The sequence below is a fragment of the Paraburkholderia sediminicola genome (genome assembly GCF_046027825.1).
In the GTDB taxonomy this organism is placed as follows: domain Bacteria; phylum Pseudomonadota; class Gammaproteobacteria; order Burkholderiales; family Burkholderiaceae; genus Paraburkholderia; species Paraburkholderia sediminicola_D.
Genome location: NZ_JAQQDU010000061.1, coordinates 1 through 53373 on the forward strand (window position 1 = coordinate 1; position 53373 = coordinate 53373).

The window sequence follows — 53373 nt, forward strand, 5'->3', positions numbered from 1 at the left end:
AGAAAAGTAGGTGCCTGCCCCGCACAGGGGCGACGCTAATAATCCAATATCTAATCAAGGAAAGGCCAACGCCATAGGCATACAGACAACAAGCGCCGCGCAGGCAAAAAACCAGGCAAAGCCAAACGCCATAGGCACACAAACAAAGCGCCGCGCAGGCAAAAACAGAATCAAAACTTGTGCCGCAGCCCAACCCTAACCACAGCCTGCTTATCATCCGCCGACGCAGACGGCCCATTAATAGCAGCTACGGCCTGCTCGCCCGTTGAGTTGGTCCCAGAGGCCTTCTGATAAACCCCAATCAAATACACATCAGTCCGCTTGGAAACAAAATAATCAACCCCCGAAGCGACCTGATGATAGGTCGCCCCAGTCATGCCCTTAACCGAACTCCCTTTCGTATAGTCATACGCCACCCCACACAGCAAATCAGGCGTGATCTGATACTTGAAGTTCACTTCCGCATTATTCAACGTAGCATTGCCGCTCAAACCAGCCGGATTCGGCCCCGAAGAAAGATCCCCAAGATCGCGAAAACTCGTATTCGAATAAGTCGCGCCGAACGTCGCCGCACCGAACAGATAGGACGCCCCCGCACCAATCACATGCAGCGATTTCGCCGACGCATACCCCGAATAAACCGGCGACGCCATATTGCTGCCCGGCACGCCATTCACAGTAGCCGCAGGACTCCCCGTACTGCCGAAGAACGACGTGTTCGGATTGGCGACATCGAGATACCCCACGCCAAGTGCCAACGGTCCATTCACATACCCAGCCGATACCGACCAGATCCGGTTGCGCGCAAAATCACCCGCCACGCCGCCGAGGCTGTACATGCCTTCCACCGTCAAACCACCATAGGTGTTGCTGGTGAACTTGACCGCGTTATTCGTCGAATTCGTGTTGTTGATGTTGTCGAGATCGCCAGGATGCGCCGCCATATAGCCGCCCCATTGATCACCCACTTCAAACGGCCCAAGGATATCGACGTTCGTGTCGTACTGGCGGCCAAGTGTCACCGTGCCGAACGGACCCGACAAGCCCACCCAGGCCTTCTTGCCAAACAGCAGTCCCCCCTGGCCGAGCTTGCCGGTGCTGGCGTCGAAGCCGTTCTCCAGCATGAAGATCGCTTTCAAGCCTCCGCCAAGATCTTCCGAACCGCGCATGCCCCAGCGGCTTTGTTGCATCACGCCGCTCAGCAGGCGAACCGCGCTGTGGCCCGACACGCCGCCGTTGGCGTTGGCCGTCGCTGCATTGCTCGTATAACTCACACCTTCATCGATAATGCCGTATAGCGTGACGGCACTCTGTGCATGTACCACTGCCGGAAAGGTAGCGGCGAGGCTGACTGCCAGTAGCGTTTTTTTCATGTGGTCTGACGCCCAAGTTAGAGAAAGTGCGAAAAGTGACGGACGTGTTCGCTCCCGCGAGCCACGCGTTGCTTGCCTGCAAGCAGCCGGCGGCGAAGCCGGCTACTGGAAGAACCTCGGAGTAAGTGAGGGGTGTTTAACGGCGCCCGGTGAGGATCGGCGGCCGTTGGGTGCCGTGTGCCGCGGCGGTCTCATAGGCGTGGCCGAACTGCAGCAGGCCCCAGTCGTCGCGAAAGCGTCCGGCGATCTGCAAACCGATCGGCAAGCCGGAGGCGCTAAAGCCGCACGGCAACGCGAGCACTGGCGATTCGGTAGAGGACAGGTACCAGCAGATCCGCATCCAGTCGATGTACGAGTCGTAACGCTCGCCCATGAATTCAGTGGGCCAGCGCAAGTCGGCATCGAAGGGCAGCATCTGCGTGGCGGGCAGCACGTAATACGCGTGGTTGTCCATGAAACGGCGCATGCGCTCGAACAAAGCCGTCTTGCGCACGAACATATCGCCCAGATCCGCAGCGGATAGCGAGCGATGCAAGCGGCACTCCGCTTCGATTTCCGGCTTCAGTTGGGCGCGTGCATCTGCATCGAGCCGATCGACCAGACTGCCGATCATCCACGCACGTTCCATGCGGAACACGTCCTCCGCGTCGCCGAGGTCGGGGTCGGCGAATTCCACTTCGCAACCCATTGCCTCGAACACGGCGGCCTGGGCCTGCACGGCACGCTGAATCTCGGGATTGACCGCAAGACCGGCGAGCTGGACCGACATGGCGATACGTGTGCCGCGAAAATCGCGTTGCAACGGCTGTGCGAAACGTGAACCCGGTTCGCTGATTTCGGTCGCGGTTTCGCCGGAGGGGCCGGAGATCGCGCTAAGCAGTAAGGCGGTGTCGGCGACATTGCGCGCCATTGGCCCATCTACACCGAGCGTCGCCCAGCCGTTCGAATCGGGCGCGCGCGGTACGCGTCCTGGCGACGGACGCAAGCCGACCACCGCGTTCCACGCAGCCGGATTCCGCAGCGAACCGCCCATGTCGCTGCCGCAAGCGAGCGGATTCATTCCGCAGGCAACGGAGGCCGCTGCGCCGCCGCTGCTGCCGCCGGCCGATTTACTCAGGTCCCACGGATTGCGTGTCACGCCAAACACCTCGTTGAACGTGTGCGAACCGGCACCGAATTCAGGGGTGTTCGATTTGCCGATCATCAACGCACCCGCGGCATCGCAGCGACGCGCGATCAGCGCGCTGTCCGGGGGTACGTGATGCTCAAACGTTCTCGAGCCGAATGTGGTGCGCACGCCGCGCGTCGCGGTCAGATCCTTCTGCGAGACAGGCAAGCCATGCAACGGACCTTGCCAGACGTCGCGCGCCCATAGCGTGTCGATCTCGGCGGCACGGTTCTTCAAGGTGGATACGTCGGCGATCGTCACCAGCGCGTTGACCTGCGGGTTCACGGCCTCGATGCGTGAGAGGTGCGCGTTCAGAATTTCGACGGCGCTCACTTCCCGCTTGCGCTGCAGATCGAGCAAGGTATGGGCGGACAGGTCGCAAAGTTCGGTGCCAGCGGCGAGCGGTGCATCGGCATGAAGAGTGTCTGACATGAGAGTTTCGTGCTGTTGAAGAGTGAATGACGCGTGTGCGGCGGCCTAGATGTCTTGACGCGTGCGGTCGGCCACGAATATCAGCGCGACCAGCGAGAGCACGCCACAAACGATCACGTACCATGCGGGCGCGGCGGGATTCCCAGTCGCCTGAATCAGCCACGTCACGATGAATTGCGCAAAGCCGCCGAAGATAGACACGCCGGCTGCGTACGCAAGCGAAAGGCCTGTTGCGCGTGTGCTGCGTGGGAACATCTCCGGCAGCATCGCTCCGTTCGCGCCGGCGTTGATGGAGTGCAGCGCTGCGAGTGCGCAGACCACGAGATACAAGGTGCTGACCGAAGGCGAATGCTCGATCAGATAGAAGCCGGGCAGAATGAGCACGGTGAGAAGCACGCGCGAGATGAAGGCGACGCGTTTGCGGCCGAACGTGTCGGACCAGATGCCCCCCACCGGCGACATCACCAGCATCACGGCGCCTGCGAGAATCCCGCACCAGAGCGCGGCATCCATGGGCAGATGAAGCACCTTGATCGCATACGTCGACATGTAATAGATCACGATGAAATGCGCCGACGTGCCGCCGACCACTAGAAAAAGCGCGACCAGGACGAGGCGCCAATCGCGTTGCAGAACAGTTTTCAGGACACCTGTGGAATCGCGTGTAGCGTTGGCCGGCGCATCCGCTTCGGCCCCTAGACGCGAACGCAGATAAAGCCCGAGGGGCGCGATCAGCACGCCCGCAAGAAACGGAATACGCCATCCCCAGGCTTCAAGCGAGGCCTTGTCGAGGTAGTGAGACAGCAGGAAGCCCACCAGCGAACCCGCCAGCGCCGCCGCGCCCTGGCTCGCGAACTGCCAGCTCGTGATATAGCCGCGTCGCGCGGAAGGGGAGCGTTCCGCGAGCAGCGTGGTCGCGACGCCGACTTCGCCGCCGGCGGAAAAGCCTTGCAGCAGCCGCGCAGCGACTATCGCGAGCGGCGCTGCGATGCCGATCTGGGCGTATGTGGGCATCACGCCGATGAGGCCGGTGCCGACTGCCATCGTCACGAGCGTGAGATTCATCGCGGCGATGCGGCCGAAGCGGTCGGCCAGCACCCCGAACAGTACCCCGCCAAGCGGCCGCACGATGAAGCCGATGCCGAACGTGCCGACCGAGAGTAAAAGTTGCTGCTGCGACGAAACGAGCGGGAAGAACAGCTTGCCGAGCAGCACGGCAAAGAAACTGTAGACGGTGAGATCGAAGAATTCGAATGCGTTGCCGATTGTCGTTGCGACGATCAGTCCGCGGGTCGAAGCGCCATGCCTTGCGCTCTGACTGGCATCGTGCAACGTAGAACTGAGTGAAGGTGACTTCATGAACGGGATTCCTCTGGAGGTGAATCAATCCGTGATGCTTCGGTATCGGTTCGAGACCGCTTCAAGATCGGTTCGAGAGCGCGTTGATCGAGCGGAGCGCCTTCAATGACGACGACAGGAAAAGTCTAGGGAGTCAAAAAAGCGTTCTGAATTTGCTTTTTCTTATTGTGATAACGCTGGGTTATCGCACTCGGCTGGGCTGGGATTGGCGCTGCCGGGGCCGCGCGGCAATGGGTATTTGGGAGCATGGCCGGGGTTTTTCTCGCGGTGTACCATCGATTCAAGCCGTCAGCTTCCGCCTGACGCCGACCGTGGTCCCTCGTTCTCTAACCGTTTAACCGACCGCCCACCCGTGAAATACAACCAGTTGCGCGCTCTAGTGGCGATTGCCCAGCATGGCAGCATTCGTGCCGCGGCCAAGACGGTGTGTTTGTCCCAGCCCGCGTTGACCAAGGCGATTCGTGAGCTTGAACAGGAGTTGGGCGTGCCGTTGGTGTCACGCAGCGCGCGCGGCGCTCAACTCACACAGTTCGGCCAGGCCGTGTGCGCGCGTGCGAAGCTCATCCTCGCGGAGATGCAGCATGCGAAGGACGATGTGATCCAGCTGTCCGGTCAGGCGGGCGGGACCGTGTCGTGTGCGGTCACACCGCTGGTGTCGCTGAAGTTTCTATCGCGCGCGATTCACTCGTTCCGGCAGCGTATGCCAAAGACGCGGCTCTCCGTTCAGGAGGGTTTTCTGACCGCGGCGTTGGCCCGGCTTCGCGATGGTTCGCTCGACTTTGTGATCGCGATCGTCGATGAAAAGAAGCTTGCGCCGGAATTCGTGTTCCGCTCATTGCTCGAAGGCGAGTTGATTATCTCCGCGCGTAAGGGGCACCCGTTGGCGCATGCGGAATCGATCGCGGAGCTGGAAGGCGCGGATTGGATGCTGAACACCACGCCGGAAAGCATCGGTCAGTCGCTTCAGGATTTTTTCATACGGCATGGGGCAAGCGCACCGCATGTAGTCGTGGAGTGCAGCTCGTTCAGTGCGAGCTTTTCACTGTCGGTGAATAGCAATCTGCTGTCGTGCTGTCCGAGGAGTTTTCTGGAAACAGACTGGATTCGCGAGCGGATCGTTTCGGTGCCGGTGCGTGAAACATTGCCGTGCGTGTCGGTCGGCATCATCTCGCGGCGTGACGCGTTGAATACGTCGGCCTGCGATTATCTGATCGACTGTTTCGTCGAAGCCGTCGCGGCCGTGCCGCAGTTTCAGTTCGATACCGATAGCGCGGGCGTCGTTTAAGCGGGCCGCGCGCGACGGCCGCCCCCAATGACGCCTGTGACGCTCAATGCGATGCCGAGCGCTTGATGCGATGGAAGTTGCGATCGAAGTAGATCAACCCGTCGCCGTCAGTGCGCACGCTGATGCAGGTGGTTTTGACGAACATCACCGAGTGCGAGCCTACTTCCTTCAGATCGACGATCTCGCCTTGCAGACTCGCAAGTGCGTCGCGTAATACCGGCACGCCGTGCGTGCCGTCATCCCAGATCGGCCAGCCAAAGCGTTCTTCCATCGGCACCTGCGTCATGCCCGCGAAGTGGCGTGCGAGCGATTCGTGCTCGCCGGGCAACACGTTGATGCAAACGTAGCGGTTGCGTTCAAAGGTGGCGTGCATCGCGCTCGAGCGATTGAGACAGACGAGCAGGGTGGGCGGCGTATCGGTGACGGAGCAAACCGCGCTCGCGGTGACGCCGCAGCGCCCGTGCGGACCGGCGGTTGTGATGACATTCACGGCCGCCGATAGATGCGCCATGGCCTGACGGAATTGCTGTTTTGCTGCCATGTCGATGTCGGCTACGGGAGTCGATTGCTGGTTCGGTTTCATGTTCTGGGTTCCTGAGGGCGCGGGTTGGATCCGGATTCAAGCGTAATCAATTCACGTAGGGAAAAAAATCCGCGCGAGCGGTGAGTATGAGGGCGTCTTTCCCAACCCGTCTAAAGCTTTCCCCAATGCGTGTCTGAACGGCGAGCCGATGAAGAACATTAATCTGCGCCACAGGGTAACTATCGCTTTGCAGCGCTTTTTCCTCTGGTTATCATGAGCCGGCAAGACGCTTCGAATCACACCTTCTCCGAACCGTGCCGGCTTACTCCATGTCCCTTCCGCCTCAATCCGCACCGTCGCTCGCACCGATCGTCTATATCGTCGACGACGACAACGGCATGCGTACGTCGCTTGCATGGCTGCTCGAATCGGTCGGCGTGAAGTCGGCAGGCTTCGCCAGCGCAAATGAATTTCTGAATGCGTTTGATCCCAGCGTGCCCGCCTGTCTCGTGCTCGATGTGCGGATGCCGGAGCAAAGCGGTTTCGACGTGCAAGCGGAGTTGAACCGTCAAGGTGCGACGCTGCCGATCATTTTCGTCAGCGGTCACGGCGACATTCCCATGTCGGTGCGCGCCTTGCAGAACGGCGCGATCGATTTCGTCGAGAAGCCCTATAACTCGCAGCAGATGCTCGACCGCGTGCAGCGCGCGTTGAAACTCGCCATGCAACGTCACGCCGCCAATCAGAAGCAGCGCGAGTTGAAGAAGCGTCTGGAGTCACTGACGGCACGCGAAAAAGAAGTGCTACGTGGTGTGATCGACGGCAAGGGCAGCAAGCGTATCGCCTCTGATCTGTCGATCAGCGTGAAGACCGTCGACGTGCATCGTGCGAGCATCAAGGACAAGCTCGGCGCGGCCTCGATTGCGATGCTGGTGCGCGACGTGATGGCGGTGTGGGATCAGGATGCGTCCGAGAACGGTGGGCTTCGTTGAGGCACCCCCCACCGTTGCGCGAGCATTAGCGTTGACGAATTCCACGAATTCAACTTGCGACGGACGCGTCATGCACCTAGCGCATGAACAAGCCGCCGTTCACATCCCAGCACGCGCCGTTCGCGAAGTAAGCATTCTCCGCCGCCAGCATCAGCGCGACATCGGCGACATAATCCGCCGAGCCCAGACGTCCTGCCGGAATGTTGGCGATGACCGCCTTCAGCTTATCGGCTGCAACGCTCTCGTGCACGATCGGCAGGTCCATTGGCCCGGGCGAAATCGCGTTGACGGTCACACCCGCTGCGCCGAGGTCGCGCGCGAATACCTTGGTCAGCGTGATGACACCGCCTTTGGCGGCTGCATAGTGCGCGCCGGTGGCCGAGCCGCCGTTCTGTCCCGCCAGCGAGGCGATGTTGACGATACGGCCGGCGCCCGCATCGGCGAAATGCTGGCCGAACACCTGGCAGCCGAACAGCACGCTGCGCAGATTGACGTTTATCACCTGATCGAACTGCTCGGCGGTGATCTCCATGACGGGTACGACTTTGGATGCGCCCGCATTGTTGATCAAGGCGTCGACTCGGCCCCAGCGCTGCAGGATCGCATCGCGTGCGGATTCGAACGAAGTTTTCGAGGTGACGTCGAGATTCAGCGCGAAGGCGCTCGAACCGTCGGCGCTCAGGTCGCGGGCGAGGGCTTGTACGGCATCGAACGCGATGTCGCCGATGGCCACCGCATAGCCCGCTGCATGAAAGCGCGTGGCAATCGCGGCGCCGAGACCGCGTGCGGCGCCGGTGACGAGTACGACTCTTTTCTGCATTGCTTCTACTCCGTGAGAAAACTTCCGTTTTTATACCGGTTTCGTGCGTTGTCTGTTTGCGGATAGTTCAACGACTGAGTGCATCGGCCATGCCTGGTGGGCAAGCGCATTTGCCCACCGTACTTGCCCACCTTAACCGGCGAGGGCTGCTTCGAAGCGCGCTGCGATTGCGCAGACCTGTTCATCTGCATCTTTGCGACCGACAATCTGCAAACCCGCTTTGAGCGGTGAGCCGTCGATCGGCAAGGGCAAACTCAATGCCGGATGACCGCTCAGATTGAACGGCCGGATCAACGACGACATGGCGATAACCGAGGTGCCCCCGCGCGCCTCGTCGAGCGTGATCGGCAATGCGGGCAGTGTGGGGAGAATCAATACGTCGACGCTTTCGAGCGCATGATTGACCGCTGCGGTGAATTGCCGTCGTACCGACTCCGCCGCCTCGCATTGCGCCGCAGTTGTTTTCGCAGCGGCGCGCAGCCGTGCGTCGAGATCGGCCCCGAGCTTGCCGGTTGCCACCAGATGACCAAACGCATGAGAGGTCTCGGCGTTGATAATCGAGAGTCCTGCTTCGAAGGCAGCGGCAAGGCCTGCGAGTTCCATCGTGTGCGCGGTGCAGTCGGCTTGGCCTGCCGCGCGGGTAATGGCTTTGAGGATTTCCGGCATTGCATCCACCTGCACGATACCGACGTTCCATGCGCCCGTTTGTGGCGTGTGGGCTGCACGCGTGTCGAAGTCGGCAGTGATCGCCTGCATTGCTGCGACGATCATCCGCATGTCGCGCGCGAACGGCCCGACACAATCGAGCGTCGATTTACGCGGTGCAACGCCGCGCCGGGATACACGCCCGTAAGTCGGCTTCAAGCCGATCACGCCGCAACACGCAGCGGGGCCGCGAATCGACCCCCCGGTGTCCGTGCCGAGCGCGGCATCGGCCAATTTCAAACCAACGGCTGCCGCCGAACCGCTCGACGAGCCACCGGGAATCCGCGAGGCGTCCTGCGGATTTTGCGGCGTGCCGGTGTAGTCGTTGATGCCGGTCATGCCGAACGCCAGTTCGTGCATATTCGCCTTGCCGACGATGTGCCAGTCGGCATCGAGCAACCGTTCCACGACTTCCGCATGCTGGACGGCAGGGGGGGCGTCCGCCAACGCACGGCTCGCTGCGGTGGTCGCGTAGCCTGCGATATCGATCGTGTCTTTGATCGCGATGGTCGGACCCGTGCCGCCTAGCGACAAGGTCTGGATAAACTCGTTCATGGATTCAGTTTCCTCGCATTGACCTGCCAGGGTGCATCGAAAAGACGCTCGGTGCGAAAGTGCGTGATGAGCCAGTCGCGGCCATTGCCGGCGGGCGCGAAATCCACGTCAAGGCGCGCCGAGATCAATTCCGCTTGCGCGTCGACGTAGCCGGACGCCTGCAGCATGATCCAGCGTCCTTTCGCGGTTGAGCCATGCACCTCGATAGTTTCCGACGTGAGGAAGTGTACGTTCACCGCGAAATGCGGCGACGGCGGCAAGTAGCGCGTGAGCATCGCGAGAATCTCCGCGTGACCGGCGAGGCGGCCGAACTTGCTGGCGTACTGCGGGCCGATGCCTTCCCAGATCGCGTCGGGGGAAAAGAGGGCCGCGAGCGTTTCGCCTTCGAGTGCGCCCGATGGCACATCGCACAGCGCCATGTAGCGCGCCATCGTGCGGCGCACCGCGGATTCGGCTTCGAGCGCGGCGAGCCGTTCCGTCAACATGGCAAGCGTATCCGGGGTCTCATTCATCGCGTCACGCTCCGGCATGCTCAAGCCGCGTTGGTATGTTGCGGCGGCACTTGCAGCGCACGGCCGACGCGCGCTTCGATCTTGCCGTAGCGCCACAGGTTGTACTCGCCGACCGGTGTGGTGCGATACAGATTGCACACCGCCACGGCGGTATCGAAGTCGCGCACGTCGGCCATGATGTAGAAGGTCCACGGCGAGTTGTCGGCATTGCCGACGGTGAGGCGGTCATCGTCCATGATGCCGAGCACGCTGACGCCGTCCATCGATTCGACCGCGGCCAGCATCTTGCCGTAGGCCTGCCAGACTTCGCCGATCTTCTCGCGCGGCAAGTCGAAAAAATTCTGCGTCACGCCGCAGCAGAACAGAACGCGCAAGGGTAGCGTTTGGTTATCGGACATCGTGTGGTTCTCCATGAAATCGTTCGAAGGTTAAATGCAAAAATGGCTTATAGGTAGCCTGGAATCGGCGGCACGCCGACGAACACCGCACCGGCGCCGTCGAAGTTGCCTTCGCCAAGGAACGCATGCTGGGTGACCACCATCGAGTCGCGCAGCAGGCGTTGCAACGGATGCGTGCGGTAGATCGCCATCGTGCCGCCGAGGCGGTAAGCGCGGTGCACGACGTCGGCGCCCTCGCGGGCGATCTGTGTCGCGGCGAGGCGCAGCAGGCTGACCTGCTCCGGCGTGACGGGGTTGCCGGCGAGAATCGATTGCCAGACGGTGTCGGTGGTGTCATAGAAGAACGCGCGGGCCGAGCGCAGTTGCGCTTCGGCTTTGGCCAGTTCGATCCGGTAGTACGCGCGGTCGGCGAGTTGCGGTGCGCCGGTCGTCGTCTTGCGGCCGCCGGCCATCTGGTTGGCGACATCGAGCGCCGCGCGGGCGAGGCCGAGGTTCACCACGGCCAGTACTTGCGCCGCGTAGGCGATAGTCGGGTAGCGATACAACGGTTCGTCCACGCACGGTTCGCCGCCGCGCACGAAGGTCCAGTCGTCGGCGACGAACTGATCGGTCACGCGCAGATCGTGACTGCCGGTGCCTTGCATGCCGACCACGTCCCAGTTCTCGACGATCTCGACCTGGTGCGGGCGGAACACGGCGGTGCGAGGTTTGCCGGGCACACCTGGGGCGCCCGTGCTTATGCCCACGCCGAGCCAATCCGCCCCCTTGCAGCCGCTCGCGAATTTCCAGGTGCCGTTCACACGCCAGCCGCCGTCGGCAGGCTGCGCGGGTTGTACGGGGAAGAGGCCGCCTGCAAAGACCTGATCGGGACCGTCGGCGTAGATGTGCGCCTGGGTTGCCAGAGGCAATGCAGCGAGATACACGTTCGCCGAGCCGAAACTCGCAACCCACGCCGCCGACCCGTCTGCTACCGCGATGCGTTCGATCATGTCGAGGAACGCGGTAGGCGCGAGCGCGTCGCCGCCGAAACGCCGCGGCGTCGCCGCGCGATACACGCCCGCGCGCTTGAGCTTGGCGATGACTTCGCGCGGCACATGTGACAGGCGATCGAACTCTTCGCGCCGTGCGGCGATTTCGACGATGACGTCGGCGAGCGGCAAACGCGTGGCGTCGTGGCGGGCGTCTGCGACGGCAATGTCGGTGGCGGTATCTGACATGGCGGGGCTTCTCCTTGATTCGTTATTGGCTGAAACACAAGGCACGATTCGGTAGCGGGCGATGAAGCAGGCGACGATGCGTGCAGGGTGAGACCAGTCTAGAAATGCAAAAAGAACGCTTCAATTGGGACGCAGGATGCGTGTTTAGGTAACGCGCCGGGGGTATCTAAAGAAATCTTCAGCCGCGCATCGCACCGACTGGTGTTATGTTCTTTCCCATACGTGATCGACTTTTTCGCCCGATTTTCCCGATTCTCCCGATTCGCCCGATGAATTTCCCCGCCGAAGAAGACTTCCACCGCCTGCTCGACGCACTGACGCTGTGCTTGCTGCTGCACGACGCCGAAACGAAGGCGATCGTGTGGGCCAATCGCGCGGCCTGCGAGGCACTCGGTTTTACGCTTGAAGAATTGCTGCCGCTGAAGGCGAAAGACATGACCCGCCCGGTGCCGAAGTACCGGCGCGAGATCGGCGTCGGCGCAATGGACCGTGCGATCACCGAGGGCCCGCAGGTCTACGAGTGGTGTTACCGCTCGCGCACGGGGGCCGATATGCTGTCCGAGGCGATTGCCACCTACGTGCCGCTGCGCGAGCGCGCGGTGGTGATGGTGCAGTTCCGCGACATCAGCGTTGAAGACACGCTCAAGCAGACGCTGCGGCGCTATGAGTCGCGGTTGCGAGAGTTTATGCAGGATCTCGGTGAAGGCGTCGCCGTGCTGACGCCCGCTGGTGACGTGGAATTCGTCAGCGAATCCGGCCGGCGCGTGCTGGGTCTGGAAGAGGGCGCACCGATGGGCGATGTGCTCGACTATTGCAGCGAGTCTGATCGCGACCGCCTGCTTGAACAACTCGCCAGCGCACCGCGCATCCAGCCTTCGGCGCCGCAGCGCTATCGCATCACGCGCCGCGACGGCACGCCGGGCTGGTTGCGCATCACGTGCAGAAGAATCGAGATCGAAGACGACCTCAACGGCCGCCTGCTGCACTTTCGCGACATCACGGACGAAGTCGCCGTCGAAGAGGCGCGCCGTAACGAAGCGCGGCTGCTGGAATACGCAGGGCGCTACAACGCGATGGGCGAAATGGCGACGGCCATCGCGCACGAGTTGAGTCAGCCGCTTGCCTCGGTGCGCAATTTCATCGAAGGCGCGATCCGGCGGCTCACACAATCCGGTTCCGTCGACGACGCGTTGTGGGGCCTGCGCAGCGCCGATCGCCAGGCCGAGCACGCGGCAGTGATCATCAAGAGCGTGCGCGATTACATCGTCAAGCGTGAGCCGAGCGAGACGCACGCGGATTTGCGCGACGTCATCGCGGATGTCGCGTACTTTATCGAATTGCGTGCCAAAGAGGCGGGTGTGGCGGTCACGATCGAGCAGACGAACGAGCCACTGCAGGTGCATTGCGAGCGTGTGCTGATTGGCCAGGTGGTCCTGAATCTGGCGTTCAATGCGATCGAAGCGCTGACGGAATGCACGAATTCCGCTACACGGCGTGGCGAATTGCGCCTGGTCACCCGCCTGCGGGGCAAGCATGCGCTCGTGCAGATCATCGATAACGGCCCGGGCGTGCCCGCCGACGCGCATAGCCGGCTGTTCGACGGATTCTCGTCGTCGAAGGCGGGCGGCAATGGCATCGGTTTGTCGCTGTGCAAAAACATCGTCACGCGGCACGGTGGCGAGATCTGGGCCAAACCGGCACCGCAGGGCGGCCTCCAATGCAGCTTTACGCTGCCACTCGCAGTCGCGCCTGGCCGCTGATCGCATCTCAATCATGCGTCGTGTTGATGTTCTTCGGAATGGTCGCGAGCGTGATCGCGGTGATGAGGCCGAAACCGATCAGCATCAACGCGACCGGCCACGGCGCATGCACCTTCGAATACAGCGCGATCGCGACTAGCGGCGCGAGTCCACCGGAAAACACCGACGCAATTTCGTGGCCTAGCGCCATGCCCGAATAGCGGACCTCGGTAGGAAAGAGTTCGCCCATCAACGCGGGCTGCGTGCCGATCATCGCGCCGTGGCAGAAGGGTAAGCCTAGTGCGAGCGACAGGAACACGAGCAGCGGTTCATGCGTATCGATCAGCCAGAACGCCGGAAACGCGATCACGACGAGACCAAGCGCGCCAATCATATACACCGGCCGGCGTCCGATCACATCCGATAGCCGGCCCCACAGCACGATCGTGACGAGTTCGAGCAGCATGGCGATCATCACGCCGCCGAGCATGACTGAAATCGGCACGCCGGTCGTCTTGCCATACACCAGCACGAACGACAGGAAGATGTACGTACCGCCGTTTTCGGCGACACGCAGGCCCATTGCCTGCAACACCTGCTTCGGGTGATTGCGCAGCACGGTCAGCACCGGCATGTGCTTCGGTTTGGCCGCGGTGAAGTCGCGGCTCTCAGGCAGACTTCGGCGAATATAGACACCGACACCGAAGATCAGCACGCTCGCGAGAAACGGCAAGCGCCAACCCCACGACATGAAACTTTCCACCGGCAGCCGCTGTACCAGATAAAAAGCGGCCGCAGACAACACAAAGCCACCTGCGACCCCCAACTGGCTGAACGATGCGTAATAGCCGCGACGATTGGCGGGCGCGCTCTCGCTAATGAGCAGCACGCCGCCGCCCCATTCTCCGCCGGACGCGATGCCTTGTACGACCCGCAAACAGACGAGCGCGGTGGGCGCCAGGAAACCGATCTGCGAGAAAGTCGGCAACAGACCGATGCCGAAAGTCGCCACGCCCATCATCATCAGCGTCACGACAAGCGCGCGTTTGCGGCCATGCCGGTCGCCGATATGGCCGAATACGATGCCGCCCAGCGGCCGCGCCAGAAAGCCGATCGCGAAGCCCGCGAAGGCGGCGAGAGTGCCCATCAGCGGGTCGCCGTGCAGCGGGAAGAACAGCGGGCCGAAGATCAGGGCCGCCGCCGTGCCGTACAGAAAGAAGTCGTACCACTCGAGCGCGTTGCCGAGTACGGAGGCGACGATGATCCGCCGCAGTGTCCGCGAGGTCGCTGGCGCCGCCGGCGTGGCGGGTGATACGGCCATGGGAGAAAGCGTGTCGTTTGGCATCGTCGTACTCGCGGGTTCGCTCGTGGGGGGAAGGGGCGCTAGCGCCCGAGTGACTTCGCGGTCTGGCCGCCGATGCCGAAGTCGGTATTCGGAATGTCCTTGATCATCACGCGGGCGGCGTCGAGCGGCGTGTCCAGCAGGGAAGCACCCGTTTCGCTGAGCGCGGCGATCAGCGCGGTCTTTTGCGCGGGCGTGCGGCCTGCAATCAGGATCGCGACGATCACCAGCAACGATGCGCGGCTACTGGCATGATCCGCTGGGCTCCTGCCGCCGAGGCCGAAATCGTGCGGCGGCAATTCGCTCAGCAGAATCCGCACCGATTCAGCCGGTGCGCCGATCGCAGCGACCGTGGCTTGAGTCAGACCGGCAATCAGTTGCGCTTTACGCGCTTCCGCGTGGCCGGCGGGGAGATAGACCTCTAGTGTGGGCATCGTTTTGCTTCGCTGGTATCGTCGTCAATCACGGGTCAATCAATCACAGATCAATTACAGCAGGAACCCGATGGCGCTAAGCGCCTCGGTCGAATCGATCAGGCGGATCACCTTCTGCACCATGCGCGGTTCACCGCTCGCAAAACTGATGCGATGCGTGAGATCGGCCGCGAACAGGGTCGACTTGCCGCGCTTGTACGCGACGATGACCTGCGCCGAGTTCACTTCCACCTCATCGCTTGTATCGCTCGTCAGCGTGAAACGCGAGACCGTGCGCACGGTGCGGGCGGCGTCGCTCGTCGAGGCCGAATAGCCGGACGTCATGCGTTGCACGCGTTTCTCGCGCATGTCCTGATCGTCGTACGCGTAGTTCAGCGTGGCGGCGAAGTCGGTAGTGTCGGGGTCGATCGGCACCACGTAGAAGCCCGCCGGGTCCCACAGCGAAAGCCATTCGCGATAGTCCTTGCGGTCCAGCAATTCAGCTTCGCGCCAGATCAGTTCGATCGCACCGGCAAAGGTCTGCTGTGAGAACAGCGTGTTTCTGTTGTCCATCATGCTTGCTCCATCATCGTGCGCCATTGCGCGTACGCTTCGCGCATGCCTGTTTCGTCGGTGGCGTGGGCGGTCTTTTCGCCGTTCGGTGCCGTGCTCTCGCGGTTCAGGCCGCGGTTCACGAGGATCGGCAGATCGGGGCCGGCATGCGAGCCGCGCTGCACACGTTCCCACGCTTCGGCATCGTCCGGGCTGCCGAATCCGAACGGACCCTGGAAGTGTTCGTGAATTCGCAGGCGCACGCGGTTCGCTTCGTCGGGGCCGCCGTCCATGGCAAGGGCGACGTGACGAATTTCCGTCTCATTCGCCGAGATGGGCCGCAGCACGCGGAAAAACGCCATCGACAGCGCGAGGTTCGGAAACAGATTCAGGTTGAAGCCGACACCCATCAACGAACGCACGATGCGGCGCACTTCGTCCGGCGTGTGCTTTTTCGCCAGCGTGGCGGCGAGTTCTTCGAAGCGCTCCGGGATCGGTGCGCCGTCGTCCTTGTCGAGATCGACGAGTTCCGGCACCAGCACCGCGAGGCTATGGCCGTTGCCGAGCGAGCGGCAGAACGCTTCGTCGCTCGTCATGAAGCTCGTGATCGCCGCGGCGGTTTCGTCGTCGATCGATTTCATCCACGATTTGTGGACGACCGGGAAGTGGTACAGGTCGGTGGTATTTTCGAGCTGGATTTTCCAGTTGCCGTTGAAACGGAAACGATGCTCGCCGTTGGCCTTGATCGGATAGCCCGCGCCTTGCTTCATGAACAGGTCGATCCAGGGCTTGGCGCCGCCGAGGAAGTCTTCAAGCGGCTCGATCTCCTGATTGAAGCTCGCGAAGATCAGACCTTGATAAATGCCCACGCGCAAACTGGCGAGCGGCAACTCGGTCTTGTCAATCACGCCTTCATAGCCGTCGCCGTAAGGCAGGGCGCGCAATGCGCCATCAAGCCCATAGGTCCAGCTGTGATATGGGCACGTGAAGCCTTTCGCGTTGCCCTTGTGCTGCTCGCACACGGTCGCGCCGCGATGGCGGCAGCGGTTTTGCAATACGTTGACGGCGCCGCTCTTGTCGCGCACCACGATCACCGGCTGGCGGCCGATCGTGGTGGTGCGGAAGTCGCCCGGATTGGGCAGTTCGCTTTCGTGCGCGACCCAGATCCAGGTCTTGTAGAAAATGCGTTCGAGTTCGGTTTCGAAAACCGCCGGGTCGTAGTACAGCGACGGGGCGACGCGGTCGGACTGCGCGCGCTGGTACAAGGCGCTCGCGTCGACGGTCTGATATGAGGAATCGCTCATCGTGTTTATAGGTGGGGTGGTCGATGAAGCAGAGTCTCGCGGATCGACTGATATGCGTCAAATTGATCTAAAATAAAATATAAGATCAATCTTATGGATATCTCGATGAATTCACTGGACCACGTCGACCTCAATCTGCTGCGCGTTTTCCAGGCGATCGTCGAAGAGCGCAGCCTCACGCGGGCCGGCCAGCGCCTTGCGCTGTCACAGCCGGCGATCAGTTACTCGCTGGGGCGTTTGCGAACCTTGTTCGACGATCCGCTGTTCATTCGCACACGCGCCGGCATGCAGCCCACGCCGATCGCGCTCGAACTGTCAGGCATCGTTGCGCGGGCGCTGGATACCGTGCGCGAAGCATTGCGTTACGCGGAGCACTTCGATCCGGCGGTGAGCACGCGTACGTTCAGGTTATCGCTCTCCGATGCGGGCGAGTTGGCGTATTTGCCGCCGATTTGTGAGGCGTTGCACCGGCAGGCCCCGCGCGTGAAGTTGCGTATTGAGCCCCTGCCGGTGGCAGAAATCGAAGACGCGTTGCGCGCGAGCCGCCTTGATTTTGCAATCGGCAATCTGCCGACGCTAACCGCGCGCACGCGTCATCAACCGTTGTTCGAAGAGACTTACGTTTGCATGACGCGCAAGCGGCGTGGCTTGCCGCGTACGAAAGAGCTGGGTATGAAGGCGTTTGTGGACGCGTCGCACGTGCAGATCAGGTCGGTCGAGCACAGCCACTATGCGCTCGACGATGCGTTTCGGGCGCAAGGTGTCGGCCGGCATATTGCGCTGGAATTACCGCATTTCGTGGCCTTGCCGAGCGTGCTGGCCGTGACCGATCTGTTCGCGACGCTGCCGCGGCGTCTTGCGCACATCTTCAATCGGGACGGCGGTTTCCAACTCTACGAGCTGCCTGTCACGTTGCCGATGGCGGCAGTCACGATGCACTGGCACGAGCATTTCGATCAGGACGAAGGCAACGTGTGGTTGCGCAATCTGATGGGCGATATCGTGCGGCGGTTTGACGAACGTTGAGATGGGCCTCAGCGGCTTGCTGCGGTTGGCTTCTCGCGGGCGGGCTTGCGTGCGCCCGGAAGCGCCGCATACACCGCTTACAGGCCGTGTACGCCTTCCTTCAATCCCGTTTGAACAGATCCCGCGCCAGCGAACATAGCAACGTAGTCGTCGGCGACTCATCCTGCAGGCGGCGGCTCATGATGATCGGCGAGGCGATATTGGCGGCTGGAACCGGCCGGTACACCACGCCATGCGCGCGCAAACCCTCCACGCTTTCCGGCACGAGACACACGCCAACCTGCGCCGCAACCAGCCCAAGCGCGGTTTGCAGTTCCCGCACTTCATGGATTGCCTTGGGCTCCAGCGCATGGTCATGCATCGCCGATAGTTGCTGGTCCGCATAGCTGGGCCGCGGCGTGCTCGGGTAAACGATCAGCGTTTCCTGCGCGAGCTGGGCAAGCGTCAGCGGTTTCTTCTGGCGTGCGAGCGGATGGTCTTGCGGCAGTGCGGCAATCATCCTCTCTTCAACGAGCACTTCGCGCGCCAGTTGGGCATCGTCGAAACGCAAGCGGCCAAAGCCGACGTCGATTCGGCCGCCTTTGAGGGCCCCGAGCTGTTCGATCGTGAACATTTCAATCAGCGACAACTCGATATGCGGCGCAGCCTCGCGAAACGCGCGTATCACCGCGGGCAGCGCGCCATAGAGCGTGGACGGCACGAAGCCGATCACGATGCGCTCGGCCAGTTGCGCGAGCCGTCGCGTGAGCGGCGCGAGTTCGTCGGCCTCGTCGATCAAACGCTTGGCCTGCGCATAGAAAATGCGGCCGGCTTCGGTCAGCCGCAGCGGGCGGGCCCCCCGTTCGAACAGCGGGAGGCCAATGCTCTCCTCGATCTGCTGGATCTGGCGGCTAAGCGGCGGTTGCGTCATATGCAGGCGATTCGCGGCCCGCGTGATGTTCATTTCTTCGGCGACCGCAATGAAGTAGCGGAGTTGGCGAAGTTCCATGCATACCCCCAAGGTATGGAAGTAGTCTGAATCGGTGTTGGACTGCTTCGCGGGTTGTTTTTACTATGGAGCCTCGGTCAAGCAGTTCAGGAGGGCAACGAATGATAGCAACACCCGTGAAGATTGAGAGCGTGGAGACGATTCTCGTCGACGTACCGACGATTCGTCCGCACCGGCTCTCGGTCGCAACGATGAACTGCCAGACGCTCGTACTGGTGCGGATCCAATGCGCCGACGGCATGGTTGGCGTGGGCGAGGGCACGACCATCGGCGGCCTCGCGTACGGTGAGGAAAGCCCGGAAAGTATCAAGGTCAACATCGATACGTACTTCGCGCCGCTGCTCAAAGAGATGGACGCGACCCGTCCAGGCGCAGCGATGGCGAAGCTGCGCGCGCTGTTTCAGGGCAACCGTTTTGCCAAATCCGCGGTTGAAACCGCGTTGTTCGATGCTCAGGCGCAGCGCCTCGGCGTACCCCTGTCGGAGTTGTTCGGCGGCCGCGTGCGCGATTCGGTGGACGTGGCGTGGACCCTCGCGAGTGGCGACACGACCCGCGATATCGACGAAGCCGAGCGCGTGTATGAAACGAAGCGCCATCGCGTGTTCAAGCTGAAGATCGGCTCGCGCGCAGTGGCGGACGACGTCGCGCACGTCGTGGCCATTCAGAAAGCGCTGGAAGGCCGTGGCGAAGTGCGTGTCGACGTGAACCAGGCATGGACTGAATCGGAAGCGATCTGGGCCGGCAAGCGTTTCGCCGATGCCGGTATTGCACTGATCGAGCAGCCGATCGCTGCGGAAAATCGCGCGGGCCTCAAACGTCTGACCGATCTCGCTCAGGTGCCGATCATGGCCGACGAAGCGCTGCACGGCCCGGCGGATGCCTTCGCGATTGCCAGTGCGCGTGCCGCCGACGTATTCGCCGTGAAGATCGCGCAATCGGGCGGTCTGACGGGCGCCGCGCAGGTGGCGGCCATTGCGCTTGCCGCGAACATCGACCTGTACGGTGGCACGATGCTCGAAGGCGCAGTGGGCACGATTGCCTCGGCGCAGCTCTTCAGCACCTTTGGCGAACTGAAGTGGGGCACTGAACTGTTCGGGCCGTTGCTGCTGACGGAAGAAATTCTCACCGAACCGCTGCGCTACGAGAATTTTGCTTTGCATCTTCCACAAGGGCCGGGTCTTGGCATCACGCTCGACTGGGCCAAGATCGATCGCTTGCGGCGCGATACGCGCAAGGGCGCAAGCGTCACCCTCAACTGACGGTTCATCCGCTAGCCGCCAGAAACATCAAACGAAGGAGATACCCCATGAACAAGCAATCCATCGACGCGCTGTTGCAGAAGATCAACGAGAGCGCCACCCACGAAGGCAATCCGCGCACCAAGCAGATCGTTAACCGCATCATCAAGGATCTGTTCTATACGATCGAAGACCTCGACGTGCAGCCGGATGAGTTCTGGACCGCGCTGAATTATCTCGGCGATGCGGGCAAGAGCGGCGAACTCGGTCTGCTGGCCGCGGGTCTCGGCTTCGAGCACTTTCTCGATTTGCGTCTGGACGAAGCGGAAGCCAAGGCCGGTATCGAAGGCGGCACGCCGCGCACCATCGAAGGTCCGTTGTATGTGGCCGGCGCGCCGCTGTCCGAAGGGCATGCACGGCTGGACGACGGCACGGATCCCGGCCAGACGCTGGTGATGCGCGGTCGCGTGCTCGGCGAAGACGGCAAGCCGATGGCGAATGCGCTGGTTGAAGTGTGGCACGCGAATCACCTCGGCAACTACTCGTACTTCGACAAGTCGCAACCGGCGTTCAATCTGCGCCGCTCGATTCGCACGGATGCCGAGGGCAAGTACAGTTTCCGCAGCGTGGTGCCGGTGGGTTACTCGGTGCCGCCGCAAGGGCAGACGCAGTTGTTGCTCGATCAGTTGGGCCGTCATGGGCATCGCCCGGCGCATATCCACTTCTTCGTTTCGGCGCCGGGCTGCCGCAAGCTGACCACGCAGATCAACATCGACGGCGATCCGTATCTGTGGGACGACTTCGCGTTCGCCACGCGCGACGGCCTCGTGCCGGCGGTCAAGCAGGCCGAGGGTGCGGAAGGCAAGCCCTATGGTGTGGATGGCAAGTTCGCGCTGATCGATTTCGACTTCACGCTGTTCAAGGAGCGCGACAATCTGCCGGGCGCAGAAGTGGAGCGCTTGCGCGCCGAAGCCTGAAGCTTGAGGCCCTGACGCCCTGACGCCTTAAAGACATAGACGTACCGTATGAATCTGTCGACCCTGGCTGCGCGGCGTGGTTTGCCGGGTAGTCAGGGTTTTTTTATTACCGAACAGAACAGGAGAGTAAGCATGCTGTTTCATGTTGAGATGACCGTCAACCTGCCGCCCGAGATGGACGCGGAACGCGCCGCGCGTCTTAAGGCCGATGAGAAAGCGATGTCGCAGAAGCTGCAGGAGGCGGGCGTATGGCGGCACTTGTGGCGCATCGCCGGGCGCTACGCGAATATCAGTGTGTTCGACGTGGACAGCCCCGCGCATCTGCATGACGTGCTGAGCCAGTTGCCGCTGTTTCCGTATATGGATGTCGAAGTGCGTGCGCTATGCCGGCATGCATCGTCGATTCGAGACGACGACCGGTAAGGGTCGGCGAGAGAAGGTGCTGCGAATGCAGCACCCGGTTGCATTGACGGTTGTACCAGTGGATCCAGTCTTAAAGATCGAGTACCAGCAGCGGCGAAGTCGCGCGTGAGACGCAGCAGCAGATCACCTTGCCGCCGGCGCGTTCCGCTTTACTCAGGCAATGGTCGCGATGCTCAGGCGTCCCGCTTACGACGTCGACCATGCAGGTCCCACATACGCCTTCGCCGCATGACGTATCGACTTCGATACCGATCGACGCCAGCGCCGCGACGATCGTCGTGTGTTTATCCACGCGTACCGTTGCGCCGCTGCTGGCGATCTGCACGTCGAATGCATGGAGGGCGTTCGCTTCGCCACTAGCCGCCGAAGCGGGCTCGGCGGCAAAACGTTCGAGATGGATCGCCTCAGCCGTGACCCGCGTTTCGCCAACCGCCACCACGCGCTCCATGAACGGACCCGGGCCGCAGGTATAGAGATGCGTCCCAGGGCGCGCGTTTGCCACGCATTCGGCCAGCACCGTATCCAGTTGCTGTGGCTCGACGCCGAAATGAAATCGCACGAAATCACTGAACGGAGCGCGCGACAGCAGCGGCAAGAACGCCGCATGCTCCGCGCTGCGCGCGAAATAATGCAATACAAAAGGCCGTTTCTGCTTGAGCAGCCGATAGGCCATGCTCAACAGCGGCGTCACGCCAATGCCCGCCGCAATCAGAATATGGTCGCTCGCGTCGGACGCGAGTTGGAACAGATTGCGCGGCGCACCGATCGTCAATTCGCTGCCAACAGTCACGTCGTCATGCAGCGAGCGTGAGCCGCCACGCGACGCGTCTTCGCGCTTGACGGCAAACAGATGCACCTCACGATGATCCGGGTCGCCGCATAGCGAATACTGCCGTGTGACGCCCGAGGGGCCGGTAACGTCGATGTGCGCGCCGGGCTCGTAGTGGTCGAACGGTTGGCCGTCCAGCCGCGATACGCTGAACGAGCGCACGCCGTGTGCTTCGTCACGCACGCTGTCGACGCGAACGTTGAAGGTGTTTCTTTCCATGATCTTGCCGTCTAAAGGACCGAGAGGGGCAGCGCGGAGACCGCATGCAGTGCGCGGCGTCCGGTTGCGCATCAAGGATAAGAAACGGCAGGGAATCAGGCAAATCGATTAAAAATTGGCTATAAAATAAGTCCGGCTGATAATAAAGCGCCAGCCGCGTCGCCTCTACAGGCTCAAACCCCCGCCAGATGCCGGACCAGCGCCTTTTCCGGCCGTTTCAGGGTGTTCAGGTCGCGCATGCAGATCAGCAACTGACGCGTGGCCCAACTGTCCGTCAGTTCGATCGTGCGAATGCCCGGCGCGCTGCGATAGCGTTTCGCGGCGGTGGCCGGCACGATGGCGATGCCCGCGCCTTGTTCGACCATGCAGCAGACGCTTTCGAAGGTTCGCATGTGCGCGCGGACGCTGAGCGGCTGCCCGGACAGCAGTGCGCGTTCGCCAAGGTAGGCGTGCAACGCGCTGTTCGTACTCAGGCCAATGAATTCACGGTCAGCCACTTCCGCAAGCGTCACGCGGCGGCGCGCGCCCAGCGGGTCGTCACGGCTCGCGACCAGCACGAGTTTGTCGACGGCGAAGGGCAGCGTCTGCAACGCGCCGTGTTCGACGGCATCCGAAATGATGCCGATCTCCGCCGCGCCGGTCAGCACCGCTTTCACGGTTTCGCTACTTTGCCGTTCCTTCAGATCGATCTGCACGTTCGGGTGATCGCGCAAAAACAGGCCCACCGCGGACGGCAAAAACTCGGTGATCGCGGCGGTATTGGTCCATAGACGGATGCACGCTTTGCGTCCCGCCCGATGTTCGCCGAGTTCGCCTTCCATCCGGTCGATCTGGCCGAGCACGAGTCTCGCGTGATGCGCTAGCGTATCGCCTGTCGCAGTGGACTCTACGCCGCGCCGACCCCGCTCCAGCAACGGCTCGCCCAATGCTTCTTCCATGCCGCGCAAACGCGCGCTGGCCGACGGCAGCGACATGTTCGCGCGTGCCGCGCCATGCGTGATGCTGCCGGTTTCGAGGATGTGCAGGAAGAGGCGGAGGTCGATCAGGTCGAAGCGCATGGAGTCGGATTTGAGTGGGGGCTGCCTTCGCAGAGCCTGAGCCTTAGTCATAGCCTAAGTCACAGTACGTATCTTACGCATTGTGGGCACTGCTGCGGCGATCGAAAATCGCGGACATGACATTCAGAACCCGATCCCGATGATCTCGTCCTTTGCTATGCACGTGAGCGTGGTTGCCATGACCTTCGCCGTTGCCGGCTTCGTCAAGGGGGTGACGGGCATGGGGCTGCCGACCGTCGCCATGGGTGTGCTCGGCACGCTGATGCTGCCGGCGCAAGCCGCCGCCTTACTCCTGTTGCCGTCGTTCGTGACGAACGTCTGGCAACTGTTCGCGGGGCCCAGCGTGCGGGCGCTGGTCAAGCGTCTGCGGCTGATGATGGCCGGCATTGTCGTCGGCACGGTTGCGGCCGCGTCGTTCATTGCCGGCGGGGGCGGGGAATGGGCCGTCGTGGGTTTGGGCGCGGCCTTGACGCTCTACGCCGTGGCCGGATTGATGGCGTGGCGCCTCTCCGTCCCGGCCCGGCATGAGCGCTGGCTGTCGCCGGCGATCGGCGCGCTCACCGGCCTGATCACCGGCGGCACGGGGGTGTTCGTCGTGCCGGCGGTGCCGTATCTTCAGGGGCTTTCGTTAAAGAAAGAGGATCTGGTTCAGGCGCTCGGCTTGTCCTTCACGGTATCCACCATTGCGCTCGCCATCGGACTCGCGCGAGAGCACGCGTTTGCCGTCGACGATCTGGGCGAATCCCTGTTCGCCGTGGTGCCCGCCCTGATCGGCATGGCGATCGGGCAGCGCGTGCGAGGGCGATTCAGTCCGGAGACCTTCCGTCGCTGGTTTTTTATCTGCTTGCTGGGCCTGGGCATTCAGTTGCTGGTGCGCCCGCTCGTTTGATCAAGAGGTCGCGAGAGCGACCCAAGGAGGGCTGGATCGTGTGGTCGACTATTCTGGATACGCTGGGCGCGTTGGCCGTGCTGGCAAGTGTGGCCGCACAGATCGCCTTGCTGCGCAAACGCGGCAATCAGTGAGCCGCCAGGCCCGTTCTCAGTCAACGCGGCGCGAGCCGCTCAGGCAGAGCGTAGCGTTGCATCGTGCGCTCCATGCCGTCGAGAAACGCCTGCTCGGCGGCGTTCATCTTGCGCGCGCGCAGCCACAGCAGATCGATATCCACGTCCACGAGCCCCTCTTCGGGCGGCAGACGCCATAGCCGTTGCTGCGCGAGATCGTCGCGCACGATGTGCTCGGGCAGGCAGCCGATGCCATAGCCGGCAAAGATCAGCCGACGCACTTCGTCGAGACTCGGCGAAGCCGCCACGATACGTCCGGTAAAGCCGCGTTGATCGCGAAACACGGTGAGCGGCGAGAGGCTGTCGCCGATCTGGTCGCTGGTGAACGACACGAAGTTTTCCGCGAGCAACTGATCGATCGACAGCGCATGCCGCCCGAACAGCCGATGATGCCGCCCGCAAAAAAGCGCATAGCGTTGCCGCAGAAAGCAGCGCTGCTCGAGTTTGTCGACGGGCGTTCGGCATAGACCGAGGCCGGCCGTGGCTGTCTTCTGCAGCAATGACGAGATGATGTCCGATGAGCGCATCACTTCGATCTGCAAATCCACGCGCGGATAGGTCTTGTGGAATTCCGCGAGGAATTCGTCATAGACGCCGGAGTCGATGCGGCTTACCGTCAGGAGCCGGATCGACCCGGTGATGTCGTCGCTGCGGTCGTCGAGTTCGGTTTCGAGTCGCGACATGTGGCCGTAAATATCGCTGGCGATCCGATACACCTCCTCGCCGGCGCGGGTCGGTTCGAAGTGCGGGCCGCGGCGCTGGATCAGGTTGCGCCCGAGCGTCTCTTCGAGCCGTTTAAGCGCTTGGCTGACCGCGGGTTGAGTCAGATGCAAACGGGCCGCGGCACGGCTCACGCTGCGCTCCTGCATGATGACGAGGAAAGTGCGCAGCAGGTTCCAGTCGAGCCTGTCATTCAAAAAACGCGTGACGTTCGCGCGCAACTGAGTCATGGAGTCGCCTTCGACATTAGCCAGATTTATAGTTGAGATAATAAACCGAAATTTGACTAATGTTTTATGGCTGGCGATAAAACCCCTCACAAGATCCCCTGATATCAGGAATCGCGACTGAGGAGCCGCTATGAACGCTGCAACCCACGCCACCCGTCAGCCCGTGCGAGCGGCAAGCGCCGCTTTCATCGGTACGATGATCGAGTGGTATGACTTCTACATCTACGCCACCGCCGCCGCGCTGGTGTTCGGCGAGTTGTACTTCCCCTCGCACGACCCGTTTGTCAGCACGATGGCGTCGTTTGCGACTTTCGCGGTGGGCTTCTTTGCGCGGCCGCTCGGCGGCGTGATTTTCGGCCATCTGGGCGACCGCATCGGCCGCAAGAAGGCGCTGATGACCACGCTGATGATGATGGGTGTCGCGACCGTGTGTGTCGGCTTGCTGCCTGCCTATACGAAGGTTGGCGTACTCGCGCCCGTGCTGCTGGTATTGCTGCGCGTGGTGCAAGGTGTGGCCGTGGGCGGCGAGTGGGGCGGCGCCGTGCTGATGGCCGGCGAACATGCGCCGAAAGGGCGGCGCACTTTCTTCGCCTCGTTTGCGCAACTGGGCAGCCCGGCAGGGCTGATTCTCTCGCTGATCGCATTTCGCGCGGTCACGTCGTTGCCGCACGAGGATTTCATTGCGTATGGCTGGCGTCTGCCGTTTCTGGCGAGTGCGGTGCTGCTCGCGGTCGGCATCTTTATCCGCATCGGCGTGAACGAATCGCCGGAATTCCAGCGCGAGAAAGAGGCGAAGCGCACCGTCGAGATGCCAATTGCCGAAGTGTTCCGTTCATCCGGCGCGCTGGTTGCGCTGTGCATCGGCGCGAATACGATCGGTATCGCAGGCGTGTATTTCACCAACACCTTCATGATTTCGTACACCACGCAAAACATCGGCGTGTCGAAATCGCTGATTCTCGATTGTCTGTTCGCGGTCGCGATTATCCAGTTTCTGGCGCAACCGCTGGCCGCGTGGCTCGCGGAAAAGATCGGCGGTGCGCGCTTTCTCAAGTTAGCCGCGTTCGCCGCGATGCTCTCGCCGTATCCGATGTTCACGCTCGTGCAGAGCGGCAGTCGCGTGTCGATGATCGTCGGCATCGCGCTTGCCGTGGTGTGTATGGCGAGTTTCTATTCGGTGATCGCGGGCTTTGTCAGCGGTGTGTTTCCGGTGCGTGTGCGTTATTCGGCGATCTCGCTTTCGTATCAGGTGTGTGGTGCGATTGCCGGTGGGCTGACGCCGCTGGCGGGGACATGGCTCGCGCATAAATTTACTGGGCAATGGTGGCCGCTTGCGGTGTTTTACACCTGCCTCGCGGGCATCTCATTGTCGTGCATCGTCGCACTGGATGCGCTGAAACACCGTCGTGCCGATGCGCCCGAAGCGTTGCCGGCACGCTGAATCAAAGGGAAATCAACGATGTTGAAAGTCGATGGGCAACGCCTGTGGGCAAGCCTGATGGAGATGGCGCAAGTGGGCGCGACCGCGCGTGGTGGCGTCCGGCGCCTGGCGCTGACGGAAGAAGACCGCTGCGGGCGCGAGCTATTTGCGAGTTGGTGCAAGCAGGCAGGCATGACGGTGCATACGGACGAAGTCGGCAATCTGTTTGCGCGCCGCGAAGGCACGAGCGTTGACGCCAAACCGGTGTTGATCGGCAGCCATCTCGACACGCAGCCGGAAGGCGGCCGTTTCGACGGTGTGTACGGTGTGCTGGCCGCGCTGGAAGTGATTCGTAGCCTGAACGATCAGCGCATCCAGACGCATCATCCGATTGAAATTGTTTCGTGGACCAATGAGGAAGGCGCGCGCTTTACGCCTGCCATGCTCGGCTCCGCGGTGTTCGTCGGCGCTACGCCTTTGCAAGCTGCATTGGACACGCAAGATGCGCAAGGTATGACGCTTGCCGATGCGCTCAATGCGTGCGGCTATGACAATGCGCGTCAGCGGGACGCGAGCCACGTTGAAACCTATTTTGAAGCGCATATCGAACAGGGGCCGATTCTCGAAAGCCACGGGCATCCGGTCGGTGTCGTCACCGGCGGTCAGGCGATTCGTTGGCTCGACGTCGACGTCACCGGCGTCGCGGCACACGCGGGCACGACGCCGATGCCCTATAGGAAGGACGCTTTCTTTGCGGCTTCAGCGATGGCGCTCGAACTTGAAGCAATCGCCCAGCGTTACGCGCCCTTGGGGTTGGTCACGATCGGCCAGATCGATGTGCCGAATTCTTCGCGCAATACGATTGCCGGGCGAGTGGCGTTCACCGTCGATCTGCGCCATCCCGACGACGCACAGATCGACGCAATGGAGCGTGACGTGCGTGCCGCATTCGAGCGAATCGCGACGCAGCGCGGTTTGCAAACCACGATCTCAACTTACTGGAAGAGTCCGGCAACACCGTTTGACGCTGAGTGCGTGGCGCTGGTCGAACAGGCCGCGCAGCAACTCGGTTATTCATACGAGCGTATCGTGAGCGGTGCGGGACATGATGCGATTCATCTCGCAAGGCATGTGCCGACCGCGATGGTGTTCATCCCCTGCGTCGACGGCCTCTCGCACAACGAAGCCGAAGACGCGCTGCCCGTCGACGTGACCGCGGGCGCGAACGTGTTGATCAATGCGGTGTTGGCGCGCGCAAAGATGGCCGCCCCGGCTTACGCCTGAATACGACTGAAGCAAAGGAACTGGAACATGCAGACGTTTTTTCATCCGGCACAGTTGAAACATCATCCGCGCAGCTATCTGTCGCGTGGACAAATGCGCGCGGCGCAGGAAGTCCCCGAACGTGCGTTGCGGCTCGTCGAAGCTGCAAAGAAGCTCGGTTTCGATATGCGTGAACCGACGGATTTCGGTGCGGCTCCGCTGGCGGAAGTGCATGGCATGAACTATCTGCGCTTCCTCGAAGAAGCGCACCGCGAGTGGAAGAAGATACCTGCGGAATGGGGCGACGAAGTGATGTCGAACGTGTACATCCGTGAGAATAATCCGTTGCGCGGTGTACTGGCACAGGCCGCGCGCTATCAAGCCGATGGCAGTTGCCCGATCGGCGCGGATACCTACGAGTCCGCTTACTGGTCAGCACAAAGCGCGCTGGCCGGCGCGCATGCGATTCTCGACGGTGCGGGTGAAGCGTACGCGTTATGCCGCCCGCCGGGCCATCACGCGCGTGCCGAAGCGGCGGGGGGCTTCTGCTACCTGAACAACGCGGCGGTCGCCGCCCAGGCGCTGCGGAAAAAGTACGGGCGCGTCGCGATTCTCGACACGGACATGCATCACGGCCAGGGCATTCAGGAGATTTTCTACGGCCGCGACGACGTGTTGTACGTGTCGATCCACGGCGATCCCACGAACTTCTATCCCGTAGTCGCCGGTTTCGAAGACGAACGTGGCGCGGAGAAAGGCGAGGGCTACAACGTCAATCTGCCGATGCCACATGGTTCGTCGGAAGCGGTGTTCTTCGAGCAACTGGACGCGGCGCTGCGCGTGGTCGCACGTTTTCAACCGGATGTGCTGGTCGTTGCGCTGGGCTTCGACATCTACAAGGATGATCCGCAAGCGATGGTGGCGGTGACGACTGAGGGTTTCGGCCGACTCGGCGGTGAACTTGGCGCGCTGAAGTTGCCGACGCTGATCGTGCAGGAAGGCGGGTATCACATCGAGACGCTCGATGCGAATGCGCAATCGTTCTTCGGTGGGTTTACGTCGAGCCGATGAAGTGAGGATACGTGCTGCCCGCCGAGATCAGAACAGGTGGTGAAACAGCCAGTAGAGTCCGGCGGCAAGTCCGATCGACGCCGGCAACGTCAGCACCCAGGCGAGAATGAGGTTGCGCACGGTGTGCCATTGCAGGCCGGAACCATTGGCGGCCATCGTGCCTGCCACGCCCGAGGCCAGCACGTGGGTTGTCGAAACCGGCAAGCCCCACACGTCCGCCGCGCCGATCGTTAGCATGGCGATCGTCTCCGCCGAAGCGCCCTGTCCGTAGGTCAGGTGCTGTTTGCCGATCTTCTCGCCGACTGTCACGACGATCCGCTTCCATCCGACCATCGTGCCGAGTCCCAGCGCCATGGCAACAGCGACTTTGACCCAGGTTGGAATGAACTTGGTCGCGTGGTCCATCTGTTTTCTGAAGTTGTCGATGGCACTTGCGTCATCCGCGGAAAAACTGACGGCCTTGGTTTTCTGCATCAGTTGTATCGCCTCCGACGCGACGTACATGTTGTTGCGTACGTTGTCGACGAGGTCCTGCGGCATATTGGCTATCGAACCTGACGCCGCGACCCGGCCGGCAATCTTGTCGATGAGTTGTTTGAGGGCAGGCAGCGTCGCCGGTGTCAGGTGATGCGTGCCGATATAGGCTTCGACGGCGCCGCGAGGATCGGCCGATGGAGCCGCGTCGCCCGTGTACCAGGCGAGCGTGGCAGACGCTTCGTGCGCGACGGCAACAAAGGTTTGTGTTTCCTCGGGCGTGACCGCCTTGTTGAGCGCATAGGCAGTCGGCACCGTGCCAATCAGGATCAGCATGATGAGGCCCATGCCCTTCTGGCCGTCGTTCGAGCCATGCGCGAACGAAACGCCGGTGCAGGTGAGGATCAACAGCGCGCGAATCCAGAAAGGCGGCGGCGTGTCGCCCGCAGGCGCTGTGTACAGGCTCGGCACGCGCACGGCTGCCTTCAGTATGAGGAGCAGGAACGCCGAGAGCACAAAACCCACGATTGGTGAGAACAGCAACGCCTTGCCGACACCAATGGCCTGATTCCAGTCTACGCCGCTCGTGCCCGACGGGCCCTGCATCAACTCGTTCGCCAGACCGACGCCGATGATCGAACCGATGAGTGTGTGCGAACTCGACGACGGCAGGCCCAAATACCAGGTACCCAGATTCCAGACGATGGCGGCGATGAGCAGTGCGAACACCATCGCAAAGCCAGCGCTTTTGCCGACCTGCAGGATCAGTTCGACGGGCAACAGTTGCAGGATGCCGAACGCGACCGCGCCGGTCGACACGAGCACGCCCAGAAAATTCCATACACCCGACCACACCACGGCAAGATGGGGGGCAAGGGAATTCGTATAGATGACGGTGGCGACAGCGTTCGACGTGTCATGAAAACCATTCACGAATTCGAAGCCCAATGCAATCAGCAACGCCACGCCAAGCAGAAAGTAAGGAAGGAGGGAGTGTTCCTGGACCGGATGAAGGTCGACGGCCAGGTGTGACGCAACGTATACGGCGCCGAACGCGATGATGGCGAGGAAAACGGCAAGGCTGATATTGCGCCCGCGGCGACTGAGGGTGCTCGCCTGAGGATAGGCTGCGTCTGGCATGCCGCGCTCCATGATCGTGAGGATCGTTATCCTGCAGTTCTCATATGCTGCAAACGGCGAAGCAACCGGGTATCGACTTTTCCGCGGCCAGCTATTCGAGGCGCGGTTCGCGAATGCGGCTGGGTAAGTGCGATCTGAAGTGAATTTCCGGTCAGTCAATGGAAATGTACAACACGCCTGCTCGCGCGTCATCCAGCAGTCTCTTTCTCCCGGTTAAATGGCTGTTTGGGGTGGTAAGCGATTGTTCGGCTCATCCGGCGTGTCTATTCGCCTTCAGCCACTTTATCCCTACGGCTTGTGTGCCTACATTGTGTCCAGTGAACGCGCCACCGGTTTTCCGGCTTCATCGACGTCAGCACGGCGAATCTTCGCGGCAGCGCGTCTGCGCGCACTCCATCCAAAGGACACGATCATGAGCAAGCTCACAGGTAAGGTTGCGGTTGTAACGGGCGCATCGAAAGGCATCGGCGCGGCGATTGCGAAGGGGCTGGCAGCGCAGGGCGCGTCGGTGGTGGTGAACTATGCGTCCAGCAAGGCGGGCGCGGACGATGTGGTCGCCGCAATCACCGCGGCGGGCGGCAAGGCAGTGGCCGTTGCAGGCGATGTGTCAAAGGCCGCCGACGCGATCGGCATCATCGATGCGGCAGTCGAAACGTATGGCCGCCTCGACATTCTCGTCAACAACTCCGGCGTGTATGAGATGGCGCCGATCGAAGCGATCACTGAAGCGCACTTCCATAAGCAATTCAATGTGAACGTGCTGGGTCTGCTGTTGGTCACGCAAGCGGCGGTGAAGCATCTGGGCGAAGGCGGCAGTATCGTGAACGTCAGTTCGGTCGTCAGCCGAATCACGCCGCCGGGCAGCGCGGTCTATACCGCCACCAAGGGCGCGGTGGACGCTATCACCGGCGTGCTCGCACGTGAACTCGGCCCGCGCAAGATTCGCGTCAACTCCGTGAATCCCGGCATGGTGGAAACGGAAGGCACGCATACCGCCGGCTTCATTGGCTCGGACTTCGAGAACTGGGCAATCAGCACGACACCGCTTGGCCGCATCGGCCAGCCTGACGATATCACCGGCGTCGCCGTGTTCCTCGCCTCCGACGATTCGCGCTGGATGACCGGTGAAAGCCTGATCGCCAGCGGCGGTTCGCGGTAACAGGATGATGCGCAGCGTGGGGTCGTGCTTTCGTGTGATGAAACCATGCGCCGTCACGGCACCCGCTCAGCGCATCAAACCAGCATGAAGACGCCGCCGGGCAGCGCTTGCCTGGCGGCCCAGCATCTTATTGAGCCGTCACCGTACCGGCGCTATACCGGCGCTCGTCAACTCCACTGCAAACAACGCATCCAGCAGATTCGACCCCGGCCGCCCCGCGAGCCGCGTGAGCGATTCGATCATCTGCACCTGGCAATCCTCAAGCGGAATCATCCTGATACGCCGCGATTCATTGAATTCAGCGCGCGCGATGACACCTACGCCCATGCCTTGGGCAACCGCTTCCTCCAGCGCTTCCCGTCCGCCCACGTACATGACCGGTTCGACCTGCAATGACTCGCGCACCAGTTCGATTTCCAGCAACTGCTGCGTGACCGATTGCGGCTCGCGAAAAATCATCGGCTGCTGCACAAGTTCCGCGTAGCTCAGCTTGCGTTTCTTCGCCACCGGATAGCTTGCCGGCACCATCGCCACGAGCGGATCGCGCCGCAGCACGCGCGACTCGAGCCGGCTGTGCACCTGCGGCGCGGCGGTAATGGCGGCGTCAACCGCGCTCGATAGCACGCGCTGCATGCAGTCCGCGGCATTGGCGACCGACAGCGTCACGACGATCCCCGGATGCAGCTTGCGAAACTCGCCAATCAGCGTGACGGCCAGATCGGGCGCGTCTGCGACCAGCGAGAGCGAGCCGGACTCGAGCCCGCCTGCCGATTCGAGCAGTTGCCGCGCGTCGCGCTCGCAACTGAGCAACTGCCGCGTCACGCTAAAGAGACGCAGGCCGAGTTCGGTGGTTTCAACGCCGCGTGGGCCGCGTTCGAACAATTTGACGCCGTAATCCTGCTCAAGCCGCTTCACGTGATCGGACACGGCCGGCTGTGTGAGCGAGAGCGCCTGCGCCGCTTTGGAAAATCCGCCATGTTCCGCGACCGCATGAAACGCCCGCAATTGCGCGTATTGCACGTCTGCCTCGCCGGTAAATAAGTTTTTACGATATAGGCATCGATTATATCGATTTTACCGATGGACAGCCTTTCTGTACTGTGTCATGACCGAAACAGCAATACCGGAGATTCCGAACATGGAAAGCGCGATCGATAACTCCCCGACAGCGTGCGCCACGCCTTCAACCGCGAAGTGTGCCGCGCCAGCCAAGGGCGAGCCGTATCTGTTGACGCCGGGACCGCTGACCACGGCGTTCTCGACCAAGGAAGCGATGCTGCGCGACTGGGGATCGTGGGATGGCGACTTCCGCGCAATGACCGCGCACCTGCGCCGCAGCCTGCTGGAGATTGCCGGCGACACCGCCGGTGAGTACGACTGTGTACCGTTGCAGGGCAGCGGCAGCTATTGCGTCGAAGCGATGCTTGGCAGCCTGATTCCGCGAGATGGTCATGCCCTGGTGCTGGCCAACGGCGCCTATGGCAAGCGCATTGCGACCACCCTCGGTTATCTCGGCCGCGCCTGCACGGTGCTCGACAAGGGCGACTACCTGCCGCCGCGCGGCGCCGAAGTCGAAAGCATGCTGGATGCCGATCCGAGCATCACGCACGTGGTCGCGGTGCACTGCGAAACGAGCTCCGGCATTCTCAATCCGATCGAAGAAATCGCCGCCGCCACCGCGAAAAAAGGCCGCAAGCTGCTGATCGACTCAATGAGCGCGTTCGGCGCGGTGCCGCTCGATGTGCGTCAGATTCCGTGCGAGGCCTTTGTTTCGTCGGCGAACAAATGCATCGAGGGCGTACCCGGCTTCGGCTTCGTGATCGCCCGCAAGCGCGCGTTGCAGGAGGCCAAGGGTCGAAGCCATTCGCTCTCGCTCGACGTGTACGACCAGTGGGACGTGATGAACCGCACCGGCCAATGGCGTTTCACACCGCCCACGCACACGGTTGCCGCGTTTATCGAGGCGCTGCGTCTGCATAAGCTCGAAGGCGGCCAGGCCGGGCGTCTCGCGCGTTACGCGAACAACCGCGACGTGCTGGTCGCGGGCATGCGTGAACTCGGCTTCGAACCGCTGCTGAACGCGCGTTGGCGCTCGCCGATCATCGTGACGTTTTTCTCGCCGGCGCATCCGTCGTTCAAGTTCGAGCGCTTCTATGAGTTGATGAAGGGGCAGGGTTTCATCATCTATCCGGGCAAGCTGACGGTGGTGGACAGCTTCCGCATCGGCTGTATCGGCCAGGTGGATGAGCGCGTGATGCACCGCGTGGTGCAGGCGTGTTCGCAATCGCTCCAGGCGATGGGTGTCGGGCACGCCGCGCCGCCGGCCGCGGCAATAGAAGAGCGCAAGACGCTGGCTGAAGCCGCCTGAATCATATAAACGTGCGGCACGCCGCGCGAGCTTCACAACCTCCTGAGAATAGAAGTAAATGAAACACGTAAAAGCAGTGATTTTCGACTGGGCCGGCACGGTGGTCGACTATGGTTCGTTGGCGCCGATGGGCGCGTTTGTCGAGACGTTCGAGCAGTTCGGCGTATCGATCACGATCGACGAAGCGCGCGGCCCGATGGGCATGGCCAAGCGCCCGCACATTGCGGCGCTGATGGCATTGCCGCGCGTATCGCAAGCATGGGCCGACAAGTATGGCCGCACGCCGGGCGAAGCGGACATCGACGCGGTGTATGACGTCTTCGTGCCGAAGAACATCGCGGTGGCCGCGAGCTACAGTTCGGTGATTCCGGGTGTGGCGGAAGTGGCGAGCGCGCTGCGTAGCGATGACATCAGGATCGGCACGACGACTGGTTATACGCGCGAAATCATGGCTGAGATCTTGCCGGGTGCAGCGGCTCAGGGTTTTGCGCCGGATAGTTTGGTGTGTACCGGTGACACGCCGGAGGGCCGTCCGTCGCCCTACATGATCTACAAAGCTTTGCCGGAGTTGGGTGTGTGGCGCGCAAAGGATGCCATCAAGGTGGACGACACCGAGGTCGGCATCGAAGAAGGGATCAATGGCGGCACGTGGGCGGTGGGTGTCGCGGTGAGCGGCAATGCTTTTGGCATGGCCGAGGACGATGTCAAGGCGTTGGCGCCGGATGAATTTGCCTGGCGGCGCAAGGCGGCGATTCAGAAGTTGCAGGCCGCCGGGGCGCATTATGTGATTGATAGCGTGGCCGATCTGATGCCTGTCGTGCGCGAGATCGATGCGCGGTTGGCGCGAGGCGAGCGGCCTTAAATAACAACCTGGATTTAGCGTGGAATAACAGCGCGGATAGTTTGCTGCTGAGGGTGTCGCGGTCTCAGCTGCGTCGCTTATTCAGATTCAGATCTCAAGGAATTCCTATTTAAAATAGCCGACGGCGAGATCAATGAATTCGCGGATCTTGCGCGGCACGAACTCGCGGCTTGGATAAACGAGTGAAACCGCGACGTCGCCATTGAGCACGGTGTATTCGTTGAGGATCTGCACCAGTGTGCCGGCACGCAATTCATCGCTGACCATTTCGAGCGGAAGCAACGCGATGCCCATTGCGCCGAGCGCCGCCTGTTTCTGCATGATCATGCTATTGACCGTGAACGACGGATCGAGCGTGATGCTCTCTTCGCGGCCGTCGCTGCTGTTACTGAATACGCAGGTCTGCGGACTGGTATCGAGCGGTGCGGCGATCATCCGATGCTGCGCGAGATCGGCCGGGGTTGCCGGATAACCGGCCGCAGCCAGATAGGCGGGAGCCGCCACCGGCACCGCGTGGGAGTTGATGAGGCGGCGCGCCACCAGCGATTCCGAACGGATCATGTGTTCGGTCACGATACCCACGTCGAAGCCGCCTTCGAGCAGATCGACACGCTTTTCGGTGAGCGTGACACGCAGATTCACGAGCGGAAACTTTGCCTGGTACTCCGCAAAAAGCGGTGTGAGCCGGAACAGCGAGAAGCTGCCTAATGCCACAATCCGCAGATCGCCCGCGACTTCCTTCGAGGTGGTGGTCGCGCGTGATTCGACCTCTTCGAGTTCCGCCAGCAGCACGCGGCAGCCGTCGGCATAGTCCGCGCCGGCTTCGGTCAGCACGACTTTGCGCGTGGTGCGCTGGAATAGCCGGATGCCGAGGTGCTTCTCGAGGCTCGACACATGGCGCGTCACGACCGAGGTCGAGACATTGAGTTGCTGCGCGGCCTGCGCGAAGCTGCCTGCGTCGGCGACCTTGACGAAAGCCTGCATGGCCTGAAAGAGATTGATCATGTTCGTGCGAAATACGTGTTCGTTAAAGCGTAAGGCGAGAAGGATAGGGCTTGGCGGTTGCGCAGTTGTTCAGATTGCGCCTGAACGGCTGCAATTGTCTGTTGATTGGGCGCGCTGCCTGGTTTTGGGACAGGACGAAGGCGGCGCGCGGCTGGCGCGTGAATTGTACTTCGCGGGGCCATGAGGCGATTGTCCCGGCTGGATCGCGCGTGGCGCTGACAACCCGCGCGAAGCACGCGTCTGGCGCTCAAGTTTTGGGTGTATATGCCGTTGACATAAGCTAATCACATACGGGAACCCAGCCGTGCAACTCGCTTACAGTAACGACCGTCTTTCCAGCCGGATGTCGGTGGACCCGTCCGCCACCGGCGAACCCGAGGTGGAATCATCGGTCATTGAGTGGCTGTTACATGACGATCAGGTGATGCGCGAATGCTTCACCCACGCGGCGGAAATCCTGAAGAGCGTGACCGGTGCGGCGATTACCGCGATCACGCTGCTCGACGAGGAGAACCAGCATTACCGGGCGGAAGTCGGCATGGCGATGCCGCTCATCACCCGCGCGCACTCGCTGGCCGACTATGCTGTGCGCGACGCCGAGTTGTTCGTCATCGAGGATGCGCACGACGATGCCCGTTTCGGCGAATGCCTGCTGGTGCAGCGTCATCCCTTCGTGCGGTTTTACGCGGCGATTGCACTGCGCGCGCCGAACGGCGAGATCGTCGGCGCGCTGTGCGCGATGGACCCCGCGCCCGGCCACCTCGATGCATCGAAACGAGGCGTGTTCTACCACCTGCGCGCGATGATCGAAAACGATCTGAAAATGCGCACGGCGACCGCGATCGATCCGCTCACCCAGTTGTATAACCGCCGCTTCCTGCTGGAAAGCATCGCGCACAAGTGGAAAGAAGCGCGCGACGGCGAGATGATGGGTTCGGTGGTGGTCGACGTCGACTGGTTCAAGCAATACAACGACACCTATGGCCACCAGGCGGGCGATCATTGTTTGCGCAAGGTGGCTTCGGTGATGCAGGCGGCGGCCGACGGCGAGCGCATTGTCGCCGGGCGCATGGGTGGCGAGGAATTCGGCCTGCTGGTGCTGCGAGCGCAGCCGGCGGCGCTTGAAGATACGCTCGACGCACTGCGGCAGGGCGTGGAGGACCTGGCGATCGAACATCGCGCCTCGCCGCTCGGCATGGTGACGGTGAGCGTCGGCGCCTCGTTGACGCGGATGAACGAGGCGTCCCGGCTGGCACACCGTGAGGGCTTCGCGAGCGCGGATCGGGCGCTGTATCGCTCGAAACACAGTGGCAGAAACCGGGTCACGATGGCGTAGGACAGGTCGCCTTGCGCGGGGACCGGTTTGTACGGAAGCCCACCGACGACGCCTGTTACTGCGTGATCGAAGACTGGCCCATCACCGATGGTGGTCGTGTGGGCAGGTGCCGCAATGTTGCGGCGGGACTTGGTGGGGCGCCGCAGTTCGTCGATTGACGTACGCGCCAGGCCCGCACCGGGGCGTCCGCTCACGACGTCGCCGTTATCAGCTTCAACCCTGCAGGCAGTGATTCACCGAACACGCGGCCTTCATCGGCGTTATCGAGCTCCACCGTCTCGCTGACCATGGTGATCCACGCGCGCGGCGCATTGGCCGCTTCGAGCCTGCGCACCACCGTATGGCGCAGGTCTTCGGGCAGGTCGCGCGAGCGGTCGCCGGTCATGCGGGCGATCTGCACGGCGGCGAATGCCGCGGGGTCGACCTTCTTCCAGTCGAGCGCGAGGATAGTGTTCAGCCAAAGCGCTGCGATCTCCGGTGGCACGACGCTATGCGCGCTGCCATAGAACGGCCGCCGTGCACCAATGCGGCCGACCGCCCACCAGCTTTGGTGGTTTTCCGCAGGCTTCTTCAGCCGTGTGAGCACCGACTCGCCCAGTTCGATCTTGCGTTCAACCGGAATGCGTTCGAGCGATGCACTCAGCCGGACCATGTCGGTGAAGCCGGTTTTCGATGCATCGAACGGCAGTTTATGGCGCGATTGCGCGGCCGTTTGCAGATAGGCCATCGCGTCGAGCACGCGCAGTTGCGCGCTTTCGTCAAGGCCGCCCGCGGCGCGGCGCCATAGCGTCCACCATTCCGACCAGACCTGGCTTTCGTTGACATACTGGATGCCGTCGTCGAAGAGCGACCAGAGCTGTTCCACGCGCCATTCGTCGAGCGGATAGCCGAAGCCAGGCCGTACGCAGTAGCCAGCCAGATTCAGCCACGTCCGTTCGTGATCCGCCGAGCGACGGCGGCGGCGCGCGCGTTCCCACAGCGCACCGAACAGTTCGCGCAGCAGCGCGCTGTTCCAACTCTCGCGCGGCCCGAGTAGCTGTTCGAGTTGCGAGCGCAGGCGTTTGACTTCCTTGGGGTCGACGTTTTGCGTGCGTGAGCCGAAGCTGCGGTCGATCTGTTCGAAAGCTTTGTCGAGAGCGGGGTGCCGGGCTTGTGCCGGATCCGCCGACAGGTCTACCTTGGCATCTTCACGACGTAACTGGAATTCGAGCAGCCAGCGCTGCGCAGGATTGTCGAGTTCGATGCAGTGGACTTCGAGCGTGCCCACTTCAGTAAGGGAGGTGGCGATTTGAACCGCGGTTTCGCCGCGCGCCGCGCTCGCGCCGCGTGCTTGCACGATCGTCGCGATGGGGGGCAGGCGAACGAAATCACCTTGCGTGAGATCAGCCAGCTCGCCGGGTCGATAGACCGTGTCCGCGCTTGAAGAGGCCAGGTGAAAACGCACAGGGTGCCCGAGGCGCAGCGCAAACGTGTGGTCCTCGATCCGGATCTCGTGGCCTTCTTCGGTGCCGCGCGGCAGCAGGCATAGGCCGCGTTGCGCCGGTTCGGTGTTGCCGTTGCCGTCACCGGCTTCGTCCAGCACGAGGAAGTAACTGCGCGCCGAGCCGCCACCGATTTTCGGCGCCTGGCCCGTGCGGGCGAGGGCGTAAGCGACCGCGCCGCGCGCCACGGCGACGTCGGGATTGTTGTTGTGCAGAACGTTGAGCGGTTTGCCGCGCCATTCGCCCAAGGTGCTGGAGAGGCGCTGCGTGAGCGCCTCAGCGCGAAACACGCCGCCGTTCAGCAGCAACGTGTCAGGGACCGGCAAAGGCTCGTCCTGACCTTCGCCCGCGTCAGATGAACCTGGAGATTGAGAGGCGCCTAGCGCCTTGCGCGACTGCGCCGCGAAACGGCTCAGAAACGCCGCGATATGGCGCGTGACCGCCGCATCGGTGGCATAGGGCAGGCCGAACTCGACAATCGCGCCTCGCGGCCTGCCGGGCCGTTCGTCCGACGCCACCGCCGGAAAGAATCCGTCGACGATGATCTGTTCGACTTCCTCGCGCGTCACCTGCACCGTGCGCGCGCCGCCGATCAGTTTCGAACCCGCGCCGAGCAGCGTGATCGAAGCCGACTCTGGCGCGTGCGGGCCGAGCAGTTGCTCCTTCGCGCCGCGGCAACGTTCGACCAGTTGCGACAGACTCGCTGCCGACAAACGCGTGCGCTCGTTGCCCGCTTGAGGCAAACGCGCCTCGACCCGATGCGCGAGCGCGAGGTCCATGTTGTCGCCGCCGAGCATCAGATGGTTGCCCACACCGATGCGGGTGAGCGCCGGCTCGCCGTCGCGCATCTGGACTTCGATCAGCGTGAGGTCGGTGGTGCCGCCGCCCACGTCGCAGATCAGCACGAGCCGTGTGTCCGACAGTTCAGTCGCCAGACTCTCGCGATGATGAAACAGCCAGTCGTAGAACGCGGCTTGCGGCTCTTCCAGCAGCCTTAGCGTGGGCAGGCCCGCCATGCGCGCCGCTTCCACCGTCAGCGCTCGCGCGCCTTCGTCGAAAGAAGCGGGCACCGTCAGCACGACGTTCTGCGCTTCGAGCGGCGCGTCTGGAAAGCGTTGATTCCAGGCCGCTCGCACGTGCGCCAGATAGCTCGCGCTGGCTTCGACCGGCGAGACCTTGCGGACATCGTCGGCGGCGCCCCAGGGCAGAATTGGCGCGACCCGGTCCACCGACGCGTGCGACAGCCAGCTCTTCGCACTTGCCACCAGCCGTCCCGGCACCTGCCCACCGAGCGCACGCGCGAGCCTGCCGATCACCGCTGGCTGATCCTGCTGACTTGCGTCAGCGCTACCGATCGAACTGTCAGTCGCGCGCCACGGTAATTGCAGATCGCCCGCACTCAGCTCGCCCGGCGCCGGGTGATACCGCACCGACGGCAGGAGCGGTCGCGCGGCGACCTCGCCGAGACTCACCAGCTGATCGATCTCGAAGACGCGAATCTCCTGCGAGCCCGCCGCAGCATAAGCGAGTACCGTGTTGCTGGTGCCAAGATCAATCCCGACGCTGTAGCGCTTCATTGCTGTCATGCATTGGCGCTGCCGCGCACGTCGAACTCGACCTTCCAGCGCTCGTCGGTGCCGCGCGGCACGGCTTCGAGTTCGAGCGTGCCGGCTTCCGTCACGCGCGCATGCAGCTTCACTGGCACGACTTCACCGGCGGTGCGGCCGGCGGCCGGCAGCGTCGCCTGGATTTCTTCGAGTTCCTGCAATTCCTCCGGGCCCCAGAAGTCGAGCAGCGTGCCGACCTGATCCTGACGACGTACCGACGATCCGAAAAAGCGGAAGTGCACCGGCTCGCCGACGACCAGCCCGAACTCCTGCGTCGGCAATTCGGCGTCCGTGCCTTCCTCCATGCCGAACGGCGCAACACACAGTGCCTGAATGGGCGGCTCGAGACCGGGGACGGCGGGCATCGCCGATTCGATTGCGATGTAGTACGCGCGTGCCGTGCCGCCACGAATGCGCACGCCCTGACCGCGCCGTACATAGCCGTAGTAGGCCGCGCCGCGCGCGACGGCGAGATCGAGATCCGCGCCTTCGAGCAGGCGCGCTTGCGGCGCACCTTCGGCGGCGAGCCAGCCATTGAGCGAGCCCATGATCCGTTCGACCAGCAGCGGCGACTTGAACACACCGCCGTTGAAGAGCACGGCGGTGGGGTGCAGGAAGGTCGCGCCTTCGGCGGTGGCAATATCGCGCAAGCCTTCGAGTTCGGCCAGCGCGCCCACCTGACGGCCGAGGAAGGCCGCCAGATGCCGCGTGATGCCCGCGTCCTGCGCATACGGCAGGCCGAGTTGCGTGAGGCCGGCACGCGCGCGGCTCACCGGACGCGCTGCGCTATCCACCTGCGGGAAGAAGCCTTCGAGAATCGTCTGGGTCAACTCCGCGCGCGTGAGCTCGGTGCGGATCGAACCGCCGATCAGCTTCGAACCGCGGCTCGGCACGACGAGCGGCACGGTATCGGTCGACGGGTCGCTGAGCAGCGTTTCCTTCGCCGAGCGGCACGCATAGGTGAGGGCGCGCAGTTGCCACGCATCGGCCTGGGTACCTTGTGCTGCGAGCTTGCGCGCGACGACGTGAGCCAGCGCGAGGTCCATGTTGTCGCCGCCCAGCAGAATGTGCTCGCCGACCGCGACGCGATGCAGTTCGAGATTGCCTTCGCGCTCGATCACCGCGATCAGCGAGAGGTCGGTCGTCCCGCCGCCCACGTCGACCACGAGAATGATGTCGCTGACCTTGACCTGCTTGCGCCACTGGCCGCCGCTCTTCTGAATCCAGCTATACAGAGCGGCTTGCGGTTCTTCGAGCAGCGTCATGCGGCCGTAGCCGGCGGCCTCGGCGGCTTCGGCGGTCAACTCGCGCGCGGCCGGATCGAACGACGCGGGGATCGTCACCGTGATGTCCTGCTGGCTGAACGGTGCGTCCGGATGCGCGTGGTCCCAGGCCTCGCGCAGGTGCGTCAGATAGCGCACCGAGCTTTCGAGCGGCGACACGCGCGCGACTTCAGGCGGCGCGTCGTTAGGCAGAATCGCCGCGCGACGGTCGACGCCAGGATGGCACAGCCAGCTTTTGGCGCTCGACACGAGCCGGATCGGCGTGGCCGCGCCGCGGTTGCGGGCGAACTCGCCGACCGCGAATTCCCGTTGACCGGTCCATGGCAGGTACAGGTCGCCCGAGGCCAGTTCGTCCGGATGCGGCAGGTAGAGGAACGAGGGCAGCAGATCGAGGTTGGCGATTGCGCCGGGGTCCGTGAGTTGAGCGATCGGCAGCACGCCCTGGGCGGTCTTTTCGCCGTCGCTGGCGGTCGTGTCCACGTAGGACAGTGCGCAGTGCGTGGTGCCCAGGTCGATACCGATTGAGAAGCGTGCGTCGCTCATAGCTCCACCTCGGCCGGTGCGATCACCTTGGCGTTATGGCTGCCGGTCAGCTTCGGCAGACGCACATCGTCGACACGCCAGCCGCGGTGGCTGATGCTGCCGTTAAACGGCGCCTTGCCGACGACGTTGCCCGTCAGGCGAACCGAGGTGGCGTCGAAACCTTCGGCCAGCGTCACGCGGCTGCCTTCGGCTTCGTCACGCACCGGACGGATCGTGAAATGCTCGCGCAGCGTCGTGCGGCAGCCGTCGTGCACGAGACGGGCGGCGGCGCCGATGTCGGCGTCGCTATAGTTCTTGATATCTTCTTCGACGAAATCGATGAAGCGCGCGTCGCGTTGCAACAGGCCGAGCAGTTGAAGTGCCGCGTCCGGGCTTGGTTCCTTCAGCGTGGGCGCCTGCGGTGCGGGCGCCGGTGCAGCGGCAGGAGCGGGCGCAGGTGCAGGTGCAGGTGCAGGTGCAGGTGCAGGTGCAGGTGCAGGCGCGGCGCTCGCGGCAGCGGCGCCACCTGCTCCACCATTACGCAGGCGCAGCACGCCGGCGGCGAATTCGCCATCGCCGAGGATGCTGAAAAATGTACTGACGGCAAGTGAAATCCTGCCGAGGAAAGACGGGTTCGAATCGGTCATGAATGCTCCTGAGGGGCTCTGTTAAAGGACGAGCTGTCCTGGCTGCGCCGCACGCGACGGTCCAGCGGTGCCAGATTGGCTTGCTGGGCTGTCGTCATGCGTCTTTGCGAGGGTCGGCGGCAAGCCTGCCGCCGAGGTCTGATTCATCCGGTCTTGCGGCGCGTTTTGCGCGCGCAAACCCGTATTTTGCCTTGTCGCGCGCCCGAAGCGGGCAAAGCCGGCAATTCTAGCGGTCAATGGGTGGAGATTGGCGGGTGGTGAAGGTTGCCTGCAAGGTTTGTCAGGCTGCTCATTTCACGCGGCGTGCGGCCCGAATTCGGCCACCACCTGGTCGATAAACACGCGTAATTTCGGCGTGGCGCGGCTTGCCGGAAAGACCAGATGCATGGGGCGCGCGGGCGCTTCGTAGCCGTTCAGCAGGCGCACCAGCCGGCCCGCGGCGAGCTCGTCCTTCACCGCCACTTCGGGCGCGAGGATCACGCCGCCGCCATTGAGGGCCGCGGCCAGCAGCGCTTTCACGTCGTTGGCCTGAAAGCGGCCGGAAATCGGCACCACGTGTTCGCCTTGAGCATCGGCGAAATGCCATTCGGTCGCAACCGGCAGGCTCGTATAGACGAAGCTCAGGCACTCATGGTCTGCCAGCGCTTGCGGTGTATGCGGTTCGCCGCGTTCGGCCAGATAGCCGGGCGATGCGCAGGCGAACAGCCGGTACGGCATCAACGGCCGCGCGATCAACGACGAATCCGACAACGCGCCAAGACGGATCGCGGCTTCATACCCTTCGTCGATCAGATCGACGAAGCGGTCGGTCAGCGCCAACTCGACCCGCACCTCGGGATGGGCCTTCAGATAGCGCGTGATCATCGGCGCCAGACAGCAGGTGCCGAAGGTAACCGGCGCGGTGATGCGCAAACGCCCGCGCGGTGAGGCGGAGAGCTCCTGCGCGACCGATTCGGCCGCTTCGGTATCCGCCAGCAGCGCCTTGCAGCGTTCGTAGAAAATCTGGCCGATCTCGGTAAGGCTCTGGCGGCGCGTGGTCCGGTTGAGCAAACGCGCCCCGACGCGCTCCTCCAGCGTGCTGACATGCTTGCCGGCCATCTGCGAGGAGATGCCGAAGGCGAGCGCGGCCGCGGCGAACGAGCCGCTGTCGGCCGTTTTCACGAACACGGCCATGCTGGTCAAACGGTCCATTATTCCCCACTTGTGGTTTCGACAGTCGTAAAATTATGCCTGTTTATCTGGTTGAGGTTTTGAATCATAGTGTTTCTCACCGATGGGCACGCTCAACCGAGCGATCCCCTGAACGACATGGAGTGTGAAATATGAAGATAGGCATTCTCGGCGCCGGCTTTCTCGGCCGCGCGATGGCGACGCTCGCGAAGAACCATGGTCACGAAGTCATGATCAGTAATTCCCGTGATCCGCGAACCTTGATCAGCACAGCCGCAGCACTTGGCTGTGCGCTCGGCACGGCTGAAGAGGCGGCGAAGTTCGGCAACGTGGTGGTGGTGACCGTGCCGTTCAGCAACATCGATGCGCTGCCGGTTGCGGCACTCGACGGCAAGACCGTGATCGACACGTGCAACTACTATCCCGACCGCGATGGTCAGATCGAGGCGCTCGACAGTCGCGCGACGACCACCAGTCAGATGCTGGCGGCCGCGTTGCCTGGCGCCAGGGTGGTCAAGGCCTTCAACGCAATTCTGGCGAAAGACCTGGAAACGGACGGCAAGCCGGCCGGTAGCCCGAACCGTCGGGCGCTGCCGTTCGCCGGCGATGACGCGCAGGCCAAACACGTCGTGAGCGGGCTTCTCGATCAGTTCGGCTTCGATCCGGTTGACGCCGGGGCGCTCGCCGACAGTTGGCGCTTCGAGCGGGCGAAGCCGGTCTACTGCATTGCGCTGGATCGCGCAGGCATCGTCGAAGGATTGGCGGCGGCGAAGCGGGACGTCGAGTTAGCGCATGGGTCGTGGCGGCATTGAACGTCGTGGCGATTCACACCCCGCGAAATAGCGGAATGCGCTTCTGTAAAAATGCGGCGCGCGCTTGCGCATAGTCGGCGCTGCGGGCAGCGCGCTGAATCGCAATATCAACGTCCTGTTGGCTAAGTGAGCCCGCACGCGATGCAAGACCCGTCAGAATCAATTTTGAGCCGCGAATCGACAGTGGTGCGTTCCTGGTCATCGCGGTCGCAAATTGCAGCGCGGCGTCGCTCAAGTTCTCGTAGATTTCGTCGACGATGCCAAAGCGCAGCGCATCGGCCACGTTGAAGCGTTGCGCGGCAAAGAGAATGCGCTTCGCGTTCACGAGGCCGGCCAGGTTGAGCAGCCTGCGTGTGCCGGCGACACCGTACACGATCGACAGACGCGCCGCGGCAATGGAAAACTCCGCGCCCGGACTCGCGAAGCGAAAGTCGCATGCCATGGCAAGATTGCAACCGCCGCCCATGCAGAACCCGTTGATAGCCGCGATGGTCGGCTTCCCGATTGCTTCGATCGCGCTGCAGCAGCTTTCATACACGGCGTCGTATGTCCTGACTTGCGCCTCATCGCCGCGCACTTCATTGAATTCGGCGATATCGGCTCCGGCGCAAAAGCTTGCACCAGTCCCGGTCAGAATGACCGCCCGAACGTCACTTCGCGTGTCGAGATGCGCGGCGATCCGGCCGAGACTTCGCCATAGTTCGAGTGTTAGTGCATTGCGTTTTTCGGCCCGTTTGATCGTGATGATCGCGATCTGCTCGTGCACGAGAAGCCCAAGTTCGAAAGGTATGTCAACGCTGGTTGCACCATCGGTCGATAAGTTCGTATGCATGTCAGTTCAGCTATTCGCGATGGCTGCTGCTTCGTTGGAACTCCGGTGCTGGAGCACAGCGCCGCACGCAATCAGATCTTCTATTTCACCGTTGGTAAAACCGAATTCGCGAAGGATGTCCTCCGTGTCCTGGCCGACCCTCGGCGCCGCACGCGATGCAATCCGAGTCTGCCCGTTGAACAGGATCGGAAGGCCGAGCGCTCGGGTTTTTCCGCCGTCAGGTGCATCGACATCGACGACCATGCGTACGGCACGCGCCTGCTCGTGCTCCAGCGCTTGCGCGACGTTCTGCACGGGACCGGCCGGTACGCATGCATCGTCGAATCGGCGTAACCACGACTCGACGTCATCTGTTGCCAGCACCGCGTCGATCAAACTTGCTAAAGTGCCCCGGTTGGCCAACCGCAGATCAGCCGTCGCAAATCGACTGTCGCTTCGCCACTCGGCATGCCCCAGGACATCTGCAATCCGTTCCCAGTTGGCCTGATTCGCACCGCCGATCGCGATGCGCCCATTGCGACAGCGATACACCTGATACGGTGCGATCAAAGGGTGCGCGGTACCCGATGGCTTAGCTACAACGCCTCGTGAAAAATAAGCCGCCGCGTACCAATACATGTGCTGCAGCGAGGCCTGCAGCAACGATGTGTCGACACGTTGCCCGCGGCCCGTGCGCAGCCGATGGACATAGGCGGCCAGCACACCGAGCGCCGCGAGTATCCCAGCGTTGACGTCGGCAATCGATACGCCCGGTTTAACCGGCTCGCCGCCTTCTTCCCCCGTCACGCTAATGAGCCCGCTGAATGCCTGCAAAATCAGGTCGAAACCTCCCTTCTGCGCGAGTGGGCCTTCGCGACCGTAACCTGTAATCGAACAATAAATCAGCGAGGGATTCAATTCCTTGAGCACGTCGTAGCCGAGGCCGAGACGTTCTATTACGCCGAGGCGGAAATTTTCGGTCAGTACGTCCGCCTGCGTCGCCATTCGCAGCAGTGCGGCTCTACCGGCGTCGCTCTTGATATTAATTCCGATCGATTTCTTGCCGCGGTTCAGCATCATGAACGATGGTGGTATGCCGGCGTCAGAAGGGCGTCCGTAGTTTCTGGCGTCGTCGCCAAGCGGAATCTTCTCGACCTTGTAAACGTCGGCGCCCATGTCTGCGAGCATAAGGCCACATGTGGGGCCGGCCATGATCTGCGAAAGTTCAAGGACCTTGAGTCCCTTGAGAGGCTGTTGAAAGCCGGATTGCGTGTCGGTCATGGACTTCTCCTTCTTTGTTCGAGATGTGACATCGTCGCGCTCAGCCTTCTTCCGCAGCCTGCGTGACCGATGGGGGATGTCCGACGGACTGCATGAGGTAGTCCTGTGTCCGCTTACTCTCGGGTCCCGGCACGATCGCGAGCAGAATCAGCGCGCCGGAGCAAAGCGTTCCCGCAAGCAGCCAAAGGCCAGGCGAGAAAGAGCCCGTCATCTCCTTGAGCAGGCCGACCGCAAACGGCATAACGATGCCTGACGTAACGGCAAGGCAGTTAATGAGCGCGACACCGCCAGCAGCGGATTGTGGGCTCAACAGGGCGGTCGGCATGGCCCAGAAAAGCGGACTCGAACTGGTGACGCTGATTGCGCCGATACTGAGTAGAAGCATCGCCGTTGGAAAATTCAAATGAGGAATCGTCGACAGTGCAAGCGCTGCGGCGCCTGCGAAGATCACAACGCTGAAATGCCAGCGCCGTTCCTGAACGCGATCGGAATGGCGCGATATCAGGATCGTCCCTATCGCTGCTAGCCCCCACGGAATGACGGAATAAAGACCAATCGCGAGCGGAGTAACGACGCCATAGCTTCTGATGATCGCCGGCACCCAGAAGCCGAGTGCATATATTCCTGAGACTGCACAGAAATAAACGAGCGCAAACAAATAGATTCTGGAGTCGCGCAATAGCGAAACGATTGCACGGCCACCCTGCGTAACGTGCGCTTCAGAGCGCTCCCGCTCCAACGTGTCGCATAACGCGTGGCGCTCCTGTTCAGACAGCCAGGATGCATCTGCTGGGCCGCGTCTCAACAGCACGAGACAGACCAGTGACATCACGCAGCTCGGCACGCCTTCGAGCAGAAAAACCCATTGCCATCCTGCGAGGCCTGCCGCCGAGTCGAACTTCGTCATGATCCAGCCGGATAGGGGGCCGACTATCACGCCGGCGACAGTCACGCCCGATGTGAATACAGCAAATGCCTTGCTGCGGCGATCTTGAGGAAACCAGGTCGCGAGGTAATAGATGACACCGGGATAGAACCCTGCTTCGAACGCACCCAGCGCCAGACGGCCAAGGTAGAATTCGGCCGGAGTCCGAATGAACAACATACTCGTTGAACATAGACCCCATCCAAGCACAATCAGAAAAAACAGCCGCCGTGCGCCCCAGCGCTTCAGTAGCAGATTCGCCGGCACAGCGAACAGGACATAGGTGACAAAGAAAAGACTGGCGCCAAGGCCATACACACTGTCGGACATATGGCGTGCCTCACGCAACTGAAGTTGGGCGAATGCAATGTTGTATCGGTCCATTGAGCAGAATACGTAACTCAGGAACAGAACGGGTACGACACGCCAAAAGGCCTTCTTGCACGCAGATTCGCGGGCAGTTGCGACGTCTCCCTGATGGGTAAGCATGATTGTCTCCGTATTTATGTACGTCGCGTGCGGTGCACCGCGCGACTTCGTCGTGATAAGACTTTGACGAAGTGTACAAATGCCGCTGGAGCGCGGCCAATACGGAATTGGGATCGGTCTATAAGCGATCCCTATTGACGCGAAGAGACAGATCTACGGGGTGGAGATCAGCGTGGCATTGGCCCACGCTTTCGACGCGACGAGGCGCGTGATGATTTCGACGAGACAGTCGCGCACGACTTCGGCTGCGCGGCTAAGTGGAATGACATCCGACACGCACAGCGCGAGTTCGCGCTGTAATGATCGGTCGGAGACACGTAGTGCGTCGACGTTGCCGCGCTGCACATCCTCGGCGATGGCGGACCACGGTAATACGCCCCAACCGAGCCCCGCAGCGACGAGCCGGATAACGATGTCTAGCGAACTGACTTCACTGACGAGTTTGTATTGAAGATGCTCTTCGAGAAACGCCGCCTCGACACGCTGACGGATCGTATTCGGAACGCTGGGCAGAAAAAGCGGATGGGTGGCCAGTTCTTTGGCCCGGAGAGCCTTCTTCGATTGACCGTGTCCAGGCGGCATCACCGCGTAGAGTTCTTCAAGCAATATCGGGGTGATCGCGACGCCACGACGCCTTGGCGCGTCGACCGCGATAGCAATGTCGAGCTTGCCGCCTGCAACCAGATCGACCAGTTCCGAACTTGGACGTTCAACGATCTCGGTCAGGATCGCCGAACGGCTCACGAGTTCGCTTACGAGGGGCGTGATGACAAGCTTTCCGGCGCTACCGGGAATGCCGATCGCAACACGGCCGCCAGGCTGTTCAGTCTCACTCGTGACGGCCGCTCGAGCGTCGTCGAATTGCTTGAGCAGCGACTTCGCATACCGGTAAAGCGTGTCGCCGGAGCGGGTCGGACGTACGCCATAGACACCTCGATCGAACAGGCGTGTGTCGAGCTCAGCCTCGAGGTTCGAGATCTGCTGGCTCAGCGCCGGTTGCGCGATGTTGAGCGATTCTGACGCGCGGGTCATGTTGCCGAGTTCTGCGATCCGCACAAAATACTTCAGCTGTTTGAAATCCATGAATCCCTTCTTTGGCCCGCTGCGCTGCCGACTCCCAGATTGTCCGCTCGATAAGAATACACGATGGACCAATTTGCATTTAATATTTTTCTCCTATCGAATGAAATCCTATACTCGGCCACATCAAAGGCGTCCATGACATGTGGTTTGTTCGCGTGGGCTAGGGCAGACAGGACCAATGGAGGAGCATTCATGCCATACGCACTATCCGGTGGAGTCAATCTTTTCTATGAATCGACGGGAAGCGGACCTGCGATCGTCTTCGTGCATGAGTTTGCCGGCGACTATCGCAGTTGGGAAAACCAGGTTCGCTACCTCTCGCGACGGTTTCGCTGCGTCACGTTCAACGCGAGAGGCTATCCGCCGTCCGATGTGCCCGACGATATCGAGCAGTACGGCCATGCGCACGCGGTCAGCGACATCGCGAACGTGATGCGTGCCGCCAACATTGCGAGTGCGCATATCGTCGGGTTGTCGATGGGCGGATACGCGGCATTGAATTTTGCCATCGCGCATCCGGACAAAACGCGATCTGTCGTCGTGACCGCGGCTGGCCACGGTTCGGACGATCGCAAGCAGTTCCTGCGCGACTGCGACGCGTTGGCGGAGAGGATTCTGTCGGTGGGCATGGAAGAAGGTACGGCCGACTATGCAAACGGGCAGACCCGGCGCCGTCTCAAAGAGAAGGATCCCCGTGGCTTCGACGAATTCCTGCGGTGCTTTATCGAGCATTCCGCGCTCGGCACCGCGCTGACCGCACGAGGTTTTCAGATGCGGCGCCCCACCATTTACGAGCTGGAAACGGAACTCCGTCGCCTCACCGTGCCGGCATTGATCGTCGCGGGCGACGACGATGAGCCCTGTCTTGCTCCCGCGCTCTTCATGAAGCGCATGATCGCGGACGCGCAACTCTGGATCGTGCCGCATACGACCCATCAGATCAATCTCGAAGAGCCCGATGCATTCAATCGCGCCGTACTTGACTTCGCGACCGACGTCGAACGGCGCACGCAAGGATAAACCTGCATGGAACTTGAACTGAAGGACAAGCGCGTCCTAATTACGGGTGGATCGCGTGGGATAGGGTTCTCATGCGTCGAGACATTCCTGCGCGAAGGCTGCCGTGTGAAGTTGGTCGGCAGTCAGACATCGTCCGTCGACGAAGCGATAGCGCGGCTACGCGCGATGCACCTGACGGATGTCGACGGTCTGTGCGTCGATCTCTCGGACAGCAATGGCATCGAGCAACTAGCGTCGCACCTTGACGAGGTAGACGTCCTTGTCAACAACGCGGGCGCCATTCCGGGCGGTGGCCTTGCGAACGTCGACGACGCGCAATGGCGAGCCGCGTGGGACCTGAAAGTCCACGGCTACATCAACACGATCCGCGCCGCGGTGCCGTCGATGATGAAACGAGGTCATTGTGTCGTGGTGAATGTCATCGGAATCGCCGGTGTGGCGCCACGCTATGACTATCTATGCGGCTCGGCCGGCAACGCAGCGCTCACGGCGTTCACCCAGGCGGCCGGTGCGCATTCAACGAAGCGCGGTGTCCGCGTGCTCGGCGTGAATCCCGGGCCAACTGAAACGGAGCGCTTGATCGCACTCTCCAGATCGCGCGCGGCGCAGCGATTCGGCGATCCGTCCAGATGGCAGGACATGCTTTCAGATCTGCCGTTCGGCAGAGCCGCGAAGACCGAAGAAATTGCCGATCTCGTGGCATTTCTGGCATCCGCGCGAGCGTCATATCTGAGTGGCGTGGTGATCGATGCGGACGGCGGCGGTCGATACGCGGCGCACTGAAATCAAATGAGTGCAAATACCGTCTCACTCGTTGCCGACCTGATCGCTAGCCGTGGCGATCAGAAGACTTGCCGCGCGCGACTCGAAGCCGCGCAAGCACGCGCCGAAGAATGCGAACCATGGTTGAAGGCCTTCGCCTACCGACCCGATACGTATGAGACTTGCGGTGTTGCGGGCAAACCGCTGGCCGGTTTGCCAATCGGCGTCAAGGATCTGATGGCGACGCACGACATGCCGACGACCTACGGTTCGCCCATTTATGCCGGATTCAGACCCGCTGGGGACGCGTGGATCGTTGAGCGGATTCGACATTTCGGCGGCGTTGTTTTCGGCAAGACGGTGACGACCGAGTTTGCATGGCGCGAACCGGGACCGACAGTCAATCCGTGGAACCGGCTTCATACACCCGGCGGTTCCTCGAGTGGTTCGGCGGCCGCTGTGGCGGCCGGTATCGTGCCGCTCGCTGTCGGTACGCAGACAGTGGGTTCCGTGATTCGGCCCGCCGCGTTCTGCGGCGTGGTTGGCTATAAACCTGGCCACGGCCGGGTGCCGTCGGCTGGTGTGCATCCATTGGCGCCTTCCGTCGATCATGTCGGTTTTTTTGCACGGACGGTGGAAGGCGCAGCCGTGTGTCACGCGCTGTTCATCGACGCAAAGCCCGAAGTGATCGTTGATTTCGATGCCTGGGAGGCATACTTTACGGCGCAGCGTCCGCGTAAATTGGGCGTCGTTCGTACGCCTCTCTGGGGCAACGTGACGGACGAGCAGCAGGCCAATTTCCGTGCTTCGCTGGAGCGCTTGCGGGCCGCCGGGGTGACGCTCGTGGAACTTGACCCGTTCGACGGCATGCCGTTGATGCTCGACGCGTTGCAGACTGTCGTGCAGGTGGAGGCGGCCCGCGAGATCGGGCGTTTGACGGCGGACTATCCCGACATGGTCAGTCAGCACCTGAAGGTGTTGACCGCCGCTGGCGCAGCGGTTCCAGTCGCCAGGTACAGCGAGGCATTGGCGTTGCAAAGCCGGCTGCGAAGCGAGTTCGGTGACTTCGTCGACGATTGCGACGCGCTCGTGACGGTGCCTGCCGCGGGCCAGGCGCCAGTGGGGCTCGCCGACACGGGCGACGGATCGTACTGTGCTCCGTGGAGTTTTCTCGGTGTGCCCGCTGTGACCGTGCCATCTGGGCTATCGCGAGACGGGTTGCCGTTGGGCTTCCAGGTGGTCGGTAGGTATGGCGACGATTTGCCGACACTGCGCACGGCGGCATGGGTCGAAGCCGTTTTGGGGTAGACACTGGCATAGCTCGACAAGCCGTAGCTGACCGGCCTTGAAGTTTGCTTGCTACACTCAATGCAGAGGAGATGACATTCCTTCCCGAACCACCGGTCAACCCCGGCTGATCCAATGGGAGCGCCTCATGAAAGGCAGTCAATTGACGGTGTTTGCAGCCAATCAGAGCCACCGCAAGAGTCACATGACCGTCGTCGAATGGATTCTGGACACGGCAAAAAAAGCCGGCGCTCAGGGTGCAACGGTGATCGAAGTGAGTGAATGCATCGACGCGCATGGCAAGTACCACGCGGCGCGTTTCTTTGAATTGGTCGACCAACCTGTCGTGGTCACGGTGGCCGCGGAGGACGTTTGTATCGATGCATTGCTCGATAGCCTCCGACACGGCGGTGTTCAACTCTTCTACACGCGCTGTCCGATCGAATATGAAGTGCTTGGCGCCGGCGCGGGCGACGAGTAGAGGCGGCTCCTTTGCTGCGTGGCCGCGATGTTGCACGGCACAATCGTGTGTCGCCGCGGCGGTGAACTAGAATGAATCAAGCGGTGGATGATCGGGCCTGCCCCGGTCGAGCAACCTCAGGATTGCCCACAATTCGTCTGAGCGATCTATTCGTG

48 protein-coding genes are annotated in these 53373 nt (G+C 62.1%); 20 read left to right on the forward strand and 28 right to left on the reverse strand.

Annotation, left to right across the window (positions count from 1 at the left end; genetic code table 11):
• Positions 1-170: 170 nt before the first annotated feature.
• From PQQ96_RS27885 to PQQ96_RS27895, 3 genes are all read right to left on the reverse strand, one after another.
• A complete protein-coding gene (locus PQQ96_RS27885; protein ID WP_408298627.1) occupies positions 171-1373 on the reverse strand; it encodes a porin in 1203 nt (400 codons plus the stop codon).
• A gap of 136 nt (positions 1374-1509) precedes the next feature.
• Entirely contained in the window at positions 1510-2973 is a 1464-nt protein-coding gene (locus tag PQQ96_RS27890; protein WP_408298629.1) for an amidase family protein, read from the reverse strand.
• A gap of 45 nt (positions 2974-3018) precedes the next feature.
• The gene (locus PQQ96_RS27895; protein WP_408298631.1) at positions 3019-4332 is read right to left on the reverse strand and encodes an MFS transporter; all 1314 of its coding nucleotides are present in this window, start codon (positions 4330-4332) and stop codon (positions 3019-3021) included.
• 352 nt (positions 4333-4684) lie between these two features.
• Here PQQ96_RS27895 and PQQ96_RS27900 point away from each other — a divergent pair, with 352 nt between their 5' ends.
• On the forward strand, positions 4685-5617 hold the full coding sequence (locus tag PQQ96_RS27900) for a LysR substrate-binding domain-containing protein (RefSeq protein WP_408298633.1): 933 nt from the start codon (positions 4685-4687) through the stop codon (positions 5615-5617).
• Positions 5618-5660: 43 nt separating this feature from the next.
• Here the strand turns inward: PQQ96_RS27900 and hpaC are convergent, their stop codons facing one another.
• Positions 5661-6200 carry a 4-hydroxyphenylacetate 3-monooxygenase, reductase component gene (hpaC, locus tag PQQ96_RS27905; protein WP_408298634.1) on the reverse strand — a complete coding sequence of 180 codons (540 nt, stop codon included), beginning with the start codon at positions 6198-6200 and terminating at the stop codon, positions 5661-5663.
• A 269-nt stretch (positions 6201-6469) separates the two neighbouring features.
• Between hpaC and PQQ96_RS27910 the strand changes: the two genes are divergently transcribed.
• Positions 6470-7132 carry a response regulator transcription factor gene (locus PQQ96_RS27910; protein WP_408298636.1) on the forward strand — a complete coding sequence of 221 codons (663 nt, stop codon included), beginning with the start codon at positions 6470-6472 and terminating at the stop codon, positions 7130-7132.
• A 76-nt stretch (positions 7133-7208) separates the two neighbouring features.
• On the opposite strand, the gene PQQ96_RS27915 is transcribed toward PQQ96_RS27910, so the two are convergent.
• The 5 genes from PQQ96_RS27915 to PQQ96_RS27935 all read right to left on the reverse strand — a co-directional run bounded on the left by PQQ96_RS27915 (position 7209) and on the right by PQQ96_RS27935 (position 11339).
• Positions 7209-7952, reverse strand: coding sequence for an SDR family NAD(P)-dependent oxidoreductase (locus PQQ96_RS27915; RefSeq protein ID WP_408298638.1), 744 nt, complete (start codon positions 7950-7952; stop codon positions 7209-7211).
• A 132-nt stretch (positions 7953-8084) separates the two neighbouring features.
• The gene (locus PQQ96_RS27920; RefSeq protein ID WP_408298640.1) at positions 8085-9212 is read right to left on the reverse strand and encodes an amidase; all 1128 of its coding nucleotides are present in this window, start codon (positions 9210-9212) and stop codon (positions 8085-8087) included.
• Positions 9209-9724, reverse strand: coding sequence for a nuclear transport factor 2 family protein (locus tag PQQ96_RS27925; protein ID WP_408298642.1), 516 nt, complete (start codon positions 9722-9724; stop codon positions 9209-9211). The genes PQQ96_RS27920 and PQQ96_RS27925 overlap by 4 nt, the downstream gene beginning before the upstream one ends.
• Before the next feature lie 20 nt (positions 9725-9744).
• A complete protein-coding gene (locus tag PQQ96_RS27930; RefSeq protein ID WP_408298644.1) occupies positions 9745-10122 on the reverse strand; it encodes a hypothetical protein in 378 nt (125 codons plus the stop codon).
• Positions 10123-10169: 47 nt separating this feature from the next.
• Positions 10170-11339: an acyl-CoA dehydrogenase family protein gene (locus tag PQQ96_RS27935; protein ID WP_408298645.1), complete on the reverse strand. Its 1170-nt coding sequence runs from the start codon at positions 11337-11339 to the stop codon at positions 10170-10172.
• 269 nt (positions 11340-11608) lie between these two features.
• Here PQQ96_RS27935 and PQQ96_RS27940 point away from each other — a divergent pair, with 269 nt between their 5' ends.
• On the forward strand, positions 11609-13099 hold the full coding sequence (locus PQQ96_RS27940) for an ATP-binding protein (RefSeq protein WP_408298647.1): 1491 nt from the start codon (positions 11609-11611) through the stop codon (positions 13097-13099).
• A 7-nt stretch (positions 13100-13106) separates the two neighbouring features.
• On the opposite strand, the gene PQQ96_RS27945 is transcribed toward PQQ96_RS27940, so the two are convergent.
• Genes PQQ96_RS27945 through PQQ96_RS27960 form a run of 4 tightly spaced genes read right to left on the reverse strand, consistent with a single transcriptional unit; the run spans position 13107 to position 16689 of the window.
• Positions 13107-14423 (reverse strand): MFS transporter, encoded by a 1317-nt coding sequence (locus PQQ96_RS27945; protein WP_408298649.1) that lies wholly within the window; start codon positions 14421-14423, stop codon positions 13107-13109.
• A gap of 38 nt (positions 14424-14461) precedes the next feature.
• A complete protein-coding gene (locus PQQ96_RS27950) occupies positions 14462-14854 on the reverse strand; it encodes a tautomerase family protein (RefSeq protein WP_408298651.1) in 393 nt (130 codons plus the stop codon).
• Positions 14855-14908: 54 nt separating this feature from the next.
• Positions 14909-15409, reverse strand: coding sequence for an aromatic-ring-hydroxylating dioxygenase subunit beta (locus tag PQQ96_RS27955; protein ID WP_408298653.1), 501 nt, complete (start codon positions 15407-15409; stop codon positions 14909-14911).
• Positions 15406-16689, reverse strand: coding sequence for an aromatic ring-hydroxylating oxygenase subunit alpha (locus PQQ96_RS27960; RefSeq protein ID WP_408298655.1), 1284 nt, complete (start codon positions 16687-16689; stop codon positions 15406-15408). The genes PQQ96_RS27955 and PQQ96_RS27960 overlap by 4 nt, the downstream gene beginning before the upstream one ends.
• 105 nt (positions 16690-16794) lie before the next feature.
• Between PQQ96_RS27960 and PQQ96_RS27965 the strand changes: the two genes are divergently transcribed.
• A complete protein-coding gene (locus PQQ96_RS27965; RefSeq protein WP_408298656.1) occupies positions 16795-17715 on the forward strand; it encodes a LysR family transcriptional regulator in 921 nt (306 codons plus the stop codon).
• A 100-nt stretch (positions 17716-17815) separates the two neighbouring features.
• Here PQQ96_RS27965 and PQQ96_RS27970 read toward each other — a convergent pair whose 3' ends face one another.
• Positions 17816-18703, reverse strand: coding sequence for a LysR family transcriptional regulator (locus PQQ96_RS27970; protein ID WP_408298658.1), 888 nt, complete (start codon positions 18701-18703; stop codon positions 17816-17818).
• A 101-nt stretch (positions 18704-18804) separates the two neighbouring features.
• On the opposite strand from PQQ96_RS27970, the gene catB2 reads away from it, so the two are divergent.
• The 3 genes from catB2 to catC all read left to right on the forward strand — a co-directional run bounded on the left by catB2 (position 18805) and on the right by catC (position 21341).
• Positions 18805-19962 carry a muconate cycloisomerase CatB2 gene (catB2, locus tag PQQ96_RS27975; protein WP_408298660.1) on the forward strand — a complete coding sequence of 386 codons (1158 nt, stop codon included), beginning with the start codon at positions 18805-18807 and terminating at the stop codon, positions 19960-19962.
• Between the two features lie 47 nt (positions 19963-20009).
• Positions 20010-20918 carry a catechol 1,2-dioxygenase gene (catA, locus tag PQQ96_RS27980; RefSeq protein ID WP_408298662.1) on the forward strand — a complete coding sequence of 303 codons (909 nt, stop codon included), beginning with the start codon at positions 20010-20012 and terminating at the stop codon, positions 20916-20918.
• A gap of 132 nt (positions 20919-21050) precedes the next feature.
• Positions 21051-21341 carry a muconolactone Delta-isomerase gene (catC, locus tag PQQ96_RS27985; protein ID WP_408298664.1) on the forward strand — a complete coding sequence of 97 codons (291 nt, stop codon included), beginning with the start codon at positions 21051-21053 and terminating at the stop codon, positions 21339-21341.
• A gap of 70 nt (positions 21342-21411) precedes the next feature.
• Here the strand turns inward: catC and PQQ96_RS27990 are convergent, their stop codons facing one another.
• Both PQQ96_RS27990 and PQQ96_RS27995 read right to left on the reverse strand, forming a co-directional pair.
• On the reverse strand, positions 21412-22389 hold the full coding sequence (locus PQQ96_RS27990; protein ID WP_408298665.1) for a PDR/VanB family oxidoreductase: 978 nt from the start codon (positions 22387-22389) through the stop codon (positions 21412-21414).
• Between the two features lie 173 nt (positions 22390-22562).
• Positions 22563-23447, reverse strand: a complete 885-nt coding sequence (locus PQQ96_RS27995; protein ID WP_408298667.1) for a LysR family transcriptional regulator — start codon at positions 23445-23447, stop codon at positions 22563-22565.
• Between the two features lie 178 nt (positions 23448-23625).
• On the opposite strand from PQQ96_RS27995, the gene PQQ96_RS28000 reads away from it, so the two are divergent.
• Entirely contained in the window at positions 23626-24336 is a 711-nt protein-coding gene (locus PQQ96_RS28000) for a sulfite exporter TauE/SafE family protein (RefSeq protein WP_408298669.1), read from the forward strand.
• Positions 24337-24490: 154 nt separating this feature from the next.
• Here the strand turns inward: PQQ96_RS28000 and PQQ96_RS28005 are convergent, their stop codons facing one another.
• Positions 24491-25450: a LysR family transcriptional regulator gene (locus PQQ96_RS28005; RefSeq protein ID WP_408298713.1), complete on the reverse strand. Its 960-nt coding sequence runs from the start codon at positions 25448-25450 to the stop codon at positions 24491-24493.
• A gap of 139 nt (positions 25451-25589) precedes the next feature.
• Here PQQ96_RS28005 and PQQ96_RS28010 point away from each other — a divergent pair, with 139 nt between their 5' ends.
• Genes PQQ96_RS28010 through PQQ96_RS28020 form a run of 3 tightly spaced genes read left to right on the forward strand, consistent with a single transcriptional unit; the run spans position 25590 to position 29213 of the window.
• A complete protein-coding gene (locus tag PQQ96_RS28010; protein ID WP_408298671.1) occupies positions 25590-26900 on the forward strand; it encodes an MFS transporter in 1311 nt (436 codons plus the stop codon).
• Between the two features lie 18 nt (positions 26901-26918).
• Positions 26919-28163, forward strand: a complete 1245-nt coding sequence (locus PQQ96_RS28015; RefSeq protein WP_408298673.1) for a Zn-dependent hydrolase — start codon at positions 26919-26921, stop codon at positions 28161-28163.
• Between the two features lie 27 nt (positions 28164-28190).
• Positions 28191-29213 (forward strand): histone deacetylase family protein, encoded by a 1023-nt coding sequence (locus PQQ96_RS28020; RefSeq protein ID WP_408298674.1) that lies wholly within the window; start codon positions 28191-28193, stop codon positions 29211-29213.
• Between the two features lie 27 nt (positions 29214-29240).
• On the opposite strand, the gene PQQ96_RS28025 is transcribed toward PQQ96_RS28020, so the two are convergent.
• Positions 29241-30827: an inorganic phosphate transporter gene (locus PQQ96_RS28025; RefSeq protein WP_408298676.1), complete on the reverse strand. Its 1587-nt coding sequence runs from the start codon at positions 30825-30827 to the stop codon at positions 29241-29243.
• A gap of 412 nt (positions 30828-31239) precedes the next feature.
• Here PQQ96_RS28025 and PQQ96_RS28030 point away from each other — a divergent pair, with 412 nt between their 5' ends.
• Complete coding sequence (locus PQQ96_RS28030; protein WP_408298677.1) at positions 31240-31986, forward strand: glucose 1-dehydrogenase; 747 nt, start codon at positions 31240-31242, stop codon at positions 31984-31986.
• A gap of 138 nt (positions 31987-32124) precedes the next feature.
• Here PQQ96_RS28030 and PQQ96_RS28035 read toward each other — a convergent pair whose 3' ends face one another.
• The gene (locus PQQ96_RS28035; RefSeq protein WP_408298679.1) at positions 32125-33006 is read right to left on the reverse strand and encodes a LysR substrate-binding domain-containing protein; all 882 of its coding nucleotides are present in this window, start codon (positions 33004-33006) and stop codon (positions 32125-32127) included.
• A gap of 118 nt (positions 33007-33124) precedes the next feature.
• Between PQQ96_RS28035 and PQQ96_RS28040 the strand changes: the two genes are divergently transcribed.
• Together PQQ96_RS28040 and phnX are read left to right on the forward strand one after the other, a co-directional pair.
• Complete coding sequence (locus PQQ96_RS28040; protein ID WP_408298715.1) at positions 33125-34354, forward strand: 2-aminoethylphosphonate--pyruvate transaminase; 1230 nt, start codon at positions 33125-33127, stop codon at positions 34352-34354.
• Positions 34355-34412: 58 nt separating this feature from the next.
• Complete coding sequence (gene phnX, locus PQQ96_RS28045) at positions 34413-35216, forward strand: phosphonoacetaldehyde hydrolase (protein WP_408298681.1); 804 nt, start codon at positions 34413-34415, stop codon at positions 35214-35216.
• A gap of 105 nt (positions 35217-35321) precedes the next feature.
• Here phnX and PQQ96_RS28050 read toward each other — a convergent pair whose 3' ends face one another.
• Positions 35322-36221 (reverse strand): LysR family transcriptional regulator, encoded by a 900-nt coding sequence (locus PQQ96_RS28050; protein ID WP_408298683.1) that lies wholly within the window; start codon positions 36219-36221, stop codon positions 35322-35324.
• A 304-nt stretch (positions 36222-36525) separates the two neighbouring features.
• Here PQQ96_RS28050 and PQQ96_RS28055 point away from each other — a divergent pair, with 304 nt between their 5' ends.
• On the forward strand, positions 36526-37557 hold the full coding sequence (locus tag PQQ96_RS28055) for a diguanylate cyclase (protein ID WP_408298685.1): 1032 nt from the start codon (positions 36526-36528) through the stop codon (positions 37555-37557).
• A gap of 190 nt (positions 37558-37747) precedes the next feature.
• On the opposite strand, the gene PQQ96_RS28060 is transcribed toward PQQ96_RS28055, so the two are convergent.
• The 4 genes from PQQ96_RS28060 to PQQ96_RS28075 form a co-directional block, all read right to left on the reverse strand.
• A complete protein-coding gene (locus PQQ96_RS28060; RefSeq protein ID WP_408298687.1) occupies positions 37748-40624 on the reverse strand; it encodes an Hsp70 family protein in 2877 nt (958 codons plus the stop codon).
• On the reverse strand, positions 40621-42471 hold the full coding sequence (locus tag PQQ96_RS28065; protein ID WP_408298689.1) for an Hsp70 family protein: 1851 nt from the start codon (positions 42469-42471) through the stop codon (positions 40621-40623). The genes PQQ96_RS28060 and PQQ96_RS28065 overlap by 4 nt, the downstream gene beginning before the upstream one ends.
• On the reverse strand, positions 42468-43097 hold the full coding sequence (locus PQQ96_RS28070) for a DUF2760 domain-containing protein (RefSeq protein WP_408298691.1): 630 nt from the start codon (positions 43095-43097) through the stop codon (positions 42468-42470). The genes PQQ96_RS28065 and PQQ96_RS28070 overlap by 4 nt, the downstream gene beginning before the upstream one ends.
• A gap of 294 nt (positions 43098-43391) precedes the next feature.
• Complete coding sequence (locus tag PQQ96_RS28075; RefSeq protein ID WP_408298693.1) at positions 43392-44288, reverse strand: LysR family transcriptional regulator; 897 nt, start codon at positions 44286-44288, stop codon at positions 43392-43394.
• Between the two features lie 131 nt (positions 44289-44419).
• Here PQQ96_RS28075 and PQQ96_RS28080 point away from each other — a divergent pair, with 131 nt between their 5' ends.
• A complete protein-coding gene (locus PQQ96_RS28080) occupies positions 44420-45079 on the forward strand; it encodes an NADPH-dependent F420 reductase (protein WP_408298695.1) in 660 nt (219 codons plus the stop codon).
• 13 nt (positions 45080-45092) lie between these two features.
• Here PQQ96_RS28080 and PQQ96_RS28085 read toward each other — a convergent pair whose 3' ends face one another.
• The 4 genes from PQQ96_RS28085 to PQQ96_RS28100 all read right to left on the reverse strand — a co-directional run bounded on the left by PQQ96_RS28085 (position 45093) and on the right by PQQ96_RS28100 (position 49668).
• Positions 45093-45911 carry an enoyl-CoA hydratase/isomerase family protein gene (locus PQQ96_RS28085; protein WP_408298697.1) on the reverse strand — a complete coding sequence of 273 codons (819 nt, stop codon included), beginning with the start codon at positions 45909-45911 and terminating at the stop codon, positions 45093-45095.
• A 6-nt stretch (positions 45912-45917) separates the two neighbouring features.
• Positions 45918-47171 carry a CaiB/BaiF CoA transferase family protein gene (locus PQQ96_RS28090; protein ID WP_408298699.1) on the reverse strand — a complete coding sequence of 418 codons (1254 nt, stop codon included), beginning with the start codon at positions 47169-47171 and terminating at the stop codon, positions 45918-45920.
• A gap of 40 nt (positions 47172-47211) precedes the next feature.
• Entirely contained in the window at positions 47212-48585 is a 1374-nt protein-coding gene (locus PQQ96_RS28095; protein ID WP_408298701.1) for an MFS transporter, read from the reverse strand.
• A 153-nt stretch (positions 48586-48738) separates the two neighbouring features.
• Complete coding sequence (locus PQQ96_RS28100; RefSeq protein ID WP_408298703.1) at positions 48739-49668, reverse strand: LysR substrate-binding domain-containing protein; 930 nt, start codon at positions 49666-49668, stop codon at positions 48739-48741.
• A gap of 192 nt (positions 49669-49860) precedes the next feature.
• Between PQQ96_RS28100 and PQQ96_RS28105 the strand changes: the two genes are divergently transcribed.
• From PQQ96_RS28105 to PQQ96_RS28120, 4 genes are all read left to right on the forward strand, one after another.
• Positions 49861-50688 (forward strand): alpha/beta fold hydrolase, encoded by an 828-nt coding sequence (locus PQQ96_RS28105; RefSeq protein ID WP_408298705.1) that lies wholly within the window; start codon positions 49861-49863, stop codon positions 50686-50688.
• Between the two features lie 6 nt (positions 50689-50694).
• Complete coding sequence (locus PQQ96_RS28110; protein ID WP_408298707.1) at positions 50695-51471, forward strand: short-chain dehydrogenase/reductase; 777 nt, start codon at positions 50695-50697, stop codon at positions 51469-51471.
• Positions 51472-51477: 6 nt separating this feature from the next.
• Positions 51478-52758 carry an amidase gene (locus PQQ96_RS28115; RefSeq protein WP_408298709.1) on the forward strand — a complete coding sequence of 427 codons (1281 nt, stop codon included), beginning with the start codon at positions 51478-51480 and terminating at the stop codon, positions 52756-52758.
• Positions 52759-52885: 127 nt separating this feature from the next.
• Positions 52886-53218: a DUF190 domain-containing protein gene (locus PQQ96_RS28120; RefSeq protein WP_408298711.1), complete on the forward strand. Its 333-nt coding sequence runs from the start codon at positions 52886-52888 to the stop codon at positions 53216-53218.
• Positions 53219-53373: the final 155 nt, after the last annotated feature.

Coding starts and splice junctions, on each gene's coding strand:
- PQQ96_RS28120 (WP_408298711.1), top strand. CDS start 52,886: ATGAAAGGCAGTCAATTGACGGTGTTTGCAGCCAATCAGAGCCACCGC.
- PQQ96_RS28000 (WP_408298669.1), top strand. CDS start 23,626: ATGACCTTCGCCGTTGCCGGCTTCGTCAAGGGGGTGACGGGCATGGGG.
- catA (WP_408298662.1), top strand. CDS start 20,010: ATGAACAAGCAATCCATCGACGCGCTGTTGCAGAAGATCAACGAGAGC.
- hpaC (WP_408298634.1), bottom strand. CDS start 6,200: ATGAAACCGAACCAGCAATCGACTCCCGTAGCCGACATCGACATGGCA.
- PQQ96_RS28110 (WP_408298707.1), top strand. CDS start 50,695: ATGGAACTTGAACTGAAGGACAAGCGCGTCCTAATTACGGGTGGATCG.
- PQQ96_RS27890 (WP_408298629.1), bottom strand. CDS start 2,973: ATGTCAGACACTCTTCATGCCGATGCACCGCTCGCCGCTGGCACCGAA.
- PQQ96_RS27945 (WP_408298649.1), bottom strand. CDS start 14,423: ATGCCAAACGACACGCTTTCTCCCATGGCCGTATCACCCGCCACGCCG.
- PQQ96_RS28095 (WP_408298701.1), bottom strand. CDS start 48,585: ATGCTTACCCATCAGGGAGACGTCGCAACTGCCCGCGAATCTGCGTGC.
- PQQ96_RS27930 (WP_408298644.1), bottom strand. CDS start 10,122: ATGTCCGATAACCAAACGCTACCCTTGCGCGTTCTGTTCTGCTGCGGC.
- PQQ96_RS28080 (WP_408298695.1), top strand. CDS start 44,420: ATGAAGATAGGCATTCTCGGCGCCGGCTTTCTCGGCCGCGCGATGGCG.
- PQQ96_RS27970 (WP_408298658.1), bottom strand. CDS start 18,703: ATGGAACTTCGCCAACTCCGCTACTTCATTGCGGTCGCCGAAGAAATG.
- PQQ96_RS27920 (WP_408298640.1), bottom strand. CDS start 9,212: ATGAACGAGTTTATCCAGACCTTGTCGCTAGGCGGCACGGGTCCGACC.
- PQQ96_RS28105 (WP_408298705.1), top strand. CDS start 49,861: ATGCCATACGCACTATCCGGTGGAGTCAATCTTTTCTATGAATCGACG.
- PQQ96_RS28115 (WP_408298709.1), top strand. CDS start 51,478: ATGAGTGCAAATACCGTCTCACTCGTTGCCGACCTGATCGCTAGCCGT.
- PQQ96_RS28060 (WP_408298687.1), bottom strand. CDS start 40,624: ATGACAGCAATGAAGCGCTACAGCGTCGGGATTGATCTTGGCACCAGC.
- PQQ96_RS27990 (WP_408298665.1), bottom strand. CDS start 22,389: ATGGAAAGAAACACCTTCAACGTTCGCGTCGACAGCGTGCGTGACGAA.
- PQQ96_RS27995 (WP_408298667.1), bottom strand. CDS start 23,447: ATGCGCTTCGACCTGATCGACCTCCGCCTCTTCCTGCACATCCTCGAA.
- PQQ96_RS27960 (WP_408298655.1), bottom strand. CDS start 16,689: ATGAGCGATTCCTCATATCAGACCGTCGACGCGAGCGCCTTGTACCAG.
- catC (WP_408298664.1), top strand. CDS start 21,051: ATGCTGTTTCATGTTGAGATGACCGTCAACCTGCCGCCCGAGATGGAC.
- PQQ96_RS28015 (WP_408298673.1), top strand. CDS start 26,919: ATGTTGAAAGTCGATGGGCAACGCCTGTGGGCAAGCCTGATGGAGATG.
- PQQ96_RS27915 (WP_408298638.1), bottom strand. CDS start 7,952: ATGCAGAAAAGAGTCGTACTCGTCACCGGCGCCGCACGCGGTCTCGGC.
- PQQ96_RS28090 (WP_408298699.1), bottom strand. CDS start 47,171: ATGACCGACACGCAATCCGGCTTTCAACAGCCTCTCAAGGGACTCAAG.
- PQQ96_RS28050 (WP_408298683.1), bottom strand. CDS start 36,221: ATGATCAATCTCTTTCAGGCCATGCAGGCTTTCGTCAAGGTCGCCGAC.
- phnX (WP_408298681.1), top strand. CDS start 34,413: ATGAAACACGTAAAAGCAGTGATTTTCGACTGGGCCGGCACGGTGGTC.
- PQQ96_RS28065 (WP_408298689.1), bottom strand. CDS start 42,471: ATGAGCGACGCACGCTTCTCAATCGGTATCGACCTGGGCACCACGCAC.
- PQQ96_RS27940 (WP_408298647.1), top strand. CDS start 11,609: ATGAATTTCCCCGCCGAAGAAGACTTCCACCGCCTGCTCGACGCACTG.
- PQQ96_RS27895 (WP_408298631.1), bottom strand. CDS start 4,332: ATGAAGTCACCTTCACTCAGTTCTACGTTGCACGATGCCAGTCAGAGC.
- PQQ96_RS28070 (WP_408298691.1), bottom strand. CDS start 43,097: ATGACCGATTCGAACCCGTCTTTCCTCGGCAGGATTTCACTTGCCGTC.
- PQQ96_RS28030 (WP_408298677.1), top strand. CDS start 31,240: ATGAGCAAGCTCACAGGTAAGGTTGCGGTTGTAACGGGCGCATCGAAA.
- PQQ96_RS27935 (WP_408298645.1), bottom strand. CDS start 11,339: ATGTCAGATACCGCCACCGACATTGCCGTCGCAGACGCCCGCCACGAC.
- catB2 (WP_408298660.1), top strand. CDS start 18,805: ATGATAGCAACACCCGTGAAGATTGAGAGCGTGGAGACGATTCTCGTC.
- PQQ96_RS28040 (WP_408298715.1), top strand. CDS start 33,125: ATGGAAAGCGCGATCGATAACTCCCCGACAGCGTGCGCCACGCCTTCA.
- PQQ96_RS27950 (WP_408298651.1), bottom strand. CDS start 14,854: ATGCCCACACTAGAGGTCTATCTCCCCGCCGGCCACGCGGAAGCGCGT.
- PQQ96_RS27955 (WP_408298653.1), bottom strand. CDS start 15,409: ATGATGGACAACAGAAACACGCTGTTCTCACAGCAGACCTTTGCCGGT.
- PQQ96_RS28020 (WP_408298674.1), top strand. CDS start 28,191: ATGCAGACGTTTTTTCATCCGGCACAGTTGAAACATCATCCGCGCAGC.
- PQQ96_RS28010 (WP_408298671.1), top strand. CDS start 25,590: ATGAACGCTGCAACCCACGCCACCCGTCAGCCCGTGCGAGCGGCAAGC.
- PQQ96_RS27965 (WP_408298656.1), top strand. CDS start 16,795: ATGAATTCACTGGACCACGTCGACCTCAATCTGCTGCGCGTTTTCCAG.
- PQQ96_RS28075 (WP_408298693.1), bottom strand. CDS start 44,288: ATGGACCGTTTGACCAGCATGGCCGTGTTCGTGAAAACGGCCGACAGC.
- PQQ96_RS28100 (WP_408298703.1), bottom strand. CDS start 49,668: ATGGATTTCAAACAGCTGAAGTATTTTGTGCGGATCGCAGAACTCGGC.
- PQQ96_RS28025 (WP_408298676.1), bottom strand. CDS start 30,827: ATGCCAGACGCAGCCTATCCTCAGGCGAGCACCCTCAGTCGCCGCGGG.
- PQQ96_RS27925 (WP_408298642.1), bottom strand. CDS start 9,724: ATGAATGAGACCCCGGATACGCTTGCCATGTTGACGGAACGGCTCGCC.
- PQQ96_RS27885 (WP_408298627.1), bottom strand. CDS start 1,373: ATGAAAAAAACGCTACTGGCAGTCAGCCTCGCCGCTACCTTTCCGGCA.
- PQQ96_RS28085 (WP_408298697.1), bottom strand. CDS start 45,911: ATGCATACGAACTTATCGACCGATGGTGCAACCAGCGTTGACATACCT.
- PQQ96_RS27910 (WP_408298636.1), top strand. CDS start 6,470: ATGTCCCTTCCGCCTCAATCCGCACCGTCGCTCGCACCGATCGTCTAT.